Source organism: Ruminiclostridium papyrosolvens C7, assembly GCF_000421965.1.
GTDB lineage: Bacteria > Bacillota > Clostridia > Acetivibrionales > DSM-1351 > Ruminiclostridium > Ruminiclostridium papyrosolvens_A.
In genome coordinates this window covers 1-57,671 of record NZ_ATAY01000022.1, presented here as the reverse complement: position 1 = coordinate 57,671, position 57,671 = coordinate 1, and the positions used below count along the sequence as shown (strand labels likewise).

At 37.6% G+C, this 57,671-nt stretch carries 52 protein-coding genes and 2 tRNA genes (1 of these 54 running past the window's edge); 52 read left to right on the top strand and 2 right to left on the bottom strand.

What is annotated here, in order from left to right:
- The 20 genes from fabD to L323_RS27495 form a co-directional block, all read left to right on the top strand.
- Positions 1 to 224: the end of an ACP S-malonyltransferase gene (gene fabD, locus L323_RS27580; protein ID WP_020814870.1), read on the top strand. Its footprint begins 1,021 nt before the window's first position; 224 of the gene's 1,245 nt are visible here — the last part of the coding sequence; its start codon lies off the left edge, out of view; its stop codon occupies positions 222 to 224.
- Positions 225 to 226: 2 nt separating this feature from the next.
- Positions 227 to 1,435 carry a macrolide family glycosyltransferase gene (locus L323_RS27575; RefSeq protein WP_020814869.1) on the top strand — a complete coding sequence of 403 codons (1,209 nt, stop codon included), beginning with the start codon at positions 227 to 229 and terminating at the stop codon, positions 1,433 to 1,435.
- A 66-nt stretch (positions 1,436 to 1,501) separates the two neighbouring features.
- Positions 1,502 to 2,182 (top strand): response regulator transcription factor, encoded by a 681-nt coding sequence (locus L323_RS27570; RefSeq protein WP_020814868.1) that lies wholly within the window; start codon positions 1,502 to 1,504, stop codon positions 2,180 to 2,182.
- A gap of 142 nt (positions 2,183 to 2,324) precedes the next feature.
- Positions 2,325 to 3,248 carry an ATP-binding cassette domain-containing protein gene (locus tag L323_RS27565; RefSeq protein WP_020814867.1) on the top strand — a complete coding sequence of 308 codons (924 nt, stop codon included), beginning with the start codon at positions 2,325 to 2,327 and terminating at the stop codon, positions 3,246 to 3,248.
- Positions 3,241 to 4,038 carry an ABC transporter permease gene (locus L323_RS27560; RefSeq protein WP_020814866.1) on the top strand — a complete coding sequence of 266 codons (798 nt, stop codon included), beginning with the start codon at positions 3,241 to 3,243 and terminating at the stop codon, positions 4,036 to 4,038. Before L323_RS27565 ends, L323_RS27560 begins: the two co-directional genes overlap by 8 nt.
- Positions 4,039 to 4,049: 11 nt before the next feature.
- A complete protein-coding gene (locus L323_RS27555; RefSeq protein WP_020814865.1) occupies positions 4,050 to 4,952 on the top strand; it encodes a sensor histidine kinase in 903 nt (300 codons plus the stop codon).
- A gap of 461 nt (positions 4,953 to 5,413) precedes the next feature.
- On the top strand, positions 5,414 to 8,560 hold the full coding sequence (locus tag L323_RS27550; RefSeq protein WP_020814864.1) for an endo-1,4-beta-xylanase: 3,147 nt from the start codon (positions 5,414 to 5,416) through the stop codon (positions 8,558 to 8,560).
- Positions 8,561 to 8,686: 126 nt separating this feature from the next.
- On the top strand, positions 8,687 to 12,145 hold the full coding sequence (locus L323_RS40550; RefSeq protein ID WP_242835254.1) for an endo-1,4-beta-xylanase: 3,459 nt from the start codon (positions 8,687 to 8,689) through the stop codon (positions 12,143 to 12,145).
- On the top strand, positions 12,138 to 13,166 hold the full coding sequence (locus L323_RS41600) for an S-layer homology domain-containing protein (protein ID WP_031341888.1): 1,029 nt from the start codon (positions 12,138 to 12,140) through the stop codon (positions 13,164 to 13,166). Before L323_RS40550 ends, L323_RS41600 begins: the two co-directional genes overlap by 8 nt.
- Positions 13,167 to 13,417: 251 nt before the next feature.
- Positions 13,418 to 14,512, top strand: a complete 1,095-nt coding sequence (locus L323_RS27540) for a diguanylate cyclase (protein ID WP_020814863.1) — start codon at positions 13,418 to 13,420, stop codon at positions 14,510 to 14,512.
- Between the two features lie 183 nt (positions 14,513 to 14,695).
- Positions 14,696 to 15,337, top strand: coding sequence for a PilZ domain-containing protein (locus tag L323_RS27535; protein ID WP_020814862.1), 642 nt, complete (start codon positions 14,696 to 14,698; stop codon positions 15,335 to 15,337).
- Positions 15,338 to 15,483: 146 nt separating this feature from the next.
- Positions 15,484 to 16,128: an MBL fold metallo-hydrolase gene (locus tag L323_RS27530; protein WP_020814861.1), complete on the top strand. Its 645-nt coding sequence runs from the start codon at positions 15,484 to 15,486 to the stop codon at positions 16,126 to 16,128.
- A gap of 161 nt (positions 16,129 to 16,289) precedes the next feature.
- On the top strand, positions 16,290 to 16,688 hold the full coding sequence (locus L323_RS27525) for a response regulator (protein WP_020814860.1): 399 nt from the start codon (positions 16,290 to 16,292) through the stop codon (positions 16,686 to 16,688).
- An 81-nt stretch (positions 16,689 to 16,769) separates the two neighbouring features.
- Entirely contained in the window at positions 16,770 to 18,767 is a 1,998-nt protein-coding gene (locus L323_RS27520; RefSeq protein WP_020814859.1) for a chemotaxis protein CheA, read from the top strand.
- A 26-nt stretch (positions 18,768 to 18,793) separates the two neighbouring features.
- Positions 18,794 to 19,291: a chemotaxis protein CheW gene (locus tag L323_RS27515; protein ID WP_020814858.1), complete on the top strand. Its 498-nt coding sequence runs from the start codon at positions 18,794 to 18,796 to the stop codon at positions 19,289 to 19,291.
- Between the two features lie 13 nt (positions 19,292 to 19,304).
- Positions 19,305 to 21,008, top strand: coding sequence for a methyl-accepting chemotaxis protein (locus tag L323_RS27510; protein WP_020814857.1), 1,704 nt, complete (start codon positions 19,305 to 19,307; stop codon positions 21,006 to 21,008).
- Positions 21,009 to 21,034: 26 nt separating this feature from the next.
- Entirely contained in the window at positions 21,035 to 21,847 is an 813-nt protein-coding gene (locus L323_RS27505; protein ID WP_020814856.1) for a CheR family methyltransferase, read from the top strand.
- A gap of 86 nt (positions 21,848 to 21,933) precedes the next feature.
- Positions 21,934 to 22,107, top strand: coding sequence for a DUF1540 domain-containing protein (locus L323_RS40755; RefSeq protein WP_004616580.1), 174 nt, complete (start codon positions 21,934 to 21,936; stop codon positions 22,105 to 22,107).
- A 114-nt stretch (positions 22,108 to 22,221) separates the two neighbouring features.
- Positions 22,222 to 23,235 carry a protein-glutamate methylesterase/protein-glutamine glutaminase gene (locus tag L323_RS27500; protein ID WP_031341886.1) on the top strand — a complete coding sequence of 338 codons (1,014 nt, stop codon included), beginning with the start codon at positions 22,222 to 22,224 and terminating at the stop codon, positions 23,233 to 23,235.
- Between the two features lie 36 nt (positions 23,236 to 23,271).
- Positions 23,272 to 23,607 carry an arsenate reductase family protein gene (locus L323_RS27495; protein ID WP_020814854.1) on the top strand — a complete coding sequence of 112 codons (336 nt, stop codon included), beginning with the start codon at positions 23,272 to 23,274 and terminating at the stop codon, positions 23,605 to 23,607.
- Positions 23,608 to 23,611: 4 nt separating this feature from the next.
- Here the strand turns inward: L323_RS27495 and L323_RS27490 are convergent, their stop codons facing one another.
- Positions 23,612 to 24,238: a putative ABC transporter permease gene (locus tag L323_RS27490; RefSeq protein WP_020814853.1), complete on the bottom strand. Its 627-nt coding sequence runs from the start codon at positions 24,236 to 24,238 to the stop codon at positions 23,612 to 23,614.
- A 187-nt stretch (positions 24,239 to 24,425) separates the two neighbouring features.
- Here L323_RS27490 and L323_RS27485 point away from each other — a divergent pair, with 187 nt between their 5' ends.
- Both L323_RS27485 and L323_RS27480 read left to right on the top strand, forming a co-directional pair.
- Complete coding sequence (locus L323_RS27485; protein WP_020814852.1) at positions 24,426 to 25,172, top strand: M48 family metallopeptidase; 747 nt, start codon at positions 24,426 to 24,428, stop codon at positions 25,170 to 25,172.
- Positions 25,173 to 25,326: 154 nt separating this feature from the next.
- Positions 25,327 to 26,424 (top strand): aldo/keto reductase, encoded by a 1,098-nt coding sequence (locus tag L323_RS27480; protein ID WP_020814851.1) that lies wholly within the window; start codon positions 25,327 to 25,329, stop codon positions 26,422 to 26,424.
- A 79-nt stretch (positions 26,425 to 26,503) separates the two neighbouring features.
- On the opposite strand, the gene L323_RS27475 is transcribed toward L323_RS27480, so the two are convergent.
- Positions 26,504 to 28,300 carry a nitrilase-related carbon-nitrogen hydrolase gene (locus tag L323_RS27475; RefSeq protein WP_020814850.1) on the bottom strand — a complete coding sequence of 599 codons (1,797 nt, stop codon included), beginning with the start codon at positions 28,298 to 28,300 and terminating at the stop codon, positions 26,504 to 26,506.
- Positions 28,301 to 28,715: 415 nt separating this feature from the next.
- On the opposite strand from L323_RS27475, the gene L323_RS27470 reads away from it, so the two are divergent.
- The 30 genes from L323_RS27470 to L323_RS27325 all read left to right on the top strand — a co-directional run bounded on the left by L323_RS27470 (position 28,716) and on the right by L323_RS27325 (position 57,619).
- A complete protein-coding gene (locus L323_RS27470) occupies positions 28,716 to 29,189 on the top strand; it encodes a complex I 24 kDa subunit family protein (RefSeq protein ID WP_014314270.1) in 474 nt (157 codons plus the stop codon).
- Positions 29,189 to 31,060, top strand: coding sequence for an NADH-quinone oxidoreductase subunit NuoF (locus L323_RS27465; RefSeq protein WP_020814849.1), 1,872 nt, complete (start codon positions 29,189 to 29,191; stop codon positions 31,058 to 31,060). Before L323_RS27470 ends, L323_RS27465 begins: the two co-directional genes overlap by 1 nt.
- 6 nt (positions 31,061 to 31,066) lie before the next feature.
- Positions 31,067 to 32,755, top strand: a complete 1,689-nt coding sequence (locus tag L323_RS27460) for a [FeFe] hydrogenase, group A (RefSeq protein WP_020814848.1) — start codon at positions 31,067 to 31,069, stop codon at positions 32,753 to 32,755.
- A gap of 119 nt (positions 32,756 to 32,874) precedes the next feature.
- Positions 32,875 to 33,063: a hypothetical protein gene (locus L323_RS27455; RefSeq protein WP_020814847.1), complete on the top strand. Its 189-nt coding sequence runs from the start codon at positions 32,875 to 32,877 to the stop codon at positions 33,061 to 33,063.
- Positions 33,064 to 33,193: 130 nt separating this feature from the next.
- On the top strand, positions 33,194 to 33,454 hold the full coding sequence (locus L323_RS27450; protein ID WP_020814846.1) for a (2Fe-2S) ferredoxin domain-containing protein: 261 nt from the start codon (positions 33,194 to 33,196) through the stop codon (positions 33,452 to 33,454).
- A gap of 86 nt (positions 33,455 to 33,540) precedes the next feature.
- Positions 33,541 to 35,265 (top strand): [Fe-Fe] hydrogenase large subunit C-terminal domain-containing protein, encoded by a 1,725-nt coding sequence (locus L323_RS27445; protein WP_020814845.1) that lies wholly within the window; start codon positions 33,541 to 33,543, stop codon positions 35,263 to 35,265.
- Positions 35,265 to 36,437, top strand: coding sequence for a SpoIIE family protein phosphatase (locus tag L323_RS27440; protein WP_020814844.1), 1,173 nt, complete (start codon positions 35,265 to 35,267; stop codon positions 36,435 to 36,437). Before L323_RS27445 ends, L323_RS27440 begins: the two co-directional genes overlap by 1 nt.
- A gap of 15 nt (positions 36,438 to 36,452) precedes the next feature.
- Positions 36,453 to 37,928, top strand: a complete 1,476-nt coding sequence (locus tag L323_RS27435) for a zinc ribbon domain-containing protein (RefSeq protein WP_020814843.1) — start codon at positions 36,453 to 36,455, stop codon at positions 37,926 to 37,928.
- A gap of 391 nt (positions 37,929 to 38,319) precedes the next feature.
- On the top strand, positions 38,320 to 39,183 hold the full coding sequence (locus L323_RS27430) for a TerC/Alx family metal homeostasis membrane protein (protein WP_020814842.1): 864 nt from the start codon (positions 38,320 to 38,322) through the stop codon (positions 39,181 to 39,183).
- Positions 39,184 to 39,530: 347 nt separating this feature from the next.
- On the top strand, positions 39,531 to 39,905 hold the full coding sequence (locus tag L323_RS27425; protein WP_020814841.1) for a hypothetical protein: 375 nt from the start codon (positions 39,531 to 39,533) through the stop codon (positions 39,903 to 39,905).
- Positions 39,906 to 39,993: 88 nt separating this feature from the next.
- Positions 39,994 to 41,340 carry a CCA tRNA nucleotidyltransferase gene (locus L323_RS27420; protein ID WP_020814840.1) on the top strand — a complete coding sequence of 449 codons (1,347 nt, stop codon included), beginning with the start codon at positions 39,994 to 39,996 and terminating at the stop codon, positions 41,338 to 41,340.
- Positions 41,341 to 41,350: 10 nt separating this feature from the next.
- Positions 41,351 to 42,076: a DUF554 domain-containing protein gene (locus L323_RS27415; RefSeq protein ID WP_020814839.1), complete on the top strand. Its 726-nt coding sequence runs from the start codon at positions 41,351 to 41,353 to the stop codon at positions 42,074 to 42,076.
- Positions 42,077 to 42,152: 76 nt separating this feature from the next.
- Positions 42,153 to 42,227 (top strand) — tRNA-Gly (locus L323_RS27410).
- A gap of 6 nt (positions 42,228 to 42,233) precedes the next feature.
- Positions 42,234 to 42,307 (top strand) — tRNA-Gly (locus tag L323_RS27405).
- Between the two features lie 172 nt (positions 42,308 to 42,479).
- Positions 42,480 to 44,921, top strand: coding sequence for a sodium-translocating pyrophosphatase (locus L323_RS27400; RefSeq protein ID WP_020814838.1), 2,442 nt, complete (start codon positions 42,480 to 42,482; stop codon positions 44,919 to 44,921).
- Between the two features lie 174 nt (positions 44,922 to 45,095).
- Positions 45,096 to 46,022 carry an HPr(Ser) kinase/phosphatase gene (gene hprK / locus L323_RS27395; protein ID WP_020814837.1) on the top strand — a complete coding sequence of 309 codons (927 nt, stop codon included), beginning with the start codon at positions 45,096 to 45,098 and terminating at the stop codon, positions 46,020 to 46,022.
- 34 nt (positions 46,023 to 46,056) lie between these two features.
- On the top strand, positions 46,057 to 46,779 hold the full coding sequence (locus L323_RS27390) for a phosphatase (protein WP_020814836.1): 723 nt from the start codon (positions 46,057 to 46,059) through the stop codon (positions 46,777 to 46,779).
- Between the two features lie 2 nt (positions 46,780 to 46,781).
- Complete coding sequence (murB, locus tag L323_RS27385; protein ID WP_020814835.1) at positions 46,782 to 47,726, top strand: UDP-N-acetylmuramate dehydrogenase; 945 nt, start codon at positions 46,782 to 46,784, stop codon at positions 47,724 to 47,726.
- A gap of 36 nt (positions 47,727 to 47,762) precedes the next feature.
- Positions 47,763 to 48,638 carry an RNase adapter RapZ gene (gene rapZ / locus L323_RS27380; protein ID WP_020814834.1) on the top strand — a complete coding sequence of 292 codons (876 nt, stop codon included), beginning with the start codon at positions 47,763 to 47,765 and terminating at the stop codon, positions 48,636 to 48,638.
- On the top strand, positions 48,635 to 49,939 hold the full coding sequence (locus L323_RS27375; protein ID WP_020814833.1) for a gluconeogenesis factor YvcK family protein: 1,305 nt from the start codon (positions 48,635 to 48,637) through the stop codon (positions 49,937 to 49,939). Before rapZ ends, L323_RS27375 begins: the two co-directional genes overlap by 4 nt.
- Before the next feature lie 4 nt (positions 49,940 to 49,943).
- Complete coding sequence (locus L323_RS27370) at positions 49,944 to 51,935, top strand: amylo-alpha-1,6-glucosidase (RefSeq protein ID WP_031341880.1); 1,992 nt, start codon at positions 49,944 to 49,946, stop codon at positions 51,933 to 51,935.
- 19 nt (positions 51,936 to 51,954) lie between these two features.
- Positions 51,955 to 52,896, top strand: a complete 942-nt coding sequence (whiA, locus tag L323_RS27365; protein ID WP_020814831.1) for a DNA-binding protein WhiA — start codon at positions 51,955 to 51,957, stop codon at positions 52,894 to 52,896.
- A gap of 54 nt (positions 52,897 to 52,950) precedes the next feature.
- Complete coding sequence (spoIIAA, locus tag L323_RS27360) at positions 52,951 to 53,292, top strand: anti-sigma F factor antagonist (RefSeq protein WP_020814830.1); 342 nt, start codon at positions 52,951 to 52,953, stop codon at positions 53,290 to 53,292.
- 37 nt (positions 53,293 to 53,329) lie between these two features.
- Complete coding sequence (gene spoIIAB, locus L323_RS27355; protein ID WP_014314248.1) at positions 53,330 to 53,755, top strand: anti-sigma F factor; 426 nt, start codon at positions 53,330 to 53,332, stop codon at positions 53,753 to 53,755.
- A 190-nt stretch (positions 53,756 to 53,945) separates the two neighbouring features.
- Positions 53,946 to 54,695, top strand: a complete 750-nt coding sequence (sigF, locus tag L323_RS27350; protein WP_020814829.1) for an RNA polymerase sporulation sigma factor SigF — start codon at positions 53,946 to 53,948, stop codon at positions 54,693 to 54,695.
- A gap of 39 nt (positions 54,696 to 54,734) precedes the next feature.
- A complete protein-coding gene (locus tag L323_RS27345; RefSeq protein WP_020814828.1) occupies positions 54,735 to 54,923 on the top strand; it encodes a hypothetical protein in 189 nt (62 codons plus the stop codon).
- 103 nt (positions 54,924 to 55,026) lie between these two features.
- Entirely contained in the window at positions 55,027 to 55,470 is a 444-nt protein-coding gene (spoVAC, locus tag L323_RS27340; RefSeq protein ID WP_020814827.1) for a stage V sporulation protein AC, read from the top strand.
- An 81-nt stretch (positions 55,471 to 55,551) separates the two neighbouring features.
- Positions 55,552 to 56,571: a stage V sporulation protein AD gene (gene spoVAD / locus L323_RS27335; protein ID WP_020814826.1), complete on the top strand. Its 1,020-nt coding sequence runs from the start codon at positions 55,552 to 55,554 to the stop codon at positions 56,569 to 56,571.
- A 25-nt stretch (positions 56,572 to 56,596) separates the two neighbouring features.
- The gene (spoVAE, locus tag L323_RS27330; protein ID WP_014314243.1) at positions 56,597 to 56,953 is read left to right on the top strand and encodes a stage V sporulation protein AE; all 357 of its coding nucleotides are present in this window, start codon (positions 56,597 to 56,599) and stop codon (positions 56,951 to 56,953) included.
- Positions 56,954 to 57,154: 201 nt separating this feature from the next.
- Positions 57,155 to 57,619, top strand: coding sequence for a chemotaxis protein CheX (locus L323_RS27325; protein WP_020814825.1), 465 nt, complete (start codon positions 57,155 to 57,157; stop codon positions 57,617 to 57,619).
- Positions 57,620 to 57,671 lie beyond the last annotated feature (52 nt).

The following is a 57,671-nucleotide window of genomic DNA, read 5'->3' as shown; positions in this document are numbered from 1 at the left end:
GGGACAACAACGAATATCAAAGAGGTGTTGTGGAGCCATACAAAAAACTGGTTGGAATAAAAGAAGAATTAATAAGTCAGCGGATTGAGCCTTTAAATGAGCATGTGGAAGAGGCGGCTGTGCTTTTAAAACAAATCTTTAATACAAAACTACTTCCAGCTGATGAACAAAAGGAAAGGTTCAACCTGCTGTTTAAAGAAACGGGTTTTGAAGGAGGAAAATAAGTATGTCCAAGGTGTTTTTTTTCAATATTCCTTTTCATGGTCATGTTAATCCCAGTTTGGGACTCGTACAGGAGTTGGTGAAAAACGGGGAGGAAGTTATATATTATAACAATGAGAGTTTCAGAGACAAGATTGAGAGTGTTGGGGCTACGTTCAGAAGGTACAGCGAGAAGTTTTATCTTGACGAGAACTATGTAACTTATGATTTAACTGATTTGTTCAAGGTTCATCTGGAATTAAGTGTACTGATTCTTGATGAACTGATAGAGGATGTAAAAAGAGACAAGCCGGACTACATAGTACATGATTCCTTGTGCCCTTGGGGAAAGTACTTGGCAAAAGTTATGAACCTTCCTGCAATTAACACCTTTACAACTTTGGCCGATGAACCTAATTCATTTTTAATGGCAACAGGTCTGACCTTAGCTATTTTATCCAACATCCCCAATATGCTTAAAGTACAAAAAATAAAAAAAGAACTTCGCAAGAAATATAGTATTAAGGTTAGCAGATACGTTGATATTATGTCCAATAATGAGGACTTGAATTTAGTGTATACATCAAAGGAATTCCAGCCGAAATCGGAGAAGCTATTGAAGGATTATAAATTTGTAGGGCCTACCAGTATGTATAGAATTGAGAACATGCCAAAGCTGAATTTGAACAGAAAGGGTGACAGGCCTTTACTCTTTATTTCAATGGGTACAATATTTAACAACAACAGAGATTTCTTTAATATTTGTGCTGAGGCTTTCGGAAATATGGAGATAGATGTACTAATGTCAGTAGGAAAGAGTATTGATATACCCACATTGACAATTCCCAACAACTTTACTGTAAAATACTACTTTGAAGTTCCACAGTTGGAAATATTAAAAGAATGTAATATATTCATGACTCATGGCGGGATGAACAGTACTCATGAAGGTCTTTATCATGGTGTTCCCTTGATTGCTATACCTCAACAGCAGGAGCAGACACATGTTGCAATGCAGTTAGTCAGAACCGGAAGTGGTATTTGTCTGAATAAATCCAAGATTACCTCAGACTTACTAAAAGAATCAGTACAAAAAATAATGTCCGATTATTCATACCGGGAGAATGCACTAAGGATGAGGGATTCTTTCATAAATGCAGGCGGCCCCGGACAGGCTGTTAAGGATATACTACTTTATGTGGGAAAGAAAAGAATAGTCCAATTGATTAAATGATTTTGGACTATTGATTATGTTAAAGGTCTGGTATAATTTTAAAGTACTAATATATGGAGAACAAATATGGAAAAAATACTTGTTATTGAAGACAATAAAGACGTAAATTCAATGTTGTCGGAAATACTTACAGAGGAAGGCTTTGAAGTATTTTCGGCATATACCGGAACCGATGGATTTAAAGAGATTAAGAAGAATCAGTATGATCTGATTCTTCTTGACATTATGCTTCCGTTTAAAAGCGGTGACGAGATACTTAAAGAAGTGCGTGAATTCTCGGATGTACCTGTCATCGTCATTTCAGCCAAGGATACAATCGGACTGAAAATTGATTTGCTTAAAATGGGTGCGGATGATTATATAACAAAACCTTTTGACTTAGGTGAGGTTGTTGCAAGAGTTTCAGCAAATCTCAGGCGCTCCCGCAGAAAGACACAGTCAGAAAAAATATTACATTATAAAGATATGGCTGTTGACATTGATTCAAAAAGGATAATTGTCAATAAAATGGAACTTGACCTGACAGCCAAGGAATACGGGATAATGGAATTGCTCATAAAGAACAGGGAGAAAGTATTTACCAAAGCCAATCTATATGAAACCATCTGGCAGGATGCTTACCTTGGAGATGATAATGCAGTGAAAACCCACATGAGCAATCTAAGAAGTAAACTTAAAACCGCAAATACTCAGCAAGATTACATAGAAACAGTGTGGGGACTTGGCTACCGTCTGTACAAAGAGTAAAACTTATCAAAAACCTTACATTTTTGTTTCCCGGCTTAACCTTTTCTAAACCATTAGATTTTATACTAAAAACATAGTCAGAACGTTCCTTTTTAAAGGTGTATGTAATGGAACTTTAAGGTTAAGAAAGGGAAGTGAAAAAATGAAGGAATATGTATTGAAAACAAATAGCCTGACTAAAAGTTATCATGGTGTAAAAGTACTGGATAATGTATCTCTAGCTATGGAGGCAGGCAAAATATACGGATTGATAGGCAGGAACGGTGCCGGTAAAACGACATTTATGAGGATAGCAGCCGGACTTGCTTTTTCTACCGGAGGCCATGTGGAACTGTTTGGAAAGAAGGGAGATAAGCTGCTTGAGGCCCAAAGAAAAAGAATGGGTTGCATGATTGAATATCCCGGTTTCATACCTTACATGTCAGCACAGGAAAACCTCAGATATTATCGGATAATTAAAGGTATTCCAAATGTTAACGTAGAGCAGGAGCTGCTTGAACTTGTAGGTCTTGGGAATACCGGTAATAAGAAGGCTAAAAACTTTTCCCTTGGAATGAAGCAGCGCTTGGGAATAGCCATAGCATTATTGGGAGAGCCGGAACTGCTGATTCTGGATGAGCCTATTAACGGGCTTGATCCTCTGGGGGTAGTAGAGATAAGGAATCTGCTTAACAGGCTGTGTGATGAAAGGCATATGACCATTCTGATATCCAGCCACAATCTGCCTGAGCTTTATCAGGTTGCTACAGACTATATAATAATGCATCAGGGAGTCGTGAAACAGGCTGTTACACTGTCTGAACTGGAAGAAAAATGTAAACATCATATTTTCATCGAATGCGACCAGCCTGAAAAACTGGCAAGTGTTCTGGAAACCCAGCTTGGTACAACCAACTATAAGGTAATGCCGGATAAGAGAATAAAGCTTTACGATTATCTCGATAACAGAGAAGCAGTATCAAGGGCAATTTTCGATAATGGTATTATGATAACTGAATTTTCTATACAGGGAGATACTCTTGAAAATTACTTTATTTCAGTGATTGGCGGTGAACAGAATGGTTAATATGATTAGAGCTGACTTATATAAAGTTTTTAAATCAACAGTAATAAGGATTTTATTTGCAATTACGCTATTCTGTTCCTTAATGATGGTATTGTTTGCATACCTTATTCCCAAGGGCAGTCTGGGAGGGGAATATACCGGATTAGGATTTCTGTTCTCAGATATGAATACAATGAGTATACTTGGAGCTGTAACTGCCGGGATTTTTATTTGCGGAGATTTTGAAAACAAAACAATTCATAATATTATAGCAGATGGAGGTGGCAGAGGAAGGATAATAGTCAGTAAATCTATTGTGTTCTTCTGCTCAATACTGTTCATTATTCTTCCCTATGCTCTGGTAACAATCATTGCGGTGTGTACCGGAAATAAGTTTGATATGGGTTCGGTATCCATTGGATTTTTAAATATATTATCAAAAGAATCAGGTATTGAACTTAGTGCATCTGTGTTGGCAAAGTTGATTGTAGTAGCAGGTACGCTGATATTGGTTCACTTGTCACAGCTAAGCTTATGTCTGCCCATTGCATTTGCGGTTAAAAAGCCCATTTTGGTGGTTGCAATATACTATGCTATTTCAATTCTCAGCGGGCAATTGTCATCTTTGGCATCACGGTCAGATGTTGTTAACAATATTTTGTCTTTGACGCCATTTGGAGGAAACAGAATGTTTTTAACTGTACAATCTGGTACAGGAGAACTCTTTAAGGCATTTGCAGTAAGTATAGTATTTGGTATTGCAGTGGTTATAGTTACTTACGGTATTTTCAGAAAAACAGAAATAAAGTAATAGAAGGTCAGGTGAAGCGGTTGTCAATTGCAATAGGATTTCTAATAATCATAGTTTTGCTGCTGATTCTTTACATTATAGTTGTTCAGACTCAATTGCGAAGAATCAACCACCAGTTAGAGAACAGGCTTACAGGAGATACAAGGCAGCCTGTCAGGGTGGAGCTTATTAACCATGAACTTAGTCAATTGACTTCCAATATAAACAAGTGCTTTAAGGCGGAGGAAACCCTCCGTCTTGACTGCGTTAGAGAGGAAAAACAGTTTAAAGAACTAATAGCAAATATATCCCACGATTTACGTACCCCCCTTACAGCAATAAGAGGTTATCAACAGCTGATGGAAAAGGGACAGCTGACAGATGAACAGAGAAAGAGACTTGGTATTGCACAAAAACATGCCGAGCAGCTTGGCCATCTGGTTGACCATTTTTTTGAATATTCATATCTATTAAATTCAGAACTTAAACCGCAACTGGAACGAATTAATCTTACAAATCTTGTAACGGAATGTCTTGCAGGGTATGTTTCCTCATTTGAGGAACACGGACTGACATTGTCCTTCACTGAAACACCCCCCATATTTATTATGGCAGATAAAGAGATGACATTTCGTATTATTCAAAACCTTTTAAGGAATTGTCTTACACATGCTGCCGGAAATGTTGAAGTTAAACTAACAGCATTTCAAACGGCAATCATATTCATAAAAAATCCGGTAGAAAACACATCTCAGATAGATATAAAACGTCTGTTTGACCGCTTCTATACAGCAGACAAATCAAGAAGCAAAACAACAGGTCTTGGTCTTGCAATTGTAAAAATCCTGGCAGAAGAAATGGGCGGGAATGTAAGTGCAGACTTGTGTAAAAATCAGCTCACAATACAGGTTGAATTCCAATTAATAAAAAACTAATAAGAAAAAGATATAAGATTTTTCAGTACTAATTATGTAAAATCAGTCGTTGACTTGTAAAAACAATAGTAGTATTTTAAATATAGTATTATATTCCAGTTTATACAGTGCATCAGTCCTATTTCAAGGAGGAATTTTAAGCTGTTATAATTCGTAAATTATCGAAGCAAAATATAAATATTATTTATTTTATTTACGTTAATTTCTAAAATTTTATCACATAAGAATGAAGAACCTCGTTTAATTAGAGCTTACAAAGTAGAAAAAATCTTACTACTTTATTTCCTGTTTTTCGCATAAATTGATACTATAGCCACTTAGTTCAAAGAATTGTTAAAAGTAATTAATAAAGCAACTCTGCATATTGAAAGGGGGACAGTAACGGCAATAATCAAGTTCTTAGAAAATCCGCACAATATTTAAGCAAGTGAAAAAACATTTAAAATCAGGAGGACGATTGAATGTACAGAAACAGAAATAAAGTCTTAGCATTGCTTTTAGCTATTGCAATGCTCATTTCCGTTATGCCTTTTAGCTCAGTAATGGCAGATACAAAGACTACTTATCACGAAACTTTTGCAGATGGAAAGGGAGCAGCATCCCAATCCGGAGGAGCTAATCTTGAGAAGGTAGGAAGCAAGGTTTTTGAAGGCAATGATGATGGAGCAGCATTATATGTAAGCAACAGAAAAAATAACTGGGACGCTGCTGATTTCAAATTTTCAGATATTGGATTAAAAAACGGTAAGACTTATAACATAACCGTAAAAGGTTTTGTTGATTCCAATGCCAAGGTTCCAGCAGGTGCACAAGCATTTCTTCAGGTTGCAAACAGCTACGCATGGCTGGCAGGTGCAGAATTCGTTGCAGGAAAGTCTTTCACATTAAGCGGAAAGTATACTGTTGATACTTCAAAGGACGACAGGGTACGTGTTCAATCTAATGATGAAGGTAAAGAGGTTCCTTTTTATATTGGAGACATTTCAATAACAGAAGAGGTCGTTGAAGAAGTACCCGTTGATCCTAACCAACCAAAGGCAGAAACTTTCAAAACAATAACATTTGAGGATAACACAACAGGAGGCTTTGGAGGCAGAGATGGGTCAGAAAAACTGACTGTAACAAAAGAAGCCAACCATACCGATGGCGGTGCATATGCTTTGAAAGTAGAAAACAGAACAATGTCCTGGCATGGTCCTTCCATGAATGTGGAAAAGTATGTAAGCCAAGGTAGCGAATACAAGGTTACTGCATGGGTAAAACTAATTAGTCCTGAAAGCTCACAACTTCAACTTTCAACTCAGGTTGGAAACGGTGGAAGTGCTTCTTATGTAAGCCTTGCAGCAAAAACAATAGGTACTTCTGACGGTTGGGTTAAGTATGAGGGTACATACCGCTACAACAATGTTTCAAGCGGATTCATTACTATATATGTAGAAAGTGCAAGTAGTGCCAATGCTTCCTTCTATATTGATGATATCAGCTTTGAACAAACAGGTTCAGGCCCAATTAAAATCCAAAATGATTTGAAATCTATCAAGGATGTATATAAAAATGATTTCCTTATTGGAAACGCAATAGCAGCAGAGGATATGGAAGGGATCAGACTTGACCTTCTAAAGAAGCACTTTAATGTAATGACTGCCGGCAATGCTATGAAGCCTGACGCATTACAGCCTACAAAGGGCAACTTTACATTCGGGGATGCAGATAAACTTGTTGACAAGGTTTTGGCAGAGGGATTCAAGATGCACGGGCATACACTTGTTTGGCATCAGCAGTCACCTGCATGGTTAAATACAAAAGCTGATGCAAGCGGAAATACCGTACCTTTGTCGCGTGACGAAGCTCTTGTAAATCTGAAGACTCATATTAAAACAGTAGTAGAACATTTCGGTAACAAGGTAATATCATGGGACGTAGTAAATGAAGGTATGAATGATAATCCTTCAAACCCAGATGACTGGAAGGGTGCGTTACGTCAAAGCCCTTGGTATCAGGCAATTGGGCCTGATTACATGGAACAGGCATTTTTAGCAGCAAGAGAGGTTCTGGATGCTCATCCTGATTGGGATATAAAGCTTTATTATAATGATTATAACGACGATAATCAAAATAAATCCAAAGCTATATACTCAATGGTAAAAGAATTAAATGAAAAATATGCAAAAACTCATCCCGGCAAGCGTCTTATCGACGGTGTAGGTATGCAGGCACATTATAACATGTCAACAAATCCTTCCAACGTTGAACTTTCATTGGAGAGATTTATTTCACTGGGTGTAGAAGTAAGCATAACAGAGCTTGATGTTCAGGCAGGCAGTGACTTCAAATTGACTGATGAAGTTGCAAACGCACAGGGATATTTATATGCACAGTTATTCGATATATATAAGAAGCATGCAGCAAATATAAGCCGTGTTACTATTTGGGGGTTGGATGACGGTACAAGCTGGAGATCATCCACAAATCCTTTACCGTTTGACAAGAATCTTCAGGCAAAGCCTGGATTTTTCGGAGTAGTAGACCCAGCTAAGTTCATGAACGAAAATAAACCTCAAACACCTAAAGGTGCAAAATCTGCAACAGCAAAATACGGAACACCTGTAATTGATGGTACTGTAGACAGCGTTTGGAGTAAAGCACAGGTTATACCTGCAAACACATATCAAATGGCATGGCAGGGAGCAACAGGAACTGCAAAGGCTTTATGGGATGACAAAAACCTGTATGTCCTTGTTCAGGTAAGCGACTCAGAACTTGATAAGAAGAGTGCAAACACATACGAGCAAGACTCAGTTGAAGTATTCGTGGATGAGAACAATGGAAAGACTTCATACTATGAGAATGATGATGGTCAGTACAGAGTTAACTTTGATAATGAGACTTCATTTAATCCAGCAGCAATTTCAGCCGGGTTTGAATCTGCAACAAAGGTTGCGGGAACCAGCTATACTGTTGAAATAAAGATTCCTCTTAAATCAGTAACTCCATCAAATAATATGAAAATAGGCTTTGATGTTCAGGTTAATGATGCTAAAGACGGTTCACGTAAGAGTGTTGCAACATGGAATGATACTACCGGAACAGGTTATCAGGATACATCGGTATATGGTGTTCTTACCCTCAGTAATTCCGAAAGCAATAATACAGCTCAATATATTACAAGAGGAGAATTTATTGATTCTATTATTAAAGCTTTGGGTCTGAATAAAAATGTTCAGGTTAAAGACTCCTTTAAAGATGTAACCAAGGATGCCAGCTATTATGCTTCTGTAAGTGTTGCATACCAGAAAGGAATAATATCAGGCTACAAAAATGGAGAATTCAAGCCACAGGCTAAGATTACTCGTCAGGAAGCTATGACAATAATTTCCAAGGCTATGAAGGCAGCAGGAAAAAATGTTAATTACTCAGCTGCTGAGATAAATAAAATACTCAAGGAATTTAAGGATTCAAATAAAGTTGCCAGCTGGGCAAAAGGTTCTGTTGCTGCTTGTATTAAAGCAGGAATTGTATCCGGCAAAAGCGGAAAAATGCTGGCGCCACAAGAAAATATAACTGTTTCACAAACAGAATCAATAGTAAAGAAATTGTCCGCAAAATAAAAACTGAATTTCATTTTGAGCCGGCCCCGTATAAAGTTTAGGGGCCGGCTTTTTACTTTTTAATAAAACATTGATTGATACAAAAAGCAGATATTTAAAATTTATTTTTATGGAGGTGCATTTATTTTGAGGAGTAATGCAAAATGGAAAAGAGTTTTATCAGTTGTAATGACAATCGCCCTGCTTTTTTCGGTAATGCCTTTAAACAATGTGGTAAAAGCAGAAATTACAACAATTTATCATGAGGATTTTACTAATGGAAAGGGAGCAGCCGTACAAGCCGGAGATGCGACCCTGACAACAGTCACTAACAAAGTTTTTACTGGTAATGAAGATGGAGCTGCTCTGTATGTAAATCCCAGAAAAAACAACTGGGATGGAGCTGACTTTTCATTTAAAAATTTAGGAATGGTAGAAGGGAATAAATATACTATAACGGTTAAGGGATATGTTGATTCAGACGTAACAGTACCTATTGACACTGATAAACCAGAAAATTCAAAAGCATTTTTACAGGCTGTAAACAGCTATGCTTGGATTGCAGGTGCTGATTTCGTGGCAGGAAAAGAATTTACATTAACCGGAACTTATACTGTTGATACCAGCAAGGATTCCGCGATACGTATTCAATCTAACGGTGTAGGAGCAACAGTTCCTTTTTATATCGGAGAGATAACTGTAACAGGAGAAAAATCTACAACAGCCACACCGATAACTGCAAAAACAATTTACCACGAAACTTTTGCAAGCGGTAATGGCTTAGCAAAACAATCCGGTAATGCGACCCTGATGCCTGTTACCGAAAAAACTTTTCCCACAGGTGATGCTGAAGGAACTGTGCTAAATGAAGACGGGGCTGCCTTATATGTGGATACTAGAGTTAACAACTATGATGGAACAGATTTTATGTTCAGTGACATAGGTCTGGAGAACGGAAAATCATATGAAATAACAGTATTCGGCTATGTGGACATAAATACTGTTGTACCGACAGGCGCACAGGCATTTCTGCAAAGTATAAGCAGTTATGGTGTAGTTGCAAGTGTAGATTTTATAGCAGGAAAACCTTTTATATTAAAGGGTAAGTACACGGTAGATACCAGTAAGGATGACAGGATAAGAGTCCAGTCAAACGATAAAGGATCTGCAGTTCCTTTTTACATAGGTGATATACTTATAACCGGACCTGCACCTTCAATGAAAACCATTGACTTCGAGGATGGAACGGAAGGTGGTTTTACACCAAGAATTGGGAAAGAAGTTCTTAGTGTAACAAATGAAGCCAATCATACTGATGGCGGCGGATATGCCCTTAAAGTAGACGGAGGCAGAGAAAATGCTTATTGTGGCCCGTCATTGCGTGTAGAGAAATATATAGATCAAGGCAGTGAATATAAAGTGACGGCTTGGGTGAAGCTGGCACCAGATTCAGAAAGTGCGGAAATTGATCTCAGCACCCAGATTGGTAATGGGGATGGTGCTAATTACCCTTCATTATATAAACAAACAATTAAAAAAACTGACGGTTGGGTCAAGTTTGAGGGTAAACAACGTTATTATGATACTTCAAGCGGATATATAACTATATATTTACAAAGTGATAACAAAGAAGCAGCGTTTTATATTGATGATATAAGTGTGGTTAATACAGGTTCTGTGTCTCTACCTGTCCAAACCGACCTGACTCCTATCAAGGACGTATACAAAAATGACTTCCTAATCGGAAATGCAATAGCGCCAAATGAACTTGCAGGAAAAAGCTTTGAGCTTTTAAAACATCATTTCAATGTTATTACAGCAGGCAATGATATGAAACCGGATGCACTTCAGAAAAAGAAAGGAGAATTCAGCTTTGAAACAGCCGATGCAATGATACAAACAGCGCATGATAACAACATACAGGTTCACGGACATGTATTAGTTTGGCATCAACAAACACCTACATGGATGAATGGAGTACCGGATGATACTGATATAACGAAATATAAAAAGGACGGAAACGGTAAAAACACTACCATTCCAAGGGAAGTAGCCCTTGAAAATATGAGAGCCCATATAGAGAATGTTGTTAAGCATTTCGGTGACAAAGTCATATCGTGGGATGTAGTTAATGAAGCTATGTCAGACGGAATCAGCGACCCTTCAAATTGGAAGAATTGCTTACGTAAAGATTCAATGTGGTATCAGTCTATAGGTGATGATTATGTAGAGCAAGCGTTTTTAATTACAAAAGAAGTTCTTGATAAAAATAATCTGAACAATATAAAGCTTTATTATAATGACTATAACGACGATGATCAGAATAAATCTCAAGCTATAGCTAACATGGTAAATGAAATTAATACAAATTATGCAAAAACTCACCCTGGCAAGCTGCTTATTGACGGCATAGGTATGCAGGCTCACTACAGTACAGCTACTAAACCTAAGAATGTAGAGGCATCTCTGGAAAGATTTATTAATTTGGGAGTAGATGTGTGTGTCACTGAGCTGGACATTACAGCCGGAAGCGACCAAAAGCAGAGCAGGGATGAGGTGAATGCACAGGCATACTTGTACGCACAGCTGATGAAAATCTACAAGGCTCATGCTGATAATATAAGCCGTGTTACAATTTGGGGACTTGATGACGGTACCAGTTGGAGGAAAGAAGCTTGCCCTCTGCCATTTGACAGTGATTTGCAGGCAAAAAATGCATACTACGCTATAATCGACCCTGATAAATACATGGCTGAGCATGAGGCACCGCCTACAGTAGAGATAAAGCAGGGAACAGCTGCAAAAGGTACACCTGTAATAGACGGAACGGTTGACAGCATATGGGATAATGCAAAGGTAATACCAATAGATAAAGCAAATGCTGCATGGGAGACAGCAAAAGGAACCGCCCAAGCTCTGTGGGATGACAAAAACCTGTATGTTTTAATCAAAGTAAATGATTCAATCCTTGACAAATCAAGTGCAAATCCTTGGGAACAGGATTCTGTAGAGGCATTTGTTGATGAAAATAATGGAAAAACCGCCTCATATGAGAATGATGACGGACAGTACAGAGTAAACTTTGATAACGAGACCTCATTTAATCCTGACAAAATAAAAGAAGGATTCGAGTCGGCTGTTAAGGTTTCGGGTACAAGCTATACTGTTGAAATGAAAATACCGTTTAAAACTATGACACCGGCCAATAATCTGAAAATCGGATTTGATGCTCAGATTAATGATGCCAAGGATGGTACACGTACCGGGTATAGAAATTGGAACGATACTACAGGAGTCGGTTACAAGGATACCTCTGTATATGGTGAACTTATATTAAGCGACGGCAGCACACCAACGCCATCATCACCTTCAACTGATACACCTACTTCAGAAACCGTGAAGGGTACGGTTAACGGAAAGGAAGTATCCATTGCAAAAGCTTTCACTGAATACAAGGAAGGCAAAAAAGTTACAAGTATAGTTGTTGATGAAAATAAGGTTGCAGAATTGCTTGGTCAAAAGGCCGTAATAGTTTTAGAGCCAATTACAAAATCTGATGTTGTAACAGCACAGTTAACTTCTAAAACAATAAAAAAATATGGCTGAGAAGGAAGCTGTTCTGGAGATAAAAAGCGACAATGTGACGTATGCAATGCCGGCATCAAGTCTGGATATTGAAAAGATTGTGTCTTCGTTTGAAGGAAACCTTGACGTTAAGGTAAATGTAAGTATTTCAGGAGTGCCTGATGCTGTAAATAATACTGTAAAGGAGACCGCAGGTAAGAATAATTACAAGTTGGCTTCAAATCCGGTAGAATTTAACGTAACGTGCTCAAATGGTACTAAAACCATTGAAATTCCAAAATTTAGCGGGTACGTTGAAAGAACAATTGCAATAAATGACAGAATAATCCAAGGTGAGATTATAACAGGAATAGTGCTCAATAGGGACGGTAGTTTCTCGCATGTACCTACAACTATAGTAAGTAAAGACGGCAAATACTATGCAAAAATAAACAGTTTGACTAACAGCACATATGCGCTGATATCAAATTCAAAGACCTTTAAGGATACTGAGAACCACTGGTCGAAGAGTTCTGTAAACAATATTGCTTCAAGACTTATCATGGACGGTGTCGATAATGATAACTTTGTACCTGATATGGCAATCACCAGAGGAGAGTTTATAGATTCTATGGTAAAGGCTTTAGGTCTATACAGAACAGGTGAAGGAAAAGACATTTTTGCAGATGTAAGCAGAAGTAACAGCTATTACGATTCAGTAGGCATAGCATATGAATACGGTATCATCTCAGGCTATGGGGATGGTGAATTCAGGCCTGTGGGTAACATAACCCGTCAGGAAGCAATGACAATAGTTTCAAAAGCAATGAAGATTACCGGGTTAAAAACTGCTTTTACCGCTGATGAAGTAGTTAATTCACTTAAAGACTTTAAAGATTCTGACAAGCTGGCAACATGGGCAAAAAATTCAGCTGCTGCCTGCGTTAAAGCCGGAATCGTGTCAGGAAAAAGTATGACAGTAATTGCACCAAAAGATAATCTTACACGTGCTGAAACTGCATCGGTTATTAATAAGTTTTTAACCAAGTCAAGCCTTATTTAGAGAACCTGAGAATATAAAAAGATCTTGTACTGAGCCATTTGTAATAAAAAACAAATATAATAATCCAAAAGCCCGGGAGATTTTCCGGGCTTAATTTTTGATAAAAGTTTCAAGAATATCTGAACTCATATAAAGAAATACTAGTTAGGGAGATTTATTTTAAGATTCTAAATATTTACATAAATAATTAATGTGAAATCTCATAATAACCGTAAATATATGAGGAGGTATACATAAGAAGGGAATAGAGGATGTTAAGTGATCTGATAATAAATGCAGCTATACTTATTTCTTTTTTAAGCATAGCAAATCAATTCTATAGAGACCGTGATGCAGAAATACAATCCCGCCCTATTTTTAAGCTTTTGGCAGGAGTTGTATGTGGAATTTTAGGTGTACTTTTAATTTGGTATAGTGTCAGAATCCAAAATAAAACGTTGGTGGATTTCAGAAATATAGCCACTTTGTTGGCAGCTACTGTAGGAGGAGGATTATCTGCTGTTGTATCAGGCCTTGTGATGGGCGGCTTCAGAATCGCATATTTTGGACTAAACAAATATTCTGAGGCTGGGGCAGTTGTTATTATATTGGTAACAGTAGGAATTTCGTTGATTTTTAAAACAAGAAGACCTCTGGGGAAGAAATGGTTAGTATCTACAATATACATGACCATTGTAAGCTGTGGTGTTTACTTTTATATTTTTCAGAAAAATATCTCAATCCTTTTTGCAATATACCCGTACTTTATTCTGGGAACTTTTGTCGTTAGTTATACAGTATATAAATATATGATATATCTTAATAACATGAGCTTATTGTTTATAAAGCTAAAAGAGGAATCAACCAAGGATTATCTGACAGGCCTTAACAATGTAAGGGAATTTAATAAATTATTCAGGCTTGTAATAGAGAAGGCCGTAAGTACTAATCAAAAATTCTCTTTACTTTTAATTGATATAGACTTTTTTAAGAAAATAAATGATACACATGGTCATCAGGCAGGAGATAAGGTCTTAAAAGAAATAGGAAAAATATTACGGCAAAATTGCAGAGCAGATGATAAGATTTCACGAAACGGGGGTGAAGAGTTTTCAATTTTACTGGAAAATGCTTCAAACAGCAAGGCAATTGAAATAGCTGAAAGAATCAGGAAAATAATTGCGGAAAATGAGTTTGAGATTTCTTACGGCAGGAATATTAATATAACAGTATCCATTGGTATATCTTCCTATCCTGAAACAGTCACAGATATAACACAGATAATAGAGAGGGCTGATGATGCACTTTACAAAGCAAAGCGGACCGGAAGGAACCTTGTGGTTTCAGATAAAGTTATATCAGAATAATTTATAAAATAGTTTTTAAAAAGGATACTTTTTTTAAATAAATTATGTAAATAAATAATAGATTTCCCAGAAATGGTCTTGTTCAAGAAATTAGAATGTGCTATTCTTTTATCAGTGGAATGAGTGTATCAAAAATATACAATCTTAAACTTAATATTATGTATTTTTGTACTGGAGGATAGTATGGAAAAGTTGAACTTGGTATTAAGACATTATAATAAAGTCAAACCTATGCACTGTACTGTTGTGAGCGGTGATACCCAAAAAGTATTCACTGTTAAGTTATGTGAAGATGAAAAAAGTGGTGCTGAAATTCTAAAGGGAGACCCAGTGCTTATTGGCTTTCTTAATAGTGACGAATCTCTTTATCTAAGTGGCGGCAATATAGTAGGTGCCATACCTAAAGAAGAAGAATACATAATCCACGCAAATAATCCTGAAAATATAGCTTTTGAAACTGAAAGAAGGCAATACGAGAGATTCCCTACTTCACTGACCGGTGAAATTAAGCTTGCAAATTCCAGCAAAAGAGAACCCGTTTGTATAAAGGATTTCAGCTATGCCGGCATGTGCATATATTCTAATGATGAGTTTAATAAAGACGATGAGGTTGAGATTAGTGCCTTCCTTAGCAATAGTGTTATTAAATATGATGCAACCATAGTCAGAAAAACCGTTAACTTCGGAAGATGTGAGTATGGTATACAGCTGACGCACAGGGATAAAAATTCTATGTATGCGACACAGAATCAATTAACGTCTTTTATACTCAGTGAAAAAGAGATTATGTACAGGCATTTGCTAAGTGCAAGTTTTAAATTTTAGTTTGTAAGAAAAATAACTAAGGATATTTATTGGAACAGATTTATTGGATATTGGTATTGGAAATAGTTTATACCAATATTTTTTAATGAATTTATGTACACTAACAATAAATTCATAAAAAATATGTAACCAAACGGGAGATTATTATGAAAGAATACAGAGTAATGGATAATGTATACCTTTTTAATAGTTATATTGATGCAATTGATTTATCTTTCAATCAGTTTCTTGTTTTAACTCCAATTCCAATGCTAATTCATACAGGCGCCATAGACCGGACTGAAGTGTTACTTCCAAAAATCAAGGAAGTGTTGGGCAGTCGCCCTTTGGAATATGTGTTTATTTCACATTTTGAATCAGATGAGTGCGGTGGTCTGTCACTTTTAAAAAATTACTATCCCGAAATAAAAGCTGTATGCTCTCAGATAACGGCAAGACAACTGATGGGCTTTGGCATTACTACCAATATTGCGGTTGTTAATCCTCAGGACAAGATGAAAATTGGAGACAGCTTGTTTGAATTCATATCATACCCTTCTGAAATGCATCTTTGGGAAGGTTTAATGGTGTTCGAGACAAATCAGGGAATACTGTACAGCAGTGATATATTTACCAGAACCGGTAAAATCCAAAAGCCCATGGAGGATTCAAAAATATATGAAGAGATACAAAATATTAACCTGCAGAAGGTGCCGTCTCAGGAAGCTCTTGAACGGCTAAAAAAAGACATTTCAGCCTTGCGGTTAAAGTATCTGATGCCTGGTCACGGGCCATGCCTGAAAATTTTCTAAAAGATTTATATCTTTTCTTAAAAAGTCAATAGTTGACATAAATATTGGATAAATTTATAATATATTTGTAAACATAAGTTAAATTTAGTAAACCTTATAAATTCAACGGTAAACTAATTATGCAAACAAATAATAACTTATATATTAGGCGGAATTCGTTTATGAATTTCGCCTTCAATGAAAGGATACATAAAATGGGAAAAAAGGTTCTTGTTGTTGATGATACTGTTTTTATGCGTACTTCATTAAGACTATTACTTGAAAGAAATAATTTTGAAGTAGTAGGTGAGGCTGACAATGGTCTTACAGCTATTAACAAGTACAGGGAATTTATGCCCGATGTAGTAACAATGGATATTACAATGCCGGAAATGGATGGTTTGCAGGCTTTAAAAGCCATAAGGGAAATCAATGCAAATGCAAAGGTTGTAATGGTTTCTGCAATGGGACAGGAAGCACAGGTAAGAGAGTCCATATTATATGGAGCTAAAAGTTTTATTGTTAAGCCATATAAAGACGAGCATGTTATAAACACATTAAGAAAAATTGCTGATTCGTAACTTTTCTTTTTTTTGTTCATTTTATTTTACCAAAGAGTATAAATCATTAATTGTACCCGTTATTGCGGGTGGAGGTACATTATGTCAGAGCAACCCAGTAATGAACCAATGCTTGAGATATATTTGTATGAGACAGATCAGCTTATAGAACAGCTTGAAAATATTATTATTGTAAGTGAAAAAGCCGGTAATTATACTTGTGAAACTGTAAACGAAATATTTCGAATAATGCACACCATCAAAGGTTCTTCGGCCATGATGTTATTTAATCAGATATCCACTTTGGCACATGCCCTTGAGGATTTGTTCTTCTTTATCCGTGAAGAAAAAAAACAATATATTAATTTTTCTGCTATTTCTGATATAGTTCTGGATGGTGTGGATTTTATCAAGGTTGAGCTGCAAAAAATCAAAAGAAACGATATTGCTGATGGTAAAGCAGATAATCTTATAGCGAGTATAAGAGACCTTTTAAGTTACATAAAAAGGGACAGTAAAGTTAAAGAATCATTAAATCAAAATAGTGTTTGTACAAAGCAGGAAAATGCTTTAGTAAGCACTTCCCCAAAAGAATTTCAGGCGGTAATCCGATTTGAGGATGGCTGTGAAATGGAGAATATCCGTGCATATTCGGTTATTCATAATCTAAAGCAGATCACAGAGGATTTTTACTATATACCGGAAGACATCATAGATGATGATAACAGCTCCAACATCATACAAAAAAACGGTTTCAAAATATTCTTTAATTCAGATAAGACATATGAAGAATTGCACGATTTTTTCAGTCAAATAATTTTTCTGAAGGATTTGGAACTGGTTCACAATAATAGTCAGGACTGCGGAAAACATGAGGGGGCAAATAACAAATCCCAAGAAGGTATGAAAACATGTACCAATACACATCAAAGTATGATAAGTGTCAGTGTCTCAAAACTTGATACTCTTATGGACCTTGTTGGGGAAATGGTTATTGCCGAAGCCATGGTTACTCAAAATCCTGATTTAAAAAATCTAGAACTGCCGGATTTTTACAAGGCAGCGCGACAAATGAGAAAAATACATAATGAAATTCAACAAATGGTAATGTCTATAAGAATGGTGCCTTTGGCAACTTCCTTTCATAAAATGCACAGACTTGTACGTGATATGTGCAAAAAGCTTGATAAAAAGGTGGAACTGGTTTTAATCGGAGAAGACACTGAAGTTGATAAAAACATTATTGAGCATATATCCGACCCCTTAATGCATCTCATAAGAAATTCCATAGACCACGGAATAGAAACAACCAAAGAAAGATTGGCATCAGGAAAAACAGAACGTGGTACTCTAACCCTCGAGGCGAAAAATTCAGGTAGTGATGTATTGATTATGGTGAAAGACGACGGACAGGGCCTTGATAAAAATTCAATTATGAATAAAGCAAGAGAACATGGTCTTATACATAAGCCTGAAAATGAAATGCTGGATAAGGAAATATACAATTTGATTTTTCTTCCAGGATTTACTACAAACAACAACATCACTGAATTTTCAGGCAGAGGCGTGGGAATGGACGTAGTTGCAAAGAGTATTGAAGCAGTCGGAGGAAGTGTGTCTGTTGACAGTACCGAAGGGAAAGGTACCGTAATTACGCTGAAAATTCCCCTTACGCTGGCTATTATTGATGGTATGAACATAAAGGTAGGCAATTCAAGGTTTACTATTCCTACGACAGCTATCAAAGAGTCTTTCAGACCGGTTAAAAAAGATTTAATAACCGACCCTGACGAGAATGAGATGATAATGGTAAGAGGAATATGTTATCCGGTATACAGGCTTCACCGCATTTATAAAATAAAAACAGAAATAACCGAATTTGACCGTGGAATATTGTTAATGGTGGAACAGGACGAAAAATCCATATGTATCTTTGCTGATGAATTGCTGGGTCAGCAGCAGGTGGTCGTTAAAACACTGCCTCCATATATTAAGAAAATATACCAAAACTCTGATTTTGCAGGATGCACTTTGCTTGGTGACGGCAATATAAGTCTTATATTTGACGTATCCCGACTTATTTTGACAAATAAAATATAATATCTTAATAAAAAGGAGCTGTGATTATGGAAAATGCAGTAGGTCAGGAAATAGACGAACAGGATGAAGATACTCAAAAAGACAAATTTCTTACATTTATGTTGGGAAAGGAATTCTACGGAATGGAAATAAGGCATGTAACGGAAATCATAGGAATACAGCCAATAACTGAGGTTCCGGAGCTTCCAGAGTACATCAGGGGGATTATTAATCTAAGAGGAAAGATAATTCCGGTAATGGACGTAAGACTAAGGTTCAAAAAACCTTTCAAGGAGTATAACGACCGGACTTGTGTTATTGTCATCGATATTGACGATCTCTCGGCAGGACTGATTGTAGATAGTGTATCTGAAGTAATAACAATACCGGAATCGGATATAGTTCCGCCTCCGGATATTAAAAAAACAGGTAACAGATTTATAAAAGGTATAGGGAAAGTAGATAATGATGTTAAAATGCTGCTGGATTGTGAGAAATTGTTGAATGAGAATGACGTAGAAATGTTAATAAATTTTAATAATTAGGGGGCCTTTCACAATGAAATGGTTTAACAACTTGAAAATAGGTACAAAGCTTGTATCAACATTTATAATTGTTGCACTATTGGCAGGAGTAGTAGGAGTTGTGGGTATAATCAATATAAAACAGGTAGATAAAAACTATACAGAACTTTATAAAAACTTCGGTATAGCTACCGCTAATATAGGAAAGGCCAGTACAGACTTTAACAGCATCCGGGCAGTAACCAGAGATATATTGCTTAGTAATAGTGTTGAAGATAAGAAAAACTACAGTAACCAGATTAAGGATCTGGATAAGGATGTCCAACTAAACCTTAAAGAGCTGTATGATTCATTGCAAACTGAGGAAGCGCAAAAAGCATATACAGCACTTAATGAGAATCTAAACAAGTACAATGAAATCAGGGACAAGGTAATAAATATGGCAATTGCAGGACAGAATGATGAAGCCCTGACACTATTTTATAAAGAAGGAACGGAACCTGCAAAATTAGCAAAACAGTACATAGATGAGTTATTTGACTTAAAGGAAAAAGGTGGAGTGGAGAGATCTGAAGAATACTCCCGAGATACGGACACTACTGTTTACATGATGCTTGCGGTTGTGATGATAGCGGTGATTGCAGCAATACTTCTGGGAATTTTCATTTCCAGAATAATAAGTGTTCCCGTTAATAAGCTTGTCATTGCTGCCAAAAAAATTGCAGACGGTGATTTGAACGTGGATGTTAAGGAAAATTCTAAAGATGAGATAGGAATGCTTGCTTCAGCCTTTAAAAGGATGTCGGATAATTTGAACGATGTCATATCCAGCATCAGTGCTGCGGCTGAACAGGTATCCTCAGGCTCCAGACAGGTATCTGATTCCAGTGTGGCACTTTCTCAGGGAGCCACTGAACAGGCAAGCTCTATAGAAGAACTAACTGCATCCCTCGAAGAAATATCAGCCCAAACGAGATTAAATGCTGAAAATGCAACACAAGCCAGCAGTCTTGCGGAAAATGTAAAAACAATAGCTTTAAAGGGCAACAAGCATATGAAGGAAATGCTCAGTGCAATGGATGAGATTAATGATTCATCAAGTAATATTTCAAAGATAATTAAGGTAATAGACGAGATTGCATTTCAGACAAACATTCTTGCCCTTAATGCAGCTGTTGAGGCAGCAAGAGCAGGACAACACGGAAAAGGTTTTGCTGTAGTTGCAGAGGAGGTTAGAAATCTGGCTGCTCGTTCCGCAAATGCCGCAAAGGAAACTACCGATATGATTGAAGGTTCAATACGTAAGGTAGAAGGAGGAACAAAGATAGCAAATGAGACTGCAGAAGCTCTTGGACTGATTGTGGATGGTGTTGCAAAGGCTGCTGACCTCGTAGGTAATATTGCGGAAGCATCAAATGAGCAGGCTGCGGGAATTGAACAAATAAACCAGGGCATTATGCAGGTTTCTCAGGTAATCCAGGCTAACTCAGCAACCTCTGAGGAAAGTGCTGCTGCAAGTGAGGAGCTTTCCAGTCAGGCAGAGCTTTTGAGTGAACAGGTAGAAAGGTTCACACTTAAGAAAGCTGTACGTTCAACAGACAACTTCAGAGGAGACGGTGAAATTAACCCGGAAATACTGAAAATTCTTAATAAAATGAGTGAAAAAAGCAGAAATACCACCCAGAATGTAAGAAATAAAACAATAGATTTAAGCGACAAGGAATTCGGCAAATATTAAATTATACAGTCTGGTGGGAAATTTAAATGATTTCTATTACTGAAAAGGAATTTAAACAGATATCGGAGTATATTGAACATAAATATGGTATCCATTTGAAGCCGGAGAAACGGGTTCTTGTAATGGGGAGACTTCAGAATGTCTTAAATTCATTGGATATTGATAACTTTACTGATTATTTCACGCATGTTACCAGCGACAGAACGGAGAACTCAGAACAAATACTAATTGATAGGATTACAACAAACCATACATTTTTTATGAGAGAGGCTGAACACTTCGAATATTACAAAAACAATGTACTGCCATATCTGGTGCAGAATGTAAGAAATAAGGATTTAAGGATATGGAGTGCGGGATGCTCCACAGGCGAGGAACCCTATACTTTGGCAATGATAAACCGTGATTGTTTGGGAAATGAAAAAGCATATTGGGATACTAAAATTCTGGCTACAGATATATCACAAAAAGTACTGGAAACTGCTGCAACCGGCATATATAATGATGAGGAGCTTCTTCAGCTTCCGGTGTGCTGGAGAACAAATTATTTTAAAAAATATAACAGCCGGAGTTCAATGGTAAAAGATCTAATAAAGGAGGATGTCATATTTCGAAAGTTCAACCTGATGGATAGTTTTCCTTTTAAGAAAAAATTTCATGTGATTTTTTGTAGAAATGTTATGATTTATTTTGATAATATCACAAAAAATACACTTATTAATAAATTTTATGATATATTGGAGTATGGCGGATACTTATTTATAGGTCATTCTGAGTCGATTAGCCGTGAGAAAACAGGTTTCAGATATGTTATGCCTTCTTTGTATATAAAAGAGTAGATTATGCAAATTCTGCTGAAGTGAATTAAAACAGAATTTGTGCAAATAATACTTTAGGAAAGTCAATTTCAAAGGAGGAATACACAATGTCTGTTAAAAAAATGAGTCAGCCTAATACTGGTATAAAATGCATTGTTAATACATGTCACTATTATATGAATGGTGATCACTGCACTGCTGAACAGATAGAAGTTCAGCCTAGAAATGCAAGAGACACTCAGGAAACAGATTGTGCTACATTTTTACCTGAAAACCAGTGAGCTATCGGATTTAAATATTAGACTCAAAAAACGCCATACCTCTTTAAGACAGGGGTATGGTGTTTTAATGTAGAGCAGGCTAACCATATGAATATACAGGAAGGGTTATATGATATGAAAAAAATCAAAGTGCTGGTAGTTGACGACAGTTTATTGTTTCGTGAAGTAATTTCAAGAGGGATAACTCTGGACCCGGAAATAGAAGTAGTTGCAAAGGCAGTTGATCCCTTTGATGCCAGGGACAAAATAGAAGAGTATGACCCCGATGTTATGATATGCGACATTGAAATGCCTAAAATGAATGGTATTGAGTTTATAAGCAGGCTTTTACCACAGCATATGATTCCTATTATTGTTGTAAGTTCTATCAGTGAAGCTGTGTTCGATGCAATAAAAGCAGGAGCAGTAGATTTTATACTGAAGCCGGAAATGCAAATATCCAAAAGCGTAGAAGAATTTATAAACGAATTGATAACTAAAGTAAAAACAGCCAAAAAATCCAAACTTCCGGAAAGAATCAGAATTATAGGTGAAACTGTATACTCGGATATGAAATTTGACAGCAGTAAAATTATTGCAATAGGTGCATCAACAGGAGGAACTGAGGCTGTTTTCAACATTCTTAAACAGTTACCGCAGAACATTCCTGGTATAGTTATAGTTCAACATATACCCCCAATGTTTTCCCGTATGTTTGCCGAAAGACTCAATAATCAAACCGGATTAAGAGTTAGAGAGGCTAATAACGGTGACTATGTTGAAGAAGGAAAAGTACTTGTTGCACCCGGTGACTACCATATGAGAGTCAGAAAAACAGGAGAACGTTACAGGGTTGAAGTATTTCAGAGTGAAAAGGTTAATGGACATTGTCCTTCTGTCGATGTACTTTTTGAATCGGTAGCAAAGGAAGCCGGGAACAATGCAGTTGGAGTCATATTAACGGGAATGGGTTCTGACGGAGCCAAGGGACTACTGGCTATGAGAGAAAAAGGCGCAAGGACCATTGGACAGGATGAGAAGTCCTCTGTTGTTTACGGTATGCCAAGAGTTGCATATGAAATTGGAGCAGTGGAAAAGCAGACATCTCTTGAGAATATACCCAAGATACTGTTCTCAATGTTAAAATAAAAGATTATTATAAACGGTCAGTTGAAAAGGAGTTTTATGAATATACAGATTTATGGGGCCAAAGGGTTTGATACACAGAAAACAGAGAGATATTTCAAAGAGCGGAAAATCAGCTACCAGTATATAGATCTCTTTAAGTATGGAATGAGCAAAGGTGAATTCGAAAGTGTAAAAGCAGCTGTCGGTATAAGTAATTTGATAAATACAGAATCAAAGGAATACGAAAAACTCAATATGAGAAATCTAGGAGTAGGCAAAGTTGCACAAGAGGTTCTTTTAAAAAACCCAAAGCTCTTTAACAGTCCCATAGTAAGAAACGGAAAACACGCAACAGTGGGTTATCAGCCTGATATATGGATTCAATGGGAATAGAATATCAATGACTTATATAATAAACTACCTTTACGGTTATACTGCCTATGTCCTTGAGCCTGTGGAACACCAAGCCGGAAACCCAGTGAATATTATTTATGCCGTGGAGGCTTGTAAAGATGGAAATGCATAAGTCTGCCGAAATCCATACAAAGCATATATTGCTGATTAATGCCTTGGTACGAAGTGAAAGTACTTTTATTTTCCTTATTACTACAGGATGGATGCTATAAACCGCTATAAGGGACATTATTCCCCAAATCAGAGTATTCCTTAAGCATATTATTCCAAGAAAATTTAAAGAATCCCCGCTGTAATTCCATAGTTCACATTTCAGAACATTTTGAAGGAGCAATCCTGTAATAAGCTCCAGAACAGTAGTAATAAGTATTGCACCAAAAAATACAAGTACGGGGCGGGATTTAAATTTTTCAAGAAGAAGTACAACCAAAATTGTACCCACTCCATAAATCCCGCATAAAGGGCTTATGAGAAACCCTCTTTTTATAAACTGCCAGTGATAAACGGATAAATACACTGTTTCCATTAACCAACCGCAGAAAGAATATATAATAAAGCATAGAAATACATCATAGACCCTTGTCATATTTTTTGATAGGTTATAGTTCATATATGCAACTCTCTTATTGGCTTTGTTTAATATCATGCTATGAAATTCAAACAAATAGCGTTACTTTTATATGTGTATTCAAAGTCATTTAATAATATTTCAATATAAAATTTTGTTAATTGACATTACGGATATGCTTTGCTAATATCGGGATACAGTTATTTATGCTTGCGGAGGATAAATTAAATTGAAAAAATCTCAAAAAACTGTAGAAACATTGTCACGGATTAACCTCGACGGAACAGAACTGGAATATAACCTCAAAAGAAGCAGCAGAAGTACGATTTCCATTATGATAACAAATACCGGACAGGTTATTGTAAGTTGTCCGTTACAAACTCCGTTTGTATACATTGAGAAACTTCTGTTTGAAAAAGAGAGGTGGATTGTACAAAAGTTGGATGAAATCAGAGAGAAACCCTCTGCTATAATAAAAAAATCCTTTAATAACGGTGATTTGTTTTATTATCTGGGTAAACCATACAAGCTTAAACTTGTTGAAAATAATATTACCCAAAAACCAAAAGTACGCTTTGAAGAGGAACTAATGGTTTTGGAGATATCTGAAACTGAAGACAAGGACAAAATTAAATCTTTCCTAAAAAACTGGTATAAATCAAAAGCCGGAGAGCTTCTGGTTGAAAGAATCAGAATATACTCGTCATTGATTGGTTTATCACCTAAAAAGGTGGCTATTAAAGAGCAAAAAACAAGGTGGGGAAGCTGTAGTTCAAAAGGCAATATTAATCTTAATTGGAAACTTATTATGTCTCCTTTACCGGTACTTGACTATGTAGTAATACATGAACTCTGTCACATGAAAGAAATGAACCATTCGGGGAATTTTTGGGGACTTGTTGAAGCTGTTATGCCGGATTATAAAGTTTACAGAAAATGGTTGAAGGAAAATGGCTGTAATTTATCCATTGAGTAAAAATATTATAAAATTACATGTAAAAAAGATAAGAATGTACATTGAAATTTAGTTTTATAAAAGTATAATTTTAACGTAATACTACTTAAATTAATATATATAAATAATGTATAAAGGTAATGTATATAATTGGGAAACCCGGAGGTATTATAGAATGATTTACAAAAAATACGGTAACACAGGCAAGGATATATCAGCAATAGGATTTGGAGGTATGAGGTTTCCAAAAACCGGAGATAGTTATGACTATGATAAATGTTCAGAGATAGTAGTACGTGCAAACGAACTTGGTGTGAATTATTTTGACACTGCACCGGGGTATAACGATGACCATAGCGAATTTATTATGTCCAATGCCTTTAAAAACATGAAGAAACCATTCTATGTTTCTACAAAAAGCAGCCGGAAGGATGGCTCAAAACTGCGTGAGCAGCTGGAGACATCTTTAAAGAGAATGAATCTTGAAAAAATTAATTTTTTCCATATATGGTGTATTCTAAGCCTGGATGACTACAGAAGCAGGATGGTAAAAGGCGGTGCTTATGAGGCTGCCTTAAAGGCAAAGGAAGAAGGACTTATAGAGCATATTGTATTTTCTACCCATTGCACAGGGGATGAGATTGAAACAATAGTAAATGAAGGCTGTTTCGAAGGAATGACAGTCGGTTACAATATACTTAACTTCCCGTTCAGGCAAAAGGGTTTGGAAGCTGCATATAAAAAGGGACTTGGTATTGCCACAATGAATCCTCTCGGAGGAGGACTGATTCCTCAAAAGGCTGATTATTTTGATTTTATCAAAAGTGAAGACGATAAAAACGTAGTTGATGCTGCATTAAGATTTAATGCTTCCCATGATGAAATAACCACCGTATTAGCCGGAATGGGAAGTATTGAAGAGGTAATTCAAAACTGTAAGGTTGGCGATAACCTGGTTAAACTTGAGCAAACCAAGTTGAAAGAAATAGAAGGAAGGCTCTTTAATTCCATGGATAAGCTTTGTACAGGCTGCCGTTATTGCGAGTACTGTCCTAAGGAAATCCCTGTATCAAAATATATGCTTTCCTACAACAGTCATATTCTAGGAAATACCGAAGACGTTCTTAATAACCTGAAAGGCCACTGGGGAATCAAGCAGGAGGATGTTAACAACTGTATAGAATGCGGTTTATGCGAAGGAAAATGTACACAGCACCTGCCAATAATAAGCAGGTTGAAAGAGATTGGTGCATTTGAGGATGCAAGTAAATAAAAGAGCTTAAATAAAGGAGTATAAAAGCCAGACTGCATATGGAAATTAAATTCATGGCAGCCTGGCTTCTTTTATAGGTTTAAGGTGTAACACTCTTACAGGACGGAATTAATGGAAGTATATTGTTCTCTAAGTTTGTATTGGGGGCTGTCAGTGTACTAATATCATACTGGTAATAATCGTTTAGGTATTTATAGCGTACACTTCCGGTATTTACAGTCATTACTTCAACAGGATTCGTATCTGTAGTTTCTTTCAAATCCTCAATATATCCACTGTTCTTAATTAGCATTCCGTTGCCTGTCCAGTCAGATGCCGCAAGATGGAATGTCTCATTGGTTCTGACCTTCCATAAGGTTTTCAGTGAGTTTATATCCCATAGGTAGTTAATGTTCAAAATATTATTATAGTTAATTCCTGTCCCTGCAGTTGAAGAAATAATCAGCAGGTCTATACCTGATTTGGCAAGACTTGTTACAGTTTCAGGGAACAATGCATCATGCCCCGTAAGAATACCTATTCTTGCACTCAGCAGGTCAAGTACAACAGGTGAATTGCCGCTTCCTTTGAAATTGAGACCGTCATGGATCTGTGGTATAAGACGAGGGGCTTTACCGGGCTCAATTAATAGCAGAGACTGGTGAAAATCATTGCCTGTCCGCTCATTGACAGTGGTTACTAGCAAAGAAATGGAATTACTCTCTACGAAGTTCTGTAGGGCACTCCATGGTGAAGCGGTGTTCCAGCCAGTGTTGCCTGAATTAATGGGTTCATTGGTAACTCCCAGACCTGGAAGTACGACCACGTCAGCGGTTTTCTGTGCCCATAAGCCTTGGATGGTTGAAATGTTTTTCTGTCCACTAAAAGATGGTTTGTAGGCTAGACTTGCAATTTTTATATCACCGGGTGCAGGTAAACCGGGTACCTGTGGGTAACCAGCATTTTTGCCATAGTAGCCGGAGTCTATTCCGGTATAAGCACTTGGGGCACGTTCCATTACTGAATATGTAAGGTTTGTTTTAGTCCCAATTCTGTATTTCGGAACAGTTACATCCTGATAGAGTATAGTGTCTTTGGGTTCCAAATCATCTTCAGCTCTATGTAACTGAAGAATATTGCCATCAGGATTTATTGCTACTGATGGAGCATCATTCATATAGCATTCATATCCGTATTGAGTATCGTACTCATAACCCCATCGGTTAGCTACAAGCAGCCAAACTCCATTTTCTTTGGCTCTGATCTGCCAGGTTTGTTCCTGATTGTCGCGACCCCACCAGTTGGCAGGTGTCAATATAATGTCAGCACCCTTCAATGCTAGAATACGGGTCCAGTCAGGACTGTAGGTATCGGCACATATCAGGGTGCCCAGATCACCATATGGAGTTGGAATAACATCAAAGGGTATTTTTCCGCTTTCATGCCACAAAGGTATTGAACGTTTGTCCTGGGTTCGGATCAATCCCTGAGGCCCGAAGGTTACTACTGTGTTATAAACCTTTGAGTCAGATGAAATTTCAACTATAGCAATAATAACATATGCTTTATATGCAATTGCAAGATCTCTGATTTCATCCAGCTCCGGATAAGGATATCTAAAACCAAGGCCATCCAGTGACTGCTGTTTTGTAATGCAATATCCGGTAGTTGAGAATTCTGGTGTAACTACAATATTTGCACCATTTTCCAGAGCTTCGTGAGTTAGTTCTTTGTGTTTATTCACATTACTTTCAACATTCCCGAGTTCCGGGTTAAAATGAAGAAGGGCTACTTTTGATTTAACAGTGAAGTCATTTGAATTTGCACTGGCAATGGTAGGGGCTAAAATGATTAATAGGATAAGGATAATACTTAGTAGTCTTCTTACGTTTTTCATGCTTTCATCCTCCTTATTAACTTGAATTAATTGTATATTATTATAAAATTTTACATATTGCAATACTCCGAGGAATGAGCTTTTATATGCATCTTAAAGAATAATCATTTTTGGACGAATCAATACTTAATTTAATACCATATGGATATAACTGTAAACACAATTAGTAAAATCAGCACATTGCAATAATTAAACATTGCAATATGCTGATTTTTTGTTTCCTTTTAACGAATTATCCTTACAATTGCTAGAAATAAATTCCAAAAACCTTATCTATAACTGGGTTTCAGACATTGTATTTCTATATAAACATTGGCAGAAGGTATTCCTCTGGCTAGAATTAAATTGTCAAAAAAATAACAATGATAGCTGATAAGTGAATGCACTTTACAAGTACTTGAGGAGGGAAAACAAAATGGATGATTGCAAATGCAGTCTGGTTGACGGGATTTTAAACAAGTATGACAACAATAAATCGCACCTGATAGCAGTTTTACAGGAAATCCAGAACGAATACAAATATTTGCCCGAGGATGTTTTGAATTATGTAGCTGAAAAGCTGGAGATTAATCTCTCAAAGATATTCAGTGTAGCTACGTTTTACGAAAACTTTTCTTTGGTGCCTAAGGGAAAATACATTATAAAAGTATGTGACGGTACAGCTTGTCATGTAAGAAAATCAATTCCTATATTAAATGCAATGAGAAAAGAACTGGGCCTCTCTGAAAGCAAGCACACAACAGATGACAAGCTGTTTACAGTTGAAACAGTTTCCTGTCTGGGAGCATGCGGACTTGCACCGGTTATTACAATAAATGATAAGGTACACGCTAAAATGACGCCGGATTCAACAATAGAATTAATAAAGACTTTGAGGAGTGAAGGATAATGAAAATTAATAATTTGCAAGAATTTAAAGCCTTTTCTGACAGGTCGGCACAGGCAATGGATAAACAAAAAAAGAAGGTTCTGGTGTGTGCGGGAACAGGTTGTGTAGCCGGCGGATCATTAGAGATATACAACAGAATCAAAGAGCTTATAAGTGAAAAAGGCCTTCTGGTTGATCTTGAACTGGATTATGAAAAAGAAGGCATAGGAGTTAAAAAGAGCGGCTGCCACGGTTTTTGCGAAATGGGGCCCTTAGTAAGAATAGAACCTGAAAACTACTTGTACTTGAGAGTTCAGATAGAAGATTGTGAAGAAATCGTAAGCAAAACCCTTATAAACAACGAAGCTGTTGAAAGACTTATGTATACGGCTGAAGACAAGGTGTATAAGGCACAGGAGGACATACCTTTCTATAAAAAGCAGACAAGAATGGTTCTGAAAAACTGCGGAAGCATCAATGCCGAATCCTTTGCAGAATATGTTGCAAAGGGCGGTTATCAGGCCCTGAGCAAAGTATTGTTTGAAATGGAACCCCAGGAAGTATGTCAGTCCATACTGGATTCCAACCTCAGAGGAAGAGGGGGCGGAGGTTATCCTGCAGGAAGAAAATGGCAGCAGGTATTAAAGCAGGACAGCGAAATAAAATACGTTGTCTGTAACGGAGACGAAGGTGACCCCGGAGCTTTCATGGACAGAAGTATTATGGAGGGCGATCCTCACGGTGTAATCGAAGGTATGACTATTGCCGGATATGCAACCAAAAGTACTGCCGGATATATATATGTTAGAGCAGAATATCCTCTGGCAGTTGAAAGACTAAGGATAGCTATTGAAGATGCAAGAAAGCACGGAATGTTGGGTGAGAACATACTAAATTCCGGATTTTCATTTGATATAAACATAAACAAAGGTGCAGGAGCTTTCGTATGCGGAGAAGGTAGCGCATTAACCGCTTCAATTGAAGGCGAAAGAGGAATGCCAAGGGTAAAACCTCCAAGAACGGTGGAAAAAGGACTTTGGGAAAAGCCTACAGTACTTAATAATGTAGAAACATATGCAAACGTTCCTTTAATTATAAATAACGGCAGTGGATGGTACAAAGGCATCGGGCCTGAAAACAGTCCGGGAACAAAAGCCTTTGCCATAACTGGAAACGTTAACAATACAGGTTTGATAGAAGTTCCAATGGGAACAACCCTGCGGGAAGTAATATTTGATATCGGTGGCGGTATCAAGGACGACAAAAAATTTAAGGCAGTTCAGATAGGAGGTCCCTCTGGAGGATGTCTCACAGAGGAACACCTAGAATTACCATTGGACTTTGATTCCCTAAAAAAAGTAGGAGCAATGATAGGTTCAGGCGGACTCGTTGTAATGGATGAAGACACCTGTATGGTTGAAGTAGCAAGGTTCTTCATGAACTTTACACAAAACGAATCCTGCGGAAAATGCGTGCCATGCCGTGAAGGAACCAAGAGAATGCTTGAAATTCTTGAAAAGATAGTAAACGGAAAAGGTACCAAAGAAGACCTTGATTTACTTGAGGAACTGGCAGACACCATAAGCAGCACGGCGTTATGTGGATTGGGTAAGTCAGCTGCAAGCCCTGTCGTAAGTACATTGAAATATTTCAGGGATGAATACTTGGAACACGTTATAGATAAGAAGTGCAAAACACATACCTGTAAAGCTTTGGCTTCTATAGTGATAGAAAAGGAAAAATGCAAGGGCTGCAGCAAATGTGCCAGAATATGTCCTGTTCAGGCAATCGAAGGAAAAGTTAAGGAACCGTATACAATTAATCAGTCAAAATGTATCAAGTGCGGTGCCTGTCTTGAAGCATGTCCATTTACAGCAATAAAGGAGGCGTAAATAACAATGGGAACTATGATAATTGACGGACAGCTGGTTGAATATACAGATGAAAAAAATATACTGGCAGTAATCAGAAAAGCAGGTATTGAGCTTCCGACCTTCTGCTACCACTCAGAACTCAGTGTTTACGGTGCGTGCAGAATGTGTATGGTTGAGGATAAATGGGGCAGTACAATAACCTCATGTTCAACGCCTCCAAAGGATGGAATGGAGGTATGGACAAATACAGATAAGCTCAAAAAGCACAGAAAAATGATATTGGAGCTTCTACTTGCCAATCATGACAGAGATTGTACAACTTGTGAAAAGAGCGGAAGATGCAAGCTGCAGGAAATAGCTTTAAAGGTAGGAGTAAAGAAAGTAAGGTTCGGACAGGAAAAGAAGGAAATGCCTATAGATGACCTTGGACCATCAATAATCAGAAATCCAAATAAGTGTATACTTTGCGGAGACTGTGTAAGAGCATGTCAGGAAATTCAAGGTGTTGGGGTACTGGACTTTGCTTATAGAGGATCAAATCTTCAGGTGACAACTGCCTTTAATAAATCATTGCAGGAAGTGGATTGCGTTAATTGCGGTCAGTGCAGGGTTGTTTGTCCTACCGGAGCATTAATGATAAAGAAAGATATTGACAGGGCTTATGAGGCACTTCAGAACAAAAACAAGCGTGTAATAGCTCAGATAGCACCTGCCGTACGCGTTGCAATCGGAGAAGATTTCGGACTTCAACCCGGTGAGATATCAATGGGTAAAATTGTTGCTGCACTCAGGAAGCTTGGATTTGATCAGGTGTTTGACACAGCTGTTGGTGCCGACCTGACTGTTATAGAGGAAGCGGAAGAACTCATGGACAGGATTCAGAGAAAGGAAAAGCTGCCTTTGTTCAGCTCATGTTGTCCTGCTTGGTTCAAATACGCAGAGCAAAAGCATCCTGAACTTATGGAAAATGTGTCGTCTTGCCTGTCTCCACAGCAGATGTTCGGTGCGGTTATAAAGGAACAGTTTAAAAAGGAACATTCTACCGACGAAAGAGAAAACATTGTTATTGCCATAATGCCTTGTACCGCTAAGAAATATGAAGCTTCAAGACCTGAAAATACAATAAACGGTGAAAGACAGGTAGATATGGTCATAACTACACAGGAACTGGCAATTATGATACAGGAAAACGGCATTGTGTTTAATGAGCTTGAAGACGAAGCCATTGATATGCCTTTCGGATTTACCAGCGGAGCAGGTGTAATATTCGGTGTCAGCGGAGGTGTGTCCGAAGCAGTACTTCGTTATTACTACAAGGAAAGAAACGCTTCAACCCTCAAAGGTATCTCATATTCAGGAGTGAGAGGTATGGAAGGTGTCAAGGAAGCAACAGCTGAAATTGACGGCAGAACCGTAAGAATCGGAGTAGTTCATGGACTTAAAAATGCTGAAAAACTTATCAGAAAAATAAAGCGCGGGGAAGAAAAATTCGACTTTATTGAAGTAATGGCTTGCCCGGGAGGGTGTATAGGCGGTGCAGGACAGCCGATTCCACAGAATGAAAACGTAAGAAAATTAAGAGCAAGGGGTATATACAAGGTAGATAAGTCCTTGCCGATAAAACGTTCTGATGACAATCCGACTATAGACGCTTTGTATAACGGCGTTCTAAACAGCAACAGACATATTCTTCACAGAGACGGAAAACATTAAAATATAATATTACAGATGTGGCTTAAAGTTTAAATTCTTTGGCCTCATCTGTTTTAAAATCTCATATATTAAATAAGCAAAAAATCAATTATAAGCCAATAAGGCAAAGGGAGGATACCATGATGAATAATCAAAACAATATGTTGTGTGATGTAGCAGGTAACGATATTAACATTTGCATGCAGTTAATGATGGTTGATGAAGCAAAAACCGATATGGAGTATTGCTGTAACAGCTGTAATAAATCCTATTGTGAATTAAGCCCGCTGTTTTTAGGTATGGTACCGGCATTTTCAGGACGTAAATAGACCATAAGCTTAATTTAAAGACCTTCATATATATAATTAGATTTTTAGTAACTAAATGGATTTGACATAAAAAAATATATAATTTACAATTATATTGTTATTTGTTTAACAAACATAGGCGGTGGAATATATGCTTGATATATATGTTTGCGTTGGTAGTTCCTGCCATCTCAAGGGGTCTTATCAGATAATCAACTGCTTTCAAAGAATGATTAAGGAAAATAATCTTGAAAGCAAAGTTGAATTAAAGGCATCCTTTTGTATGGGGCATTGCACAACAGGTGTTTGCGTTAAAATAGGCGATACTTTTTATGGAGATGTAGGCGTAATAAGTGCTGAAAGTTTCTTTACAGAGAAAGTAATTAACACAATTGAAGGCAAGAAGGGATAGTGTAAATTATTACAATTTACACCAGGACGACAGGCAGAATATACTAATAACTGCATAAGAGCCGTCAGGGCTATGGAGGCGACTTTATGAGCGTAATTCAATTTAAAGAAGCGAACTGTAAAAACTGTTATAAATGTATACGAAGCTGCCCTGTAAACGCAATTGCATTCAAGAATGATCAGGCTGAAATCATACATGACGAATGCATGCTCTGCGGAAATTGCCTTACGGTATGTCCTCAGAATGCAAAAAGCGTTAACAGCGATGTTGAAAAAGTCAAAAAATTTATACAGAAGCGTGAAAAAGTATATGTAAGTCTTGCACCTTCATTTATTTCTGCATTTGACCATGATGAAAAGTGGGTTTATTATGCCCTGAAAAAGCTCGGATTTACACACATAGAAGGAACAGCCAATGGTGCTTATCAGGTATCAAGGCAGTATGAAAATCTTTTGAAGCAGAAGAAAATGAAAAATATCATAACCAGCTGCTGCTCATCAATAATATTACTTATAGAAAAATATTACCCTCAGCTGTTGGAACAGCTTGCTCCGGTGGTTTCTCCCATGATAGCCCATGCTAAAATGCTCAGGGAAACATATGGACAAAGAATCAGAGTAGTATTTATAGGACCTTGTATTTCAAAGAAAGAAGAATTTAATGATCTTCAAAACGGTAGTCAAATTGATGCGGTAGTAACTTTTGATGATTTGGACAAGTGGTTTGAAGAAGAAGGCCTTTACGAGTCAAATGAAATCGTTGATGGTATAAAGAGCTTTGATACGTCAGCGAGAATATACCCCGTACCCGGCGGAATCTTAAAAACTATTGACAGAAAATATAAAAAGAACTACAGATCCATTAGTGTAGACGGTGTTGAACGATGCATGGATGTTCTTCAATCCATAGTAGAGGGTGACATAGAAAATTATTTCATTGAAATGAGCAGTTGTAAGGGAGGCTGCTTGGGGGGCCCGTGTATGAAAAATGTACCGGGAGGATTCCTTACTGCAAGAGAGAGACTTTTGAACTATGCTAAAAGAACAGGGATTCAAACGGATACGGGTTTGACTAATTCTGTAATGGCTTTGACCAAGGTTGACTTATCAAAGAAATTTGTTGACAGGTCAAAAAAGCTGGAAGTACCGTCAGAGGCAGTAATACAAGGTATATTAAATAGTATTGGAAAATTCAGCAAGGACAAAGAGCTCAACTGCGGGGCGTGCGGTTATCACTCCTGCAGGGAAAAGGCTACAGCCGTATTTCACGGTAAAGCACAGGTTCATATGTGTCTGCCATATATGAGGGAAAGGGCTGAGTCTATTTCAAACATTATCATAAATTATACACCATATGCAATTTTTGCGCTGGATGAGGGTCTTAAAATTCAGGAGCTTAATAAGTCTGCCCAGCAGATGTTCAACCTCGGAGCCAGAAACATGAATGGAAGAAGTATTTCAGAAATACTTCCCTGTGATGAGTTTGAACAGGTGTTGGAAGGTGCAGAAAATGTGTATGATGAGAAATATGTTTACGAAAGTTATGGTATGGTGGTAAAACAGTCCATTATAAACGTAAAACAGCATAATACTGTTATAGTTATAATAAATGATATTACTAAAGAGGAGGCCCAGAGGCAAAAAATTCTGGAAAGTCGTTCTCAGAATATAGATATTGCTCAAAAAATTATGGAAAAACAAATGACAGTGGCTCAGGAGATCGCCAGTCTTCTTGGTGAAACTACTGCCGAAACAAAGGTGGCTTTAACCAAGCTAAAAAAATCCATTATGTCAGAGATGGGTGAATTATAGTGAGCCTGTATATTGATGTAAGTTACGAAAGTATAAATAAATATAGGGAAGAATTATGCGGAGACAAGGTTGAAATAATCAGAAGCCCTGATTCAGTGGTAGTTGTTTTGGCTGATGGTCTGGGAAGCGGTGTGAAGGCAAATATACTTGCAACGCTTACTTCTAAGATTATAGGAACGATTATGTCAAATGGTCTGGATATAGAAGAGGCTGTTAATACGGTTGCAAAAACCCTTCCTGTTTGCAAGGAGAGAGGGGTTGCATATTCAACTTTCTCTATAATACAGATATTCAACAACGGTGAAGGATACTTGGCCGAATTCGATAATCCGTCTGTAGTTAGGCTTCGAAAGGGCAAGATAATGAGCCTGGAGACAGAAAGCAGGGTTGTTAATGACAAACTGATAAAAGAAGCCAGGTTCAAAGTCAGTCCTGATGACTTGTTTGTAATGATAAGCGACGGTGTTATCCATGCGGGAATAGGCCAGACCCTAAATCTGGGTTGGCAGTGGGATAATGTCAGTGAGTATATACAAAAGACCTATAAAAAGGATGCGTCCTCAAAGACACTTGCAAAACTCTTGTTGGCAGCCTGTGACAACCTTTATTCCCATGAACCCGGCGATGACACTACAGTTGTTACTCTTAAAGCAAAAAAACCTGTGAAGCTGAATCTGATGATCGGGCCGCCTGTGGATTCTGCACGGGATGAGGAGATTGTATCCCGATTTATAGGAAACGAAGGGAAAAAAGTTATTTGCGGCGGTACTACGTCTCAGATTGTTGCCAGAGTTTTGGGGAAGGAAATTAAGACCTCTATAGAATACTTTAATCCTGCGGTTCCTCCTACGGCAGAGATAGAAGGTATTAACCTGACTACAGAAGGAGTACTGACCCTTAGAAAAACACTTGATTTGCTTAAAGCCTGCGTATCACCTGAGAGCGGTATGGGAGATATGCTGAAGCTTAATAAAAAGGATGGTGCTTCAAGGCTGGCAAAAATGCTCCTTGAGGAGAGCACCAGTATATATTTCTTTGTTGGAAGGGCAATGAATCCGGCACACCAGAATCCTGAATTTCCACTTAATATGGGAATGAAATTCAAGCTGGTGGAAGAACTGGCCGCATTACTTACACATACGGGAAAACATATCAGTATAGAGTATTGCTAGGGAGGGGGAGCTTTCTTGGGTCTCAGGACAATACATTTAAAACTTCATAAACCCGGTAAGCTTAAACGTGAAATTATACAAAAAGCATTTGAAAATTATAGTAATGCATTTAATTATTTATTAAGAACTGCTTTTGATAATATAGATGAAATTGAAAGTAATTATAAATCCCCTAAGGGGACTTATAGTACACTGTCACTTTCAAAATGGATAGACAGTAAAATATCAAACGAATTGAACAAGTTTGATGTTCAGCCTTTCAAGGACTCTTTGAAGCTTGACTTTGGTATGACGCTGGCAAGTTATTTTGTTCAGAAGCAAACAAAGCACGACATGGTGTTTCCGAATTTCAAGCAGGATAATGCTCAGGTACAGGAAAAGCTGAGACCTATTTATTTTTGCAGGTATGATACAAAAAGAAGTTTTTGCTTGCTTTACGATCCTGACAGCAACACGTACTTTGCTAAATTGTTTCTGATGAATATAAAAAATGCCAAGGTACGTAAAATATCCGCTAATAAAAGAGAACTTGTATATATATCAAAAAATCCCGAGCCTGCCAAAAGTTTAAAAAGGGAAACCTTCATAATAGTTCCCCTTTCATTCGGAAAATGGCAGGAAAATATGCTTAGACAGGCTATTGACAGGCCTGAAATACTTAGAACGGCACGCCTGTTGAGCAAGAATAACGAGTACTTTCTAAGCATGAGTATAAATCTTCCCGAGGAGCAGGAAATACAAACTACAACGTTTATGGGTGTCAGCAGGGGTATCAGGAATGATATTAATTACACAATTGTAGATGAAAAAGGAAACTCAGTTAAAAAGGGAAGTCTTGAAAACTGCCGAAATACAAATGATAGAAAACAAATTATATGCAAGATGGCAAACACTATAGCAGATATAGCTTTTAAAAACAAATCAATGGTAATTCTTCAGAATCTTGTGGGAAAGGGTGACAAACTCAGCTGGAGGGAAGAAGGGACTGTACATAAACCTGCATATGGTTGTAAAATGTACAATGACCTTGTAAGGGTGCTGGAATACAAGCTTCCGCAAAAGGGACTGCCTGTTCCTGCAAAAGTAAGTTCTGTCGATATTTTCCATACCTGCTGTGTATGCGGAAGCAACACCAGAAAAAACAGGTTTTCGGAAACCATGTTTATCTGCACAACCTGTGGAGCCAGCTATAGTATGGATGAACTTGGCAGCAGAAATCTTGCTGTAAAACTTATAAAGTATGAAAAGACTACCTTCAAGTTAAAGGCTAGAAAGACAACCGAAGGTATGTATCTTAATAATGAACTTATTGGTTTGGATATGTTTGTTCACAAAAATGAAAATCCATACGAACGGCTGAAGGAAGAGGTAAAGAGATTACTGGAGAAAAAAGAGGATAACTATATTAACTCAAAGCTGAATTTTAAGGATATAAAAAGTATTCTTGATAAATTAGTTAAAAGTGATTTTTCAAATATAGAAATTATTTAATCTTGTGCTTTTGCTGCCGCACATTGCTTACAGAGTAAGCTTATATGTTAAAACATATAAAAAAGTGCAGCTATCTAGTTTAAGGGGCCGTTTGCAGCTATGTATATTTCTGCAGGCGGCCTCTTTAAATGTAACTTTATGGATAAATTATTGACTAAATACTCATACTTTGATAAACTACATTTAAAGTAAAGGGGAGTAGCTTGTAAGCGATAAAGTCAACAACCGGCTTTAAAAAAGAGCCTGGCTTTATTCTCCATATGGGAAGCAAGACCTTGAATGTAATGCTTATATACATTCAGGGTCTTTTTGTTTATATATATCTCCAGTAAATTGTATGAAGTGTATATAGACTGGCAATATTAAATAAAAACTAACTAGGGGGTAAAAAATGTCTACTAAAAAAGCACTGAAATGGGTTGGATTCTGGATGGCACTAGCCATAGTATTTAATATCGGAATTCTACTGATTGAGGGCCCTGCCAAAGCATCACAATTCCTTGGCGGGTATGTTATTGAATTAAGTCTCAGCGTTGATAACCTGTTCCTGTTCCTTATCTTATTTTCAAGCTTTGGAATACCGCCGGCTTATCAGAGAAGAGTTTTGAACTATGGAATATTTGGAGCTATAGTTTTAAGACTGATATTTATAGTTCTGGGAATAACTCTTGTTAACAAGATTCACTTCATTCTGTATATCTTCGGAGTAATATTGATAATAAGCGGCTGCAAGATGATGTTTGGTCACGAAAAACCTGTGGATCACAAGGAGAATAAAGTATTAAAGATAATGGGTAAGTTTTTGCCAATGACAGACAAGATGCATGAAGAGAAATTTTTTATCGTAGAAAATGGTAAGAAATATGCAACTCCTCTGCTGGCAATACTTGTACTTATTGAATCCTCGGATATCCTGTTTGCAATAGATTCAATACCTGCCATATTCTCAATATCAACTGACCCGTTTATAGTTTATACATCAAATATATTCGCCATATTGGGACTCAGGAGCTTATATTTTGTTCTTGGAGCATTGCAGGAAAGATTCAAGTATGTGAAATACGGTGTAGCACTTATACTTGTATTTACAGGTGTAAAACTTGGCATTTTGTTCTTTGAACTTGAAATACCGATACTTTACTCACTGCTTACCATATTTACAATATTGATAGCCAGCGTAATATTCTCAGTATTTAAGTCAAAGAGCGAGGATAAGAAGAAAAAAGAAATTGAGCTTAAAAGAGTAGACCTTTAAAAAAGCTTAAAATGGCCTAAGAAGCTTATGTAGCTCCTTAGGCCATTTTCATTAGCAGTCATGCTTATTTCCGCAACAGCAACTGATAATAAAGATAATAACAAGAGCCCAAATTACTCTTTCGTCGATACAGTTACATCCACCAAAGAAACCTTTTTTGTCAGACATAGGTATACAACTCCCTCCAAAGATTAATGTTAAACTTTTTAGCTTGGTAACTAAATGGCTAATAACATAGTATTCATTGCATATAAATTGTGTTACACATCATTTAATATTTGATTAGCATTATACGTTAAAGAAAATATAATAAAATATAAATCTCTTTAAGGTATACGGAGGTATAAATGAGTTTAATCCGAAGAAAGAAGAGTAAGGGTAAATCAGAAAACGTTCAAATTATAGTTCCTGAAAAAAGTCCATGTATAAAAAAACAACATATAAACTACGGTGAATATGAGGGACAGACGGTAACGGTATTTGTAAATTCGGGAGGAGCTGCCGGGAACGGCTTTACAGGGGTTTTGCTGCTTCAGACGGACTCATACTTAAAACTGTTAATACTGCCGTCAGCACCGCCCCAATGTTCTTTAGGAAACGCTTGCTGCGGCAAAGATGTTAATTTGCTGTTCTGTACTCTATGCCCATACAATCGCACACTTGGCTCAGTAGCTGAGATTCCTCTTGAAGCCGTAACAGCTTTTGTACATAATAGCATATGAAGCAATGCATAAGTTATTATGTATCAGAAATTGAATATTGTGATACAATTACTATTAATATATTAAAATACGTTAAAAAGGTATATGTATGAATTTATGTGAAAAATTTGAGTTCCCCGAAAATGCGGGATGTGTTATAAAAAAGCTTAACGAAGCCGGATACGAAGCTTATTTTGTGGGTGGTTGTGTAAGAGATAGCATCCTTTGCAAGGCGCCCTACGATTGGGACATAACAACAAATGCATTACCTGCTGATATAAAGAAATTATTTGACAAAACCTATGATACAGGGATAAAGCATGGTACAGTTACTGTACTTTCAGGAGAAATGAGTCTGGAAGTTACAACATATAGGATAGATGGAGATTATAAAGATTTTCGTCGGCCGGAAAAGGTTGAGTTTACATCCAGTCTTAGGGAGGATTTGGCAAGAAGGGATTTTACTATTAATGCCATGGCATATCATCCGGAGCACGGTCTGGTTGACTTTTTCGGCGGTTTACAGGATTTAAAAAAGCATGTGATAAAAGCAGTTGGTGACCCGGAGCAGAGGTTCCGGGAAGATGCTTTGCGTATGATGCGGGCAATAAGATTCAGTGCACAGCTGGGGTTTTCCATTGAAGAAGTTACATTTGAAGCTATAAAAAACAATTCTGCACTTATAGCCAATATCAGCAGTGAGAGGATAAGGGATGAGCTGAATAAAACGTTGGTATCAGAGAATCCTTTACATTTTAACTATCTGCACCAGACGGGTCTACTGCCATACATTCTTCCTGAGTTTGAAAGGTGCTATAAAACTGAACAGGTAAATCCTTATCATGTTTACAATGTAGCAGACCACACAATGTATGCGGTAAAAAGTATTGATAATGATCATATTCTCAGGTGGACAATGCTTCTGCATGATATGGGTAAACCACCAAGAAAAACAACCGATGCAAAAGGAATAGATCATTTTTACGGGCATCAGGCAGTAAGCAGTCAAATTGCGGAAAAAGTACTTAATCGGTTGAGATTTGACAAGGAATCAATAAAAAAGATTGTTTTGCTTGTAAAATACCACGATATGGATATAGAGGATACTCCCAAATCTATAAGAAAGGCAGTAAATAAAATCGGCGACGAGTTGTTTCCCTTATTGCTGAAGGTTCAGAAGGCCGATAAAATGGCCCAGAATCCGGATTTTCTTCCGGAACGGATTATAAAATGGATTAAAATAGAGAAGATTTATTCAGATATAAAAAGTGAACAGCAGTGTTTGAACAAAAAAGACATGGCTGTCAACGGAGATGACCTGATACTGTTGCTTGGAATGAAACCCGGCATAGAAATACGAGAAATGCTGGATTATTTATGCGATTGTGTATTGGAATGTCCGGAGCTTAATGAAAAACAAAAATTATTGGAACTTGCCAAGAAGCGTATGAAGTAGGGGAGAGGTTATGAATGGAATTGGTACAATTGTAAATGCAGGTGCTGTAATAGTTGGGGGATTGGCAGGGACAGTACTTAAAAATGGGATACCTGAAAGGTATAAAAAGATTGTAATGCAGGCGATAGGCCTTTCAGTGGTTTTTATAGGAATATCGGGTACAATTAAGGAAATGGTGACCATAGTCAATGGCAATAAGTTGGACAGGCAGTATATAATGCTTATGATTTTCAGCTTGGTAATAGGTGGTCTGGTCGGTGAGTTCCTGAAAATAGAAAAAAGGCTTGAAAATTTGGGAGCATGGTTTCAAAAAAGGATTCCTGACAAAGGAGTCTCTTTTTCAGACGGCTTTGTTACTGCAAGCCTTGTTTTCTGTGTAGGTGCAATGGCTATAGTTGGGGCTCTGGAAGACGGTCTTTCCGGGAACCCTTCAACATTATTTGCAAAATCTGTTCTTGATGGAGTTACGTCCGTGGTATTTGCTTCAACACTGGGTATAGGTGTCGCGTTTTCGGCTATACCTGTATTTGTTTATCAGGGTGGAATAACCATGCTATCGGGAGTAATAAAACCATGGCTTTCAGATGCTGTAATTTCTCAGATGTCGCTTATAGGAGGAGTATTAATATTTGCAATAGGTATTAATCTTTTGGAGATTAAGAAAATAAATGTAGGAAATTTACTTCCGGCTGTTTTCATACCTGTTCTTTACTATATAATAAGAATTTTTATGTAGAAAAAATTACTTTTTTTAAATAAACGGGTTGACAAATCAGTTGCTGCTCGGTATAATATCTCTTGCAGTCAGTGATGCGGGTTTAACTCAGCGGTAGAGTGTCACCTTGCCAAGGTGAAAGTCGCGAGTTCAAATCTCGTAACCCGCTCCACTATTTGCGGGTGTAGTTCAATGGTAGAACATCAGCCTTCCAAGCTGATTGCGTGGGTTCGATTCCCATCACCCGCTCCATAAAAAAAGAACTGTTTTCTTAGAAAACAGTTCTTTTTTTATTTTGTCAACAATAGATAAGCTTGTACGAGCTATTTCAGCAAGAAATTCATAAAAATCCGAATGTTGAGAATACATAGCCTATAAAATAGTATATAGAATTTTTTAACCTTTATGGGAAAAAGGAGGAAATATGTATTCACAGCATAAAACGTTGTGGAAGAAAGTATTGAGAGTATTATTAATAAGTTCACTAATGGTTACTTTATCACCTATTTCTGTTTTTGCAGGGGAGGCAGATCTCAAAACTCCGCCGCTAACCTCTTCACAGAACAATATTCTCTACATAGGAATACTGGTATGTTTGTTGGGTATGTTATTCGGAGTCTTTCAATACCTGAAGATAAAAAAAAATGCTGCACATAAAAGTATGTTGGACGTTGCAGATACCATTTACCAGACCTGCAGAACCTATCTGATACAGCAAGGGAAATTTCTGGCATTACTGTTCATTTTTATTGGAGTATGTATAGCATTCTACTTTGGTTTCCTGCAGGATAAGGGAGCGGGTGGAGTAGCTCTGATACTGTGCTTTACTGTAATAGGCATTTTGGGTTCGTACAGTGTTGCATGGTATGGTATAAGGATGAACACCATGGCGAACAGCAGAATGGCTTTTTCCTCCTTGAAAAGAAAACCCTTGAAGTTGCTCTTTATCCCTCTTGATTCGGGAATGAGTATAGGTGTAATCCTAATTTGTGTTGAACTTGTTATGATGCTTATAATTCTGAGGTTTGTTCCCTGTAAACTGGCAGGTGCAAGCTTTATAGGATTTGCAATAGGTGAATCCCTGGGAGCCAGCGTGTTGCGTATAGCAGGAGGTATTTTTACCAAGATAGCTGATATAGGATCTGATCTTATGAAAATTGTTTTTAAAATCAAGGAGGACGATCCAAGAAATCCGGGTGTTATAGCAGATTGCACAGGTGATAATGCGGGGGACAGCGTAGGCCCTACAGCGGACGGCTTTGAGACATACGGAGTCACAGGAGTGGCGCTGATAACATTTATTATACTGGCTGTAACAGGCAATCTTCAAAGTCATATGCTCATATGGATATTTACAATGCGTATTGTCATGATAATCACTTCAATAGCATCTTTTTATATAAACAAAATACTCAGTAAAATCAGATTCGGAAAAAGTGAAAATATTGATTTTGAAAAGCCTCTGACAAGCCTCGTCTGGATTACTTCATTTCTTTCAATAATAGCAACCTTTCTGGCAAGCTTCCTTATGATAGGCCCGGGAACATTAACAAATGATACTTCCGACGGACTATGGCTTGTCTTATCATTAATAATAAGCTGCGGAACTCTGGGAGCTGCGCTTATTCCTGAGTTTACAAAGATATTTACAAGTCCCAAATCTGTTCATGTAAAGGAAACCGTCACAGCCTCCAAAGAAGGAGGACCATCCCTTAATATCCTTTCAGGACTTGTGGCAGGTAATTTCAGTGCCTTCTGGAAGGGCATGGTTTTTATTGTTCTGATGTTCGTAGCCTATATTGCAAGCAGAATGGGGTTGGCTGATGTAATGAGCTACCCTTCAATATTCGCTTTCGGGTTGGTGGCATTTGGATTTTTAGGTATGGGGCCTGTTACCATTGCAGTTGACAGCTATGGGCCTGTTGCGGATAATGCCCAATCTATATATGAGCTATCATTAATAGAATCTATACCTGAAATTGACTCCGAGATAGAAAAAGACTTCGGCTTTACACCTGATTTTGAAAAAGCAAAATATTATCTGGAGGCCAATGACGGTGCGGGCAATACCTTCAAGGCAACAGCAAAACCCGTATTGATAGGCACCGCAGTAGTCGGAGCCACAACAATGATTTTTTCACTGATACTTGTGATTAAGGACACTCTTGGAGTTAAGCCGGAGGAAATATTAAACCTCCTTAATCCTTTCACTATTATTGGTTTTCTCTGTGGGGGAGCTGTAATCTTCTGGTTTACGGGAGCTTCTACTCAGGCTGTTTCAACGGGTGCTTACAGGACAGTAGAATATATAAAGAAAAATATACAGCTGGATGAGGATGCCAGTTCAAAAGCAGCAGTCGAGAAATCTAAAGAGGTTGTAAAAATTTGTACACAATACGCACAAAAAGGAATGCTTAATATTTTTGTGGCAATTTTCTCTTTTTCATTGGCGTTTGCATTTTTGTCTTCTCCAAAATCAGGAAATGATTCGGTAGCGCTTTTTGTGTCATATCTTATGTCTATAGCGGTTTTCGGTCTGTATCAGGCTATTTTTATGGCAAATGCCGGAGGGTGCTGGGATAATGCTAAAAAGGTGGTTGAAGTGGATTTACAGCAGAAGGGTACGTCTCTTCATGATGCCACGGTAGTAGGAGATACCGTAGGAGACCCATTTAAGGATACTTCTTCTGTGTCTCTTAACCCAATAATCAAATTTACTACCCTTTTTGGTCTGCTGGCAATGGAAATAGCTATCTCAGACACCTTCAAGAATGTTGCACCTTATGTGGGGATAGTATTTTTGGCATGTGCATTATTTTTTGTATGGAGATCCTTCTATAGAATGAGGATAAACAGGAAAAACTAGAGGAGAACATAAATACAGTTGGTGCTTTGGCCGAATTATGCGGTCAAAGCATCAGTTTTGCTCCAGCCCATTTCCTTTTTATCTCCATTATAATATAATAATAAGGTATGTATCTTAAAGAAGAAAACAGGTGCATTGTGTTAGCCTAATATACAACGAATTGAGGTGTTTCAGATGTTTTCTGTAACCATAAGAGAGATAATGGAAGAGTTTCAGCTTGAAGAATTAACCGGGACCCCGGACTACGAGAATGTGGAAATTTCATCAGCCGATGTAAATAGGCCGGGATTACAGCTTGCCGGATATATGGAGTATTTTGGAACAGATAGAATGCAGATAATTGGTAAAGGTGAAACTGCCTACTTAATGCAGCTAACAGAGGAAGAACGGTATAAGAGACTGGATAACTTCTTTAAATGCGGATTTCCGTGTATGGTTGTAGCAAGAGGATTAGGAGTTTTCCCTGAAATGATAGAAGTGGGCCGTAAATATAGTATTCCTGTTTTAAGGACAGATGATGTAACATCCAGATTTATGAGCGGTGTCATAAGATATCTGAATCTTCAGCTTGCACCAAGAACAAGTATGCACGGCGTGCTTGTAGAAGTATACGGTGAAGGTATACTGATACTGGGAGAAAGCGGAGTTGGAAAAAGTGAAATAGCTCTGGAACTGGTAAAAAGGGGACACAGGCTTGTAGCCGATGATAATGTCGAAGTCAGAAAGGTTTCGGATAAAACTCTAGTAGGTACTGCTCCTGATATAATACGTCACTTTATAGAGATAAGAGGTATAGGTATTCTTGATGTAAAAAACCTTTATGGCGTAGGCTCCGTTAAAATGACAGAGAATATAAACCTTGTAATAAAGCTTGAACATTGGAACGATAAGAAAATATATGACAGACTTGGTCTTGAAGATGAATTTACCGAAATATTGGGTCTTGCAGTGCCTTGTCTCAATATTCCTGTCAGTCCCGGAAGAAATCTGGCAATTATAGTTGAGGTAGCTGCCATGAACAACAGACAGAAAAAAATGGGATACAATGCAGCAAAAGCTCTTAGTGAAAGAGTACTGGGAAATATAAATAAAGATATATAAATACATTTAAAACCCGGTTGGGGAGGTAGAACCATTGAATATAGCAGTTGATACACACACACATACAGTTTCAAGCGGACACGCATACAGTACAGTTCAGGAAAACGCAAAAGAGGCTTATACAAATGGAATTCGCATGATTAATATTTCCGATCACGGTCCTGCAATGAAGGGGGCTCCATTTCTCTATCATTTCGGGAATCTTGAAATCATACCGGATATATTGTATGGGGTAAGGATTGTTCGTGGTGTAGAATTGAATATAACGGATTATAATGGTACGGTTGATTTACCGGAAAGATATTTAAAAAAGTTGGAGCTGGTTCTGGCCAGCTTTCATGATATCTGTATAGAACCTTCTACGATTGAAAATCATACCAATGCAGCCATTGAAATATTAAAAAATCCATATATAGATATTTTTGCTCATCCGGGAAATCCTCAATTCCAAATAGACATTGAAAAGGTTGTTAAAACGGCTAAGGATTACGGCAAGCTTATTGAACTGAACAATCATTCCTTTAATGTGCGCAAGGGAAGTGAAGGGAATTGCAGGGAAATAGCACGAATGTGTAAAAAATATGGTGTAAGGATAACAACAGGGACAGACTCTCACATAAGCTTTAATATTGGCAGGTTTGATAATGTCATGAAGATTTTAAAGGAAGTGGAGATGCCGGAAGACTTGGTTGTTACTACTTCTGTTGAGAAGATGGAAAATTATCTCTCCGAAAGGAAAAAACGTATTGAAAAATAGATATGCTAGAGAAGGAGGAATGCGTTATATTACAGATTGAGGAGTTTGTTCAGAAACTAGTTTCTGTTACCGGAAAGGACGGAGTATCAGTTAATGAACCTATGGCTAATCATACCTCCTTTAAAATAGGTGGGCCTGCTGATATAATGACTTATCCCAAAAACAGCATTCAGCTGGTAAATATTATAAGAGAGTGCATAAAATCCAATGTACCATTTATGGTTATGGGAAACGGTACCAATCTGCTGGTGTCAGACATGGGAATCAGGGGCGTAGTAATTAAAATATATGACAATATGGCAGCCTTCAAGGTTGACAATGATACAATCGAGCTTGAAGCAGGAATACTTGTTTCAAAGGCATCTAAGCTGGCACTTGAATATTCCCTTACAGGGCTGGAATTTGCAGAAGGAATCCCGGGTACTGTAGGCGGAGCCGTAACTATGAATGCAGGAGCCTATATCGGTGAAATGTGTATGGTTGTTCACCAGACCGAATACATGGACCGGGAGGGAAATATCATAACGATAACCGGGGATGAACATTGTTTTTCCTATAGAAACAGTATCATACAGAAATCAAAAGGGATAGTTCTCAAAACAAGATTAAAGCTGCAGAAGGGTGACAGTTTAAAAATAAAAGAAAAAATGGATGAGTTCAATTTTAAACGGAGGGATAAACAGCCTTTGGAATGGCCCAGTGCTGGGAGTGTCTTCAAAAGGCCCCAGGGATATTTTGTGGGCAAGCTTATTGACGATAGCGGACTTAGAGGTTTTGGGATTGGAGGGGCACAAATATCAGACAAACACAGCGGCTTCATAATAAATCGGGGAGGCGCTACATGTAGTGATGTTTTAGCCTTGATAAAGCACATACAGAATACGGTTGATGAGAAATTTGGAGTTCAGTTAGAGCCTGAACTAAGGATTATAGGAGACTTTAACTGATAAAGCTTACACATACAAAAGATTTGGGGGATTAGGATGAGATTTGTAATAGTAACGGGAATGTCAGGTGCGGGCAAAAGCCTTGTTACCAAATATTTAGAGGATATAGGATTTTTCTGTGTTGATAACCTTCCTCCAGCACTGATTCCCAAATTTGCCGAAATCAGTGCCCAGAGTGAGGGAAAAATGGAAAAAATCGCTCTGGTTATAGATATCAGAGGCGGTGAACTTTTACACGACCTTTTCCCTGCTTTGGCAGAGGTCAAGGAATCGGGTTTCAGCTATGAAATACTTTTCCTTGAAGCAGATGACGATGTTCTTGTAAAAAGATATAAGGAAAGCAGAAGACAGCATCCCCTGGCACCGGAAGGCCGTCTTATTAAGGGAATCAGGGAAGAAAGAAAGGCACTCCAGACCATAAAATCAAATGCAAACTATATAATAGATACATCAACTCTGGTAACCAGACAACTTAAACAGGAGATAAACGGTATATTTCTGGAAGGCAAGACTTTTAAAGGGATAGTAATCAATGTGGTATCCTTTGGATTCAAATATGGGATTCCAACAGATTGCGACCTTGTTTTTGATGTCAGGTTTATACCTAATCCATATTATATAGCTCCTATGAAGATGCAGACAGGAAAGGATCAGATGGTCAAGGAATTCGTACTAAATGCTTCCGAAACAAAGGAGTTTATAGCAAAGCTGGACAATATGCTGGATTTCTTGATTCCAAACTATATAAAAGAGGGAAAATCCCAGTTGGACATCGGAATAGGTTGTACAGGTGGAAGACACAGGTCGGTTGCAATAGCGGATGAAATATATAGAAGACTGGAAGAAAAATTGCATAGGGTGGTTATTGAACACAGGGATATAGAGAAAGACGGTAAAGGGGTTGGAAAATGAGTCGGTTCAGTTGGATGAAGCCTGGTGCCAGAATCAAAAGGTGGATAGCGTTACTTTCAGCAGGTATAGCCTTAATATGTTTCAGTATCTTATTTACCATATATAACTATGATAAGGGAATTCCATACATTATTGAAATGGCTACTTTGGCATTTTTGGGTCTTGCAGGCGTTTTTGCGGCTTTCAGACTTCTTGTGAAAAATTTTGCAGGTAAGTTAATGAACGGACAGGATATAAGCAGCCTTCTCCATGAGAAAAAATTTTCGGTCAAGGGGCCTAAAATAGTGACAATAGGAGGCGGTACAGGCCTTTCTACAATGTTGAGAGGACTTAAACAGTATTCGCCAAATCTTACTGCATTGGTTACTGTAGCCGATGATGGAGGCGGTTCCGGGGTATTGAGGGAGGATTTGGGAATGTTACCTCCGGGTGATATAAGAAACTGTATCCTTGCATTGGCGAATACGGAGCCTATAATGCAAAAACTGCTTCAATACAGATTTCAGGATGGAATGTTAAAAGGACAGAGCTTCGGGAACCTGTTTCTAGCTGCAATGGATGGTATTTCAGACAGCTTTGAAGAGGCTGTGAAAAAAATGAGTGATGTTCTGGCGGTAACAGGAACAGTATTGCCTATTACTCTTGAAGATGTCAGGTTATGTGCCGAAACAGATAATGGAAACACAATCCTTGGGGAGTTTAACATAGGCCACAGAAGTGAAAGTGACAAATCCAGAATAAACCGGGTTTTCCTGAATCAGACAAAGGTTAAGCCTTTGAATGAAGCAATCGAAGCCATTATGGAAGCGGATATTGTTGTATTGGGCCCTGGAAGCCTTTATACAAGCATAATACCGAATCTTTTGGTTGACGGAGTATGTGATGCCTTGGGCAAAACAAGGGCTGTTATAGTATACGTATGTAATGTAATGACACAGCCGGGTGAAACTCAAGGCTACAAATTGAGTGATCATATAAAAGCAATAGAAAAACATTCTCACAGGGGCTTGATTGATTACTGTATTGTAAATACATCAACAATTCCTGAAGAAATGACGGAAAGATATAGCAAAGACGGAGCTGAGCTTGTCAAGGTTGACTTTGACGTAGTTAAGAAAATGGGGATTGAGATAATTACCGGAGATTTTAAGAGTATTAATAATGGCTATGTAAGACATGATTCTAACAAGCTGGCAAAAAATATTATGGAACTGGTAACCGAGCTTGTGTTGGCAAATGACGGAGACAGAATACTTGACTATTATTATGCAAAAGATAGAATCAATAAAATCGGAGGCTGATAACATGGACTTTGGAAAAAGCTGCTGGTACAGCTACCAGCAAGGCTGTCAAAGAGAATGGTTAATCACAAACGGCATCGGAGGTTATTCATCATTGTCACTGATATGTTCCAATAACAGAAGATACCACGGCTTACTGGTTTCTGCATCAGTGCCTCCAACCAAAAGGCAGCTTTATCTCTCTAATATTCTCGAAGACATGAGCTTTGAAGATGGAATTACCGTATCTTTCAGCTCCTTTCAAACAGGCAGCGGATATATAAATAACGGCTATACACATCTGCAAAGGGTTGAATATAATTATCTTCCGGAATTCGTTTATTCTTATAAAGATATTTTTGTAAAGAAGAAAGTATCAATGAAACAGGGAGATAATACCGTAATTGTACAGTATGAGGTACGAAATGGCCATAAGGAAGCGGTTTTTAAGCTGACCCCCCTTATAAACAACAGAGACCACCATTATACCAGTAAAAGCAGTCATTTAAAATTCGGCATAAAACATGAAGCAAATGTAATCCGGATATCAGGAGACGGAGAATCGGAAATCAGGTTTCTGGTTGATGGCGGAGAATTTAAAAGCTACAATGACTGCTTTTTTTATGACATGCTTTATGAAATCGAGAGGGAACGGGGTTTGGACTATACTGAAGACCATTTTATACCGGGCTGCTTCAGCATTAAAGTTAAACCGTGGGAAACAAAAACAGTTTCATTTATTGCAACAACTGAAAAATATGACCTTGAAAGTATAAATGCATCACGGGTTATACAATCTGAAGAAGAAAGATTAAAAGAGCTTCTGGACCGGGCCGGTCTTCAGAATGAGCTATGCAGAAGGCTGGTACTTGCTGCCGATAGCTTCATTGTATACAGGAAATCGACAAAATCAAAGACGGTTATAGCAGGGTATCCATGGTTTACAGACTGGGGCCGTGATACTATGATTGCCTTCAGTGGCCTTACATTGGCAACGGGCAGGTATGGCGATGCAAAGGATATATTGTTGACATTCTCAAAGTATGTTAACCATGGGCTTATACCAAATATGTTTCCCGATGACGGGGAAGAACCGGCCTATAATAGTGTAGACGCTGCCTTATGGTATTTTGAGGCTGTTAACAGTTATCTTTCTTACACAGAGGACTATAATTTTATTCAGAATAATATATACGGCTGTCTCAAGGACATATGTAGTGGATTTGTGAATGGCACCATTTATGACATTAAAATGTCGGATGAAGGCCTTGTAACGGCAGGTAGTGAAAATACACAGCTCACATGGATGGATGCTAAGGTAGGAGACTGGGTAGTCACGCCTCGTCACGGAAAAGCCGTAGAAATAAATGCGTTATGGTATAATGCTTTAACGATTATGTCCGGTCTTTCTGAAAGATTTGGAGATATTGACATCTATTCGTCTATAGCCTCCAAAACGAAGGAGTCCTTTCAGAGGGAGTTCTGGAATGAGAAGGACCAGTGTTTGTATGATGTAATTAATTCGGAAGGGAAAAATTCAGATATCAGGCCAAACCAGATTCTGGCCATAGGGCTTTCCTATCCGGTTATTGACGGACAGAGGGCTGAAAAAATCCTTAATAAGGTATGGGAAGAGCTATACACGCCTTATGGGCTCAGGTCCTTATCAGTTACTAACAGTGGATACAAGGGCGTTTATTGCGGAAACCAGCTTGAAAGAGACGGTGCATACCATCAGGGTACAGTCTGGACATGGCTTCTGGGAAGGTTTATAAAAGCATATATTCACATAAAGGGTGGAACAGAGCAGGCACGACGAAGTGCGCTGGAATTTATAAATCCGTTTTCGGATCATGTTAAAAACGGTGGATTGGGTAGTATTTCAGAAATATTTGACGGGGACAATCCACACTATCCCAGAGGATGCTTTGCACAGGCATGGAGTGTTTCCGAGATATTGAGGGCTGCTGTTGAAGACATAGGTATTGACCAGCTTGGCCAAAGAATAAATTATTAGTGTTCGGGAGTGTTGTTAAGTGTCTTTTTCAACTATAGTAAAAGATGAGCTTTGCAGGGTTGAGCTACATGAGGAATGTTGCATGAAATCCGAAATTTTAGGGGTTATCCTTACAGGTAACCTCTTTTCCCATGAAAAAGTATTAAGAAATACAAAAGTGGTCACTGAGAACGCTGCTTTTGCAAGAAGAATATATTCAATATTCCGGAGAATATACGGCATTTGCCCGGAGGTTACTATCAGAAGAAGCAGCAAACTCAAAAAGCATGTATCGTATTCTCTTACGCTGGTACCGAACCAGATGATAAACAGAATACTGTATGACTTTGGAATAAGCGCTTTCTCTGAGGATGAATATATTCCAACTGCAAGTACACTTGAAAAGGTGTGCTGCAGAAAAAGCTTTTTGAGGGCAGCTTTTCTTTCAGGAGGTTCAATAAGCGATCCTGAAAAGACATATCATCTGGAAATAGCAACACACAATATTATGTCTGCCGAAATTATAAAAGATTTGCTGGATGATTATGATATAAACACAAAGATAATCAAACGCAAGGGTAGCTTTGTGGCTTATATAAAAGAAGGAGAGCAGATAGTGGATTTCCTTAATATCATCGGTGCACACACAGCCCTTATGGAACTGGAAAACGTAAGAATACTAAAAGATATGAGAAACAGTGTAAACAGGATAGTGAACTGCGAAACGGCCAATCTTGAGAAAACCGTAAATGCTTCCATTAGACAAATAGAAAATATAAAGTATATTCAATCCACAATAGGAATAGACAAGCTCCCCGAAAACCTTGCAGAGATTGCAGACGTAAGGCTGGAATTCAGTGATGCAAGCCTTAAAGAGCTAGGAGAAATGCTTCACCCAAAACTTGGAAAATCAGGAGTAAACCACAGATTGAGAAAGCTTGATGAAATAGCTGATGAGATTAGAAAAAATAACAAAAGGTAAAATCAGGGAAATATAGAATTGATACTGTGAATAAACAAATAGGAGGAAACAGGTTTGGATGTTAAACTTTCAAAAAAAGGGACAACCCTTGTTGTAAGAATAATGGAAGATATGGACCATCATTCTGCACAGTATCTCAGACAAAAGATAGACAGTGAGATAACAAAGGCAACTATAAAAAATATTGTATTTGATTTTACCAATGTAAACTTCATGGACAGCTCCGGTATAGGGGTTGTTGTAGGTAGGTACAAAAATGTATGCAAGTTGAACGGTAAGGCGGCTATCGTAAATGCAAATCCAAAAATATTGCGAATATTTGAGATGTCTGGCGTGTTAAAGATTATTCCTGTGTACAACAGTTTGGATACAGCTATTTCAAGCATGTGCGGTTAATATTGTAACATCATGTTAAAGAGAGTGAGGAAGAAAAATGCAACTGGTTAATGAGATGAAGCTTGAATTTATGAGTAAATCCAATAATGAATCCTTTGGAAGAGTTGTTGCTGCGGCATTTGCGTCCCAGCTTGACCCTACGGTAGAGGAATTGGCGGATATAAAAACGGCTGTTTCCGAGGCTGTGACAAATGCCATAATACATGGATATGAAGATTCTTCAGGAACAGTAGAAATGATTTGCAGACTATATGACGAAGGTATTCAGATAATCATATCAGATAAAGGAAAAGGAATAGAAGACATTGAGCTGGCACGCCAGCCTCTTTACACTTCAAAGCCGGACATGGAACGCTCAGGAATGGGTTTTACAGTTATGGAGAGTTTTATGGACAGCGTCGAAATAGTTTCTGAACCCAATATGGGTACAACTGTCACAATGTTTAAAAAATTAAAATCTTAATTAATATTTTAAGAATAGAAATAATGTCGGGGGTTGAAGATTTTTACTTTTAGATGTAAATAATTAGAATTTATGTATAAAAATATATATTACAGCTAATAATTAGACTATACAAGATTTCATTCCCCGAAGTAATAAGATACGGCCTGCGACAGGCAAAATATGTGACAGAAAGGTTTAGGCAGAAAATATGAAGGAAACATCAGATGATGCTGTTTTAACTCTTATAATAAAGGCCAAGGCTGGCGACAAACAAGCCCAATCCGTTCTGGTTGAAAAGAATGTAGGCCTTGTATGGAGCATTGTTAAGAGATTTCAGAACAGAGGATATGAAGTTGACGATTTATTTCAAATAGGAAGCATTGGGTTAATCAAAGCAATAAACAAGTTTGATACATCTTATGATGTCAAATTTTCTACATATGCTGTTCCTATGATAATCGGTGAGATAAAAAGATTTATCAGAGATGACGGAATAATAAAAGTAAGCAGATCACTAAAGGAGGTTTCCTCAAAAGCACGTATAACCAAGGAGATTATGAGTAAGGAACTTGGCAGGGAGCCTACAATTAATGAAATTGCTCAGCGTATGAATGTTTCACCTGAAGAACTTGTCATGGCAATTGAAGCGGGATGTACTCCCGAATCTCTGTACAGTACTATAGGCGATGGAGATAATTCACCTATATTGCTTATAGACAGGATAGATGCAGCAGACAATAACAGCTGTGAAGTCGATCTTATTGACAAAATTGCCATACGGCAAATACTGGATACACTGGATACAAGAGAGCGACAGATAATTATATTAAGATATTTTAAGGAAAAGACACAGGTTCAGATAGCAAAACTGCTAGGGATTTCTCAGGTACAAGTTTCCAGAATTGAAAAGAAGATACTTAGGGATATTAAATCTAAAATGATTGCAAACAATAATTAAAGGTCAAGGGTTTATACATCATAAGAGGTGCATTTTAATATGATTAACAACTTTAAAGCAGGAAAAATGACTTTTTATAAAACCAAAGCTATTATTGCAGTCATAGCTGCGTTGATTTTGGGAGCTATAATAATTGTGCTGGTTCTAACCGGTTTCCCGTCTTCAAAAAAAATACACAACAAGGGAGTTTATGTATTAAACCGAAGCCCTATTGAATTAAGATTATAACAGAATATAAAATTTACCATAATAAATAGAATGAAAATGCAAAGTATATTAAATATAACAAATTGCATTTTCATTTTTTTTATATTCATATGGGAGGCCTTTTATGAAAAAGAGTTTTACCAAGGATCAATACTCAAAATACGTTGAAGAAGTCTCGCCGAAATCTAAACTTTTTACAAATGTTTTAAAGGCTTTTCTGGTTGGAGGTATTATATGTGATATTGGACAGCTATTTATAAATTTGCTCAAAAGCAAAGGCTTGGACAGTGATGCTGTATCCTCCATAACCAGTATTATTATGATTTTTCTGGCAGCACTTCTAACTGGACTTAACGTTTATGACGAAATAGGAAAGTTTGCGGGAGCAGGATCGATAGTACCGATTACGGGATTTGCAAACTCGGTAGTATCTCCTGCTATGGAATTTAAGTCCGAAGGATACGTTCTTGGAATGGGTGCAAAAATGTTTATTGTCGCAGGCCCTGTAATAGTTTATGGAATTTGTTCATCAATAATTGCAGGTATTATACACTACCTTATTACTTAATAGCCCTCTTTTATCCGCATAAAAGTTCGGATGAAAGAAAATAAAGAAATAGCATGGCTAAAGGAGGCTAATAAAACAAACATGGCAGAAAAGCATATCGGAAAGCAGACTGTATTCTTAAAAAATCCCCCTTCAATAAAAGCTACAGCATCATTTGTAGGGCCGAAGGAAGGTAAGGGCCCTTTAAAAAACGACTTTGATTATATTATTCCGGATGAATTATGGGGAGAGGACAGTTGGGAAAAAGCTGAAAGTAAGCTTGTAAGGGAGGTCTTTGCAAAAGTTCTTCAAAAGGCAAAGCTCACAAATGATAAAATCGATTATGTTCTGGCAGGGGATCTTCTAAACCAGTGTATAGCAGCAAACTACGGACTAAGGGAAACCGAAGTTCCATTTTTCGGTTTATACGGTGCGTGCTCAACCATGGCAGAATCAATTAGCATTGGAAGTCTAGTGGTTGAGGGAGGCTTTGCGGAAAACATAGTATGCATGACTTCCAGCCATTTCTGTTCAGCAGAAAAACAGTTCAGGTTTCCTCTTGAATTGGGGAGTCAGAGAACTCCTACTGCACAGTGGACCGTGACAGGTTCCGGTGCGGTAGTACTTTCTTCTGGTGGTGCCGGCCCGTATATAAAGCATATTACAACAGGAAAAATTATTGATTTAGGAATAACAGATGCAAATAATATGGGTGCGGCTATGGCTCCGGCAGCAGCAGATACAATATTTGCTCACTTTAAGGATACAGGGTTACAGCCTGATTATTATGACCTTATTGTAACCGGTGATTTGGGCAAGGTCGGAAAACAAATTTGTCAGGAGATACTGAAGTCCAACGGGTTGGATATAGAATCCAGATTCAATGATTGCGGAGTAATGATATTTGATGCAGAAACCCAGGATACTCATTCGGGAGGAAGCGGATGTGCATGCTCGGCAACGGTGCTTGCAGGGCATATTTACAAGCAGCTGACTCAGGGGAACTTAAAGAGAGTACTATTTGTTGCTACAGGAGCATTAATGAGTCCTATAAGTTCTCAGCAAAAGGAATCCATACCGGGTATAGCACATGCTGTGGCTATTCACAGAACATTAAACTAACAAGTTAAAATAATGAGGTGAAATAATGACTTACTTGAGTGCTTTTATAGTCGGTGGAATAATTTGCGCAATTGGTCAAATACTGATAGACAAGACAAAATTGACATCTGCACGTATATTGGTAGTTTATGTAGTAGCCGGGGTAGTGCTGGCATCCCTGGGGATATATCAAAAAATAGTTGATATAGGAGGAGCGGGGGCCACTATTCCTCTTACCGGATTTGGCTATAATCTGGCAAAAGGTGTTTTCAGGGATGTGGATGAAACAGGATTACTGGGAGCATTTACAGGAGGATTCAAAGCAGGTGCAGCGGGACTTGCTGCAGCTGTATTTTTTGGGTTTATGATGGCTGCAATATTTAAACCGAAAGCAAAAAAATAAACATATTAGAGGAATATTTAAGGTCAAGGCTAAAGTAATTTTTTAGTTTTTGATGAGCTAAATATTCTTCTTTTTTTACTTTTTAAAAAAATATATGGAATTTTACCTTGAAATTGTTTATAATTGAAGAAGATTTTTTTATACTCATCAACGAAATTTGGAATGTAGAAGAACAATACATAAAAACAAGGTGGATGAATTATGAACATAGAGTATATAAACCCATTTATTGAAGCAAGCCAGACAGTTCTTAAACAAGTTGTGAACGTTGATGCTAGGTTGGGAAAAGTGTTTTTAAAAAATTCTCCTTATCAGGGAGAGTCGATACTTATAATTGTGGGAATTACAGGTAAAATTCGTGGACAAGCTATTTTTACAATGTCCAAGGAAGTAGCGTTTAAAATAGCTTCAGCTATGATGATGGGTATGCCTGTTGACGAATTAAATGAAATATCAAAAAGCGCACTGTCCGAGCTTACAAATATGATATTGGGGAATACAGCCACTTTACTTTATAATAAAGGAATCGGTATAGAAATCACCCCTCCCTCATTGCTACTTGGTGAGAATTTGCAGATTTCACAGTCTAAAATGAAGACAATATGTATACCTTTATATCTGTCAGATAATGAGATTCTTGAGATTGATATATCCGTTCAGGATTGAGAAATTATAAGTAAAATGATAAAATAAATAAACATACAATAAAAAGATGGTT

Excerpts from the sequence above, each read along its gene's own strand:
- L323_RS27575 (WP_020814869.1), top strand. The coding sequence starts at position 227 with ATGTCCAAGGTGTTTTTTTTCAATATTCCTTTTCATGGTCATGTTAAT.
- L323_RS27570 (WP_020814868.1), top strand. The coding sequence starts at position 1,502 with ATGGAAAAAATACTTGTTATTGAAGACAATAAAGACGTAAATTCAATG.
- L323_RS27565 (WP_020814867.1), top strand. The coding sequence starts at position 2,325 with ATGAAGGAATATGTATTGAAAACAAATAGCCTGACTAAAAGTTATCAT.
- L323_RS27560 (WP_020814866.1), top strand. The coding sequence starts at position 3,241 with ATGGTTAATATGATTAGAGCTGACTTATATAAAGTTTTTAAATCAACA.
- L323_RS27550 (WP_020814864.1), top strand. The coding sequence starts at position 5,414 with ATGTACAGAAACAGAAATAAAGTCTTAGCATTGCTTTTAGCTATTGCA.
- L323_RS41600 (WP_031341888.1), top strand. The coding sequence starts at position 12,138 with ATGGCTGAGAAGGAAGCTGTTCTGGAGATAAAAAGCGACAATGTGACG.
- L323_RS27540 (WP_020814863.1), top strand. The coding sequence starts at position 13,418 with ATGTTAAGTGATCTGATAATAAATGCAGCTATACTTATTTCTTTTTTA.
- L323_RS27535 (WP_020814862.1), top strand. The coding sequence starts at position 14,696 with ATGGAAAAGTTGAACTTGGTATTAAGACATTATAATAAAGTCAAACCT.
- L323_RS27530 (WP_020814861.1), top strand. The coding sequence starts at position 15,484 with ATGAAAGAATACAGAGTAATGGATAATGTATACCTTTTTAATAGTTAT.
- L323_RS27525 (WP_020814860.1), top strand. The coding sequence starts at position 16,290 with ATGAATTTCGCCTTCAATGAAAGGATACATAAAATGGGAAAAAAGGTT.
- L323_RS27520 (WP_020814859.1), top strand. The coding sequence starts at position 16,770 with ATGTCAGAGCAACCCAGTAATGAACCAATGCTTGAGATATATTTGTAT.
- L323_RS27515 (WP_020814858.1), top strand. The coding sequence starts at position 18,794 with ATGGAAAATGCAGTAGGTCAGGAAATAGACGAACAGGATGAAGATACT.
- L323_RS27510 (WP_020814857.1), top strand. The coding sequence starts at position 19,305 with ATGAAATGGTTTAACAACTTGAAAATAGGTACAAAGCTTGTATCAACA.
- L323_RS27505 (WP_020814856.1), top strand. The coding sequence starts at position 21,035 with ATGATTTCTATTACTGAAAAGGAATTTAAACAGATATCGGAGTATATT.
- L323_RS40755 (WP_004616580.1), top strand. The coding sequence starts at position 21,934 with ATGTCTGTTAAAAAAATGAGTCAGCCTAATACTGGTATAAAATGCATT.
- L323_RS27500 (WP_031341886.1), top strand. The coding sequence starts at position 22,222 with ATGAAAAAAATCAAAGTGCTGGTAGTTGACGACAGTTTATTGTTTCGT.
- L323_RS27495 (WP_020814854.1), top strand. The coding sequence starts at position 23,272 with ATGAATATACAGATTTATGGGGCCAAAGGGTTTGATACACAGAAAACA.
- L323_RS27490 (WP_020814853.1), bottom strand. The coding sequence starts at position 24,238 with ATGAACTATAACCTATCAAAAAATATGACAAGGGTCTATGATGTATTT.
- L323_RS27480 (WP_020814851.1), top strand. The coding sequence starts at position 25,327 with ATGATTTACAAAAAATACGGTAACACAGGCAAGGATATATCAGCAATA.
- L323_RS27475 (WP_020814850.1), bottom strand. The coding sequence starts at position 28,300 with ATGAAAAACGTAAGAAGACTACTAAGTATTATCCTTATCCTATTAATC.
- L323_RS27470 (WP_014314270.1), top strand. The coding sequence starts at position 28,716 with ATGGATGATTGCAAATGCAGTCTGGTTGACGGGATTTTAAACAAGTAT.
- L323_RS27465 (WP_020814849.1), top strand. The coding sequence starts at position 29,189 with ATGAAAATTAATAATTTGCAAGAATTTAAAGCCTTTTCTGACAGGTCG.
- L323_RS27460 (WP_020814848.1), top strand. The coding sequence starts at position 31,067 with ATGGGAACTATGATAATTGACGGACAGCTGGTTGAATATACAGATGAA.
- L323_RS27455 (WP_020814847.1), top strand. The coding sequence starts at position 32,875 with ATGATGAATAATCAAAACAATATGTTGTGTGATGTAGCAGGTAACGAT.
- L323_RS27450 (WP_020814846.1), top strand. The coding sequence starts at position 33,194 with ATGCTTGATATATATGTTTGCGTTGGTAGTTCCTGCCATCTCAAGGGG.
- L323_RS27445 (WP_020814845.1), top strand. The coding sequence starts at position 33,541 with ATGAGCGTAATTCAATTTAAAGAAGCGAACTGTAAAAACTGTTATAAA.
- L323_RS27430 (WP_020814842.1), top strand. The coding sequence starts at position 38,320 with ATGTCTACTAAAAAAGCACTGAAATGGGTTGGATTCTGGATGGCACTA.
- L323_RS27425 (WP_020814841.1), top strand. The coding sequence starts at position 39,531 with ATGAGTTTAATCCGAAGAAAGAAGAGTAAGGGTAAATCAGAAAACGTT.
- L323_RS27420 (WP_020814840.1), top strand. The coding sequence starts at position 39,994 with ATGAATTTATGTGAAAAATTTGAGTTCCCCGAAAATGCGGGATGTGTT.
- L323_RS27415 (WP_020814839.1), top strand. The coding sequence starts at position 41,351 with ATGAATGGAATTGGTACAATTGTAAATGCAGGTGCTGTAATAGTTGGG.
- L323_RS27400 (WP_020814838.1), top strand. The coding sequence starts at position 42,480 with ATGTATTCACAGCATAAAACGTTGTGGAAGAAAGTATTGAGAGTATTA.
- hprK (WP_020814837.1), top strand. The coding sequence starts at position 45,096 with ATGTTTTCTGTAACCATAAGAGAGATAATGGAAGAGTTTCAGCTTGAA.
- murB (WP_020814835.1), top strand. The coding sequence starts at position 46,782 with ATGCTAGAGAAGGAGGAATGCGTTATATTACAGATTGAGGAGTTTGTT.
- rapZ (WP_020814834.1), top strand. The coding sequence starts at position 47,763 with ATGAGATTTGTAATAGTAACGGGAATGTCAGGTGCGGGCAAAAGCCTT.
- L323_RS27375 (WP_020814833.1), top strand. The coding sequence starts at position 48,635 with ATGAGTCGGTTCAGTTGGATGAAGCCTGGTGCCAGAATCAAAAGGTGG.
- L323_RS27370 (WP_031341880.1), top strand. The coding sequence starts at position 49,944 with ATGGACTTTGGAAAAAGCTGCTGGTACAGCTACCAGCAAGGCTGTCAA.
- spoIIAB (WP_014314248.1), top strand. The coding sequence starts at position 53,330 with ATGCAACTGGTTAATGAGATGAAGCTTGAATTTATGAGTAAATCCAAT.
- sigF (WP_020814829.1), top strand. The coding sequence starts at position 53,946 with ATGAAGGAAACATCAGATGATGCTGTTTTAACTCTTATAATAAAGGCC.
- L323_RS27345 (WP_020814828.1), top strand. The coding sequence starts at position 54,735 with ATGATTAACAACTTTAAAGCAGGAAAAATGACTTTTTATAAAACCAAA.
- spoVAC (WP_020814827.1), top strand. The coding sequence starts at position 55,027 with ATGAAAAAGAGTTTTACCAAGGATCAATACTCAAAATACGTTGAAGAA.
- spoVAD (WP_020814826.1), top strand. The coding sequence starts at position 55,552 with ATGGCAGAAAAGCATATCGGAAAGCAGACTGTATTCTTAAAAAATCCC.
- spoVAE (WP_014314243.1), top strand. The coding sequence starts at position 56,597 with ATGACTTACTTGAGTGCTTTTATAGTCGGTGGAATAATTTGCGCAATT.
- L323_RS27325 (WP_020814825.1), top strand. The coding sequence starts at position 57,155 with ATGAACATAGAGTATATAAACCCATTTATTGAAGCAAGCCAGACAGTT.